Annotated in this window: 60 protein-coding genes and 1 tRNA gene (2 of these 61 only partly in view); 38 read left to right on the top strand and 23 right to left on the bottom strand. The window is 44.2% G+C overall.

Annotated features, from left to right (window positions below; translation table 11 throughout):
* Positions 1 to 387, bottom strand: the beginning of a protein-coding gene (gene xseA, locus B3014_RS12645) for an exodeoxyribonuclease VII large subunit (RefSeq protein WP_289244445.1). It extends 1122 nt beyond the left edge of the window; the window shows 387 of its 1509 coding nt (coding positions 1-387); its start codon is at positions 385 to 387; the stop codon falls past the left edge of the window.
* A gap of 63 nt (positions 388 to 450) precedes the next feature.
* On the opposite strand from xseA, the gene guaB reads away from it, so the two are divergent.
* The 9 genes from guaB (at position 451) to B3014_RS12600 (ending at position 8584) form a co-directional block, all read left to right on the top strand.
* On the top strand, positions 451 to 1914 hold the full coding sequence (gene guaB / locus B3014_RS12640) for an IMP dehydrogenase (RefSeq protein ID WP_289244446.1): 1464 nt from the start codon (positions 451 to 453) through the stop codon (positions 1912 to 1914).
* Positions 1915 to 1974: 60 nt separating this feature from the next.
* The gene (gene guaA, locus B3014_RS12635; protein ID WP_286303723.1) at positions 1975 to 3552 is read left to right on the top strand and encodes a glutamine-hydrolyzing GMP synthase; all 1578 of its coding nucleotides are present in this window, start codon (positions 1975 to 1977) and stop codon (positions 3550 to 3552) included.
* Positions 3543 to 3818, top strand: coding sequence for an acylphosphatase (locus B3014_RS12630; protein ID WP_289244447.1), 276 nt, complete (start codon positions 3543 to 3545; stop codon positions 3816 to 3818). The genes guaA and B3014_RS12630 overlap by 10 nt, the downstream gene beginning before the upstream one ends.
* 104 nt (positions 3819 to 3922) lie before the next feature.
* Complete coding sequence (locus B3014_RS12625; protein ID WP_286303721.1) at positions 3923 to 4354, top strand: DUF6524 family protein; 432 nt, start codon at positions 3923 to 3925, stop codon at positions 4352 to 4354.
* Between the two features lie 32 nt (positions 4355 to 4386).
* Positions 4387 to 5703, top strand: a complete 1317-nt coding sequence (locus B3014_RS12620; protein ID WP_289244448.1) for an MFS transporter — start codon at positions 4387 to 4389, stop codon at positions 5701 to 5703.
* A 121-nt stretch (positions 5704 to 5824) separates the two neighbouring features.
* On the top strand, positions 5825 to 6133 hold the full coding sequence (locus B3014_RS12615) for a DUF3144 domain-containing protein (RefSeq protein WP_289244449.1): 309 nt from the start codon (positions 5825 to 5827) through the stop codon (positions 6131 to 6133).
* 514 nt (positions 6134 to 6647) lie between these two features.
* Positions 6648 to 6872 carry a hypothetical protein gene (locus B3014_RS12610; protein ID WP_289244450.1) on the top strand — a complete coding sequence of 75 codons (225 nt, stop codon included), beginning with the start codon at positions 6648 to 6650 and terminating at the stop codon, positions 6870 to 6872.
* A 257-nt stretch (positions 6873 to 7129) separates the two neighbouring features.
* Positions 7130 to 7525, top strand: coding sequence for a phosphate-starvation-inducible protein PsiE (locus B3014_RS12605; RefSeq protein WP_286303717.1), 396 nt, complete (start codon positions 7130 to 7132; stop codon positions 7523 to 7525).
* 171 nt (positions 7526 to 7696) lie between these two features.
* Positions 7697 to 8584, top strand: a complete 888-nt coding sequence (locus B3014_RS12600; protein ID WP_289244451.1) for an SdiA-regulated domain-containing protein — start codon at positions 7697 to 7699, stop codon at positions 8582 to 8584.
* Between the two features lie 46 nt (positions 8585 to 8630).
* On the opposite strand, the gene gnd is transcribed toward B3014_RS12600, so the two are convergent.
* The 9 genes from gnd to ylqF all read right to left on the bottom strand — a co-directional run bounded on the left by gnd (position 8631) and on the right by ylqF (position 16491).
* On the bottom strand, positions 8631 to 10097 hold the full coding sequence (gene gnd / locus B3014_RS12595; protein ID WP_289244452.1) for a decarboxylating NADP(+)-dependent phosphogluconate dehydrogenase: 1467 nt from the start codon (positions 10095 to 10097) through the stop codon (positions 8631 to 8633).
* The gene (locus B3014_RS12590; protein ID WP_289244453.1) at positions 10094 to 11053 is read right to left on the bottom strand and encodes a nucleotidyltransferase domain-containing protein; all 960 of its coding nucleotides are present in this window, start codon (positions 11051 to 11053) and stop codon (positions 10094 to 10096) included. The genes gnd and B3014_RS12590 overlap by 4 nt, the downstream gene beginning before the upstream one ends.
* Before the next feature lie 41 nt (positions 11054 to 11094).
* Positions 11095 to 11814, bottom strand: a complete 720-nt coding sequence (locus B3014_RS12585) for a PepSY domain-containing protein (protein ID WP_289244454.1) — start codon at positions 11812 to 11814, stop codon at positions 11095 to 11097.
* Between the two features lie 125 nt (positions 11815 to 11939).
* A complete protein-coding gene (locus tag B3014_RS12580; protein ID WP_289244455.1) occupies positions 11940 to 14099 on the bottom strand; it encodes a TonB-dependent receptor family protein in 2160 nt (719 codons plus the stop codon).
* A gap of 124 nt (positions 14100 to 14223) precedes the next feature.
* On the bottom strand, positions 14224 to 14442 hold the full coding sequence (locus B3014_RS12575; RefSeq protein WP_289244456.1) for a hypothetical protein: 219 nt from the start codon (positions 14440 to 14442) through the stop codon (positions 14224 to 14226).
* Between the two features lie 18 nt (positions 14443 to 14460).
* Positions 14461 to 14715, bottom strand: a complete 255-nt coding sequence (locus tag B3014_RS12570) for a hypothetical protein (RefSeq protein ID WP_289244457.1) — start codon at positions 14713 to 14715, stop codon at positions 14461 to 14463.
* Positions 14712 to 14900: a hypothetical protein gene (locus B3014_RS12565; protein ID WP_289244458.1), complete on the bottom strand. Its 189-nt coding sequence runs from the start codon at positions 14898 to 14900 to the stop codon at positions 14712 to 14714. Before B3014_RS12565 ends, B3014_RS12570 begins: the two co-directional genes overlap by 4 nt.
* Before the next feature lie 97 nt (positions 14901 to 14997).
* A complete protein-coding gene (locus B3014_RS12560) occupies positions 14998 to 15519 on the bottom strand; it encodes a Slp family lipoprotein (RefSeq protein WP_289244459.1) in 522 nt (173 codons plus the stop codon).
* Between the two features lie 54 nt (positions 15520 to 15573).
* Entirely contained in the window at positions 15574 to 16491 is a 918-nt protein-coding gene (ylqF, locus tag B3014_RS12555) for a ribosome biogenesis GTPase YlqF (RefSeq protein WP_289244460.1), read from the bottom strand.
* Between the two features lie 158 nt (positions 16492 to 16649).
* Here ylqF and yeiP point away from each other — a divergent pair, with 158 nt between their 5' ends.
* The 3 genes from yeiP to B3014_RS12540 all read left to right on the top strand — a co-directional run bounded on the left by yeiP (position 16650) and on the right by B3014_RS12540 (position 18117).
* Positions 16650 to 17216 carry an elongation factor P-like protein YeiP gene (gene yeiP, locus B3014_RS12550; RefSeq protein WP_286303705.1) on the top strand — a complete coding sequence of 189 codons (567 nt, stop codon included), beginning with the start codon at positions 16650 to 16652 and terminating at the stop codon, positions 17214 to 17216.
* 10 nt (positions 17217 to 17226) lie between these two features.
* Positions 17227 to 17601 (top strand): YbaN family protein, encoded by a 375-nt coding sequence (locus B3014_RS12545; RefSeq protein ID WP_289244461.1) that lies wholly within the window; start codon positions 17227 to 17229, stop codon positions 17599 to 17601.
* A gap of 171 nt (positions 17602 to 17772) precedes the next feature.
* Positions 17773 to 18117 (top strand): HopJ type III effector protein, encoded by a 345-nt coding sequence (locus B3014_RS12540; RefSeq protein ID WP_286306107.1) that lies wholly within the window; start codon positions 17773 to 17775, stop codon positions 18115 to 18117.
* Positions 18118 to 18181: 64 nt separating this feature from the next.
* Here the strand turns inward: B3014_RS12540 and B3014_RS12535 are convergent, their stop codons facing one another.
* The gene (locus tag B3014_RS12535) at positions 18182 to 22039 is read right to left on the bottom strand and encodes an FAD/FMN-binding oxidoreductase (RefSeq protein WP_286303703.1); all 3858 of its coding nucleotides are present in this window, start codon (positions 22037 to 22039) and stop codon (positions 18182 to 18184) included.
* Positions 22040 to 22168: 129 nt separating this feature from the next.
* Here B3014_RS12535 and B3014_RS12530 point away from each other — a divergent pair, with 129 nt between their 5' ends.
* The 4 genes from B3014_RS12530 to B3014_RS12515 all read left to right on the top strand — a co-directional run bounded on the left by B3014_RS12530 (position 22169) and on the right by B3014_RS12515 (position 24493).
* Positions 22169 to 22966, top strand: coding sequence for an undecaprenyl-diphosphate phosphatase (locus B3014_RS12530; protein ID WP_286303702.1), 798 nt, complete (start codon positions 22169 to 22171; stop codon positions 22964 to 22966).
* Between the two features lie 85 nt (positions 22967 to 23051).
* Positions 23052 to 23480, top strand: a complete 429-nt coding sequence (gene rplM, locus B3014_RS12525; RefSeq protein ID WP_286303701.1) for a 50S ribosomal protein L13 — start codon at positions 23052 to 23054, stop codon at positions 23478 to 23480.
* A gap of 12 nt (positions 23481 to 23492) precedes the next feature.
* Positions 23493 to 23882, top strand: coding sequence for a 30S ribosomal protein S9 (gene rpsI / locus B3014_RS12520; RefSeq protein WP_007146943.1), 390 nt, complete (start codon positions 23493 to 23495; stop codon positions 23880 to 23882).
* 128 nt (positions 23883 to 24010) lie between these two features.
* The gene (locus B3014_RS12515) at positions 24011 to 24493 is read left to right on the top strand and encodes an acyloxyacyl hydrolase (protein ID WP_289244462.1); all 483 of its coding nucleotides are present in this window, start codon (positions 24011 to 24013) and stop codon (positions 24491 to 24493) included.
* Here B3014_RS12515 and lpxL read toward each other — a convergent pair whose 3' ends face one another.
* A complete protein-coding gene (gene lpxL, locus B3014_RS12510) occupies positions 24494 to 25411 on the bottom strand; it encodes an LpxL/LpxP family Kdo(2)-lipid IV(A) lauroyl/palmitoleoyl acyltransferase (protein ID WP_289244463.1) in 918 nt (305 codons plus the stop codon).
* 76 nt (positions 25412 to 25487) lie between these two features.
* Here lpxL and waaA point away from each other — a divergent pair, with 76 nt between their 5' ends.
* Positions 25488 to 26756 carry a lipid IV(A) 3-deoxy-D-manno-octulosonic acid transferase gene (gene waaA, locus B3014_RS12505; RefSeq protein ID WP_289244464.1) on the top strand — a complete coding sequence of 423 codons (1269 nt, stop codon included), beginning with the start codon at positions 25488 to 25490 and terminating at the stop codon, positions 26754 to 26756.
* Positions 26749 to 27201, top strand: coding sequence for a tRNA adenosine(34) deaminase TadA (gene tadA / locus B3014_RS12500; RefSeq protein ID WP_289244465.1), 453 nt, complete (start codon positions 26749 to 26751; stop codon positions 27199 to 27201). Before waaA ends, tadA begins: the two co-directional genes overlap by 8 nt.
* Here tadA and yegQ read toward each other — a convergent pair.
* A complete protein-coding gene (gene yegQ / locus B3014_RS12495) occupies positions 27198 to 28544 on the bottom strand; it encodes a tRNA 5-hydroxyuridine modification protein YegQ (RefSeq protein ID WP_289244466.1) in 1347 nt (448 codons plus the stop codon). The genes tadA and yegQ overlap by 4 nt on opposite strands.
* A 158-nt stretch (positions 28545 to 28702) precedes the next feature.
* On the opposite strand from yegQ, the gene mltF reads away from it, so the two are divergent.
* Positions 28703 to 30103 carry a membrane-bound lytic murein transglycosylase MltF gene (mltF, locus tag B3014_RS12490; protein ID WP_286303695.1) on the top strand — a complete coding sequence of 467 codons (1401 nt, stop codon included), beginning with the start codon at positions 28703 to 28705 and terminating at the stop codon, positions 30101 to 30103.
* Between the two features lie 184 nt (positions 30104 to 30287).
* Here the strand turns inward: mltF and B3014_RS12485 are convergent, their stop codons facing one another.
* The 4 genes from B3014_RS12485 to B3014_RS12470 form a co-directional block, all read right to left on the bottom strand.
* Positions 30288 to 30923, bottom strand: a complete 636-nt coding sequence (locus tag B3014_RS12485; RefSeq protein WP_289244467.1) for a thiol:disulfide interchange protein DsbA/DsbL — start codon at positions 30921 to 30923, stop codon at positions 30288 to 30290.
* 30 nt (positions 30924 to 30953) lie between these two features.
* On the bottom strand, positions 30954 to 32111 hold the full coding sequence (gene ccsB / locus B3014_RS12480) for a c-type cytochrome biogenesis protein CcsB (protein WP_286303693.1): 1158 nt from the start codon (positions 32109 to 32111) through the stop codon (positions 30954 to 30956).
* Between the two features lie 37 nt (positions 32112 to 32148).
* Positions 32149 to 34161, bottom strand: coding sequence for a cytochrome c biogenesis protein ResB (locus tag B3014_RS12475; RefSeq protein WP_289244468.1), 2013 nt, complete (start codon positions 34159 to 34161; stop codon positions 32149 to 32151).
* A gap of 88 nt (positions 34162 to 34249) precedes the next feature.
* Entirely contained in the window at positions 34250 to 34858 is a 609-nt protein-coding gene (locus tag B3014_RS12470) for a c-type cytochrome (protein WP_286303691.1), read from the bottom strand.
* Positions 34859 to 34949: 91 nt separating this feature from the next.
* Between B3014_RS12470 and yihA the strand changes: the two genes are divergently transcribed.
* From yihA to B3014_RS12445, 5 genes are all read left to right on the top strand, one after another.
* Positions 34950 to 35576 (top strand): ribosome biogenesis GTP-binding protein YihA/YsxC, encoded by a 627-nt coding sequence (gene yihA / locus B3014_RS12465; RefSeq protein ID WP_286303690.1) that lies wholly within the window; start codon positions 34950 to 34952, stop codon positions 35574 to 35576.
* Between the two features lie 11 nt (positions 35577 to 35587).
* On the top strand, positions 35588 to 36844 hold the full coding sequence (soxC, locus tag B3014_RS12460) for a sulfite dehydrogenase (protein ID WP_289244469.1): 1257 nt from the start codon (positions 35588 to 35590) through the stop codon (positions 36842 to 36844).
* Positions 36810 to 37358 (top strand): c-type cytochrome, encoded by a 549-nt coding sequence (locus tag B3014_RS12455; protein ID WP_286303688.1) that lies wholly within the window; start codon positions 36810 to 36812, stop codon positions 37356 to 37358. The genes soxC and B3014_RS12455 overlap by 35 nt, the downstream gene beginning before the upstream one ends.
* 20 nt (positions 37359 to 37378) lie before the next feature.
* The gene (locus B3014_RS12450) at positions 37379 to 39880 is read left to right on the top strand and encodes a glycogen/starch/alpha-glucan phosphorylase (RefSeq protein ID WP_286303687.1); all 2502 of its coding nucleotides are present in this window, start codon (positions 37379 to 37381) and stop codon (positions 39878 to 39880) included.
* A gap of 101 nt (positions 39881 to 39981) precedes the next feature.
* Positions 39982 to 40058, top strand: a tRNA-Arg gene (locus tag B3014_RS12445).
* Positions 40059 to 40143: 85 nt separating this feature from the next.
* Here the strand turns inward: B3014_RS12445 and B3014_RS12440 are convergent.
* From B3014_RS12440 to B3014_RS12420, 5 genes are all read right to left on the bottom strand, one after another.
* Positions 40144 to 42246: a methyl-accepting chemotaxis protein gene (locus B3014_RS12440; RefSeq protein WP_286303686.1), complete on the bottom strand. Its 2103-nt coding sequence runs from the start codon at positions 42244 to 42246 to the stop codon at positions 40144 to 40146.
* Between the two features lie 227 nt (positions 42247 to 42473).
* Positions 42474 to 43214 carry a twin-arginine translocase subunit TatC gene (tatC, locus tag B3014_RS12435; RefSeq protein ID WP_286303685.1) on the bottom strand — a complete coding sequence of 247 codons (741 nt, stop codon included), beginning with the start codon at positions 43212 to 43214 and terminating at the stop codon, positions 42474 to 42476.
* Positions 43207 to 43587 (bottom strand): Sec-independent protein translocase protein TatB, encoded by a 381-nt coding sequence (gene tatB, locus B3014_RS12430; RefSeq protein ID WP_286303684.1) that lies wholly within the window; start codon positions 43585 to 43587, stop codon positions 43207 to 43209. The genes tatC and tatB overlap by 8 nt, the downstream gene beginning before the upstream one ends.
* Before the next feature lie 17 nt (positions 43588 to 43604).
* Positions 43605 to 43817 carry a Sec-independent protein translocase subunit TatA gene (gene tatA / locus B3014_RS12425; protein ID WP_286303683.1) on the bottom strand — a complete coding sequence of 71 codons (213 nt, stop codon included), beginning with the start codon at positions 43815 to 43817 and terminating at the stop codon, positions 43605 to 43607.
* A 64-nt stretch (positions 43818 to 43881) separates the two neighbouring features.
* Complete coding sequence (locus B3014_RS12420) at positions 43882 to 44886, bottom strand: helix-turn-helix domain-containing protein (RefSeq protein ID WP_286303682.1); 1005 nt, start codon at positions 44884 to 44886, stop codon at positions 43882 to 43884.
* 540 nt (positions 44887 to 45426) lie between these two features.
* Between B3014_RS12420 and B3014_RS12415 the strand changes: the two genes are divergently transcribed.
* Genes B3014_RS12415 through napH form a run of 9 tightly spaced genes read left to right on the top strand, consistent with a single transcriptional unit; the run spans position 45427 to position 52291 of the window.
* Positions 45427 to 46278 (top strand): methylamine utilization protein MauF, encoded by an 852-nt coding sequence (locus B3014_RS12415; protein ID WP_289244470.1) that lies wholly within the window; start codon positions 45427 to 45429, stop codon positions 46276 to 46278.
* A gap of 56 nt (positions 46279 to 46334) precedes the next feature.
* Positions 46335 to 47513, top strand: a complete 1179-nt coding sequence (gene mauB, locus B3014_RS12410; protein WP_289244471.1) for a methylamine dehydrogenase (amicyanin) large subunit — start codon at positions 46335 to 46337, stop codon at positions 47511 to 47513.
* A 3-nt stretch (positions 47514 to 47516) separates the two neighbouring features.
* A complete protein-coding gene (locus B3014_RS12405; RefSeq protein WP_286303679.1) occupies positions 47517 to 48065 on the top strand; it encodes a MauE/DoxX family redox-associated membrane protein in 549 nt (182 codons plus the stop codon).
* Positions 48066 to 48088: 23 nt separating this feature from the next.
* Positions 48089 to 48721 carry a methylamine dehydrogenase accessory protein MauD gene (gene mauD / locus B3014_RS12400; RefSeq protein ID WP_286303678.1) on the top strand — a complete coding sequence of 211 codons (633 nt, stop codon included), beginning with the start codon at positions 48089 to 48091 and terminating at the stop codon, positions 48719 to 48721.
* A gap of 45 nt (positions 48722 to 48766) precedes the next feature.
* Positions 48767 to 49333: a methylamine dehydrogenase (amicyanin) small subunit gene (gene mauA, locus B3014_RS12395; protein ID WP_286303677.1), complete on the top strand. Its 567-nt coding sequence runs from the start codon at positions 48767 to 48769 to the stop codon at positions 49331 to 49333.
* Between the two features lie 24 nt (positions 49334 to 49357).
* Positions 49358 to 50362, top strand: a complete 1005-nt coding sequence (gene mauG, locus B3014_RS12390; protein WP_286303676.1) for a tryptophan tryptophylquinone biosynthesis enzyme MauG — start codon at positions 49358 to 49360, stop codon at positions 50360 to 50362.
* A 50-nt stretch (positions 50363 to 50412) separates the two neighbouring features.
* Positions 50413 to 50730 carry a hypothetical protein gene (locus tag B3014_RS12385; protein ID WP_289244472.1) on the top strand — a complete coding sequence of 106 codons (318 nt, stop codon included), beginning with the start codon at positions 50413 to 50415 and terminating at the stop codon, positions 50728 to 50730.
* Positions 50731 to 50759: 29 nt separating this feature from the next.
* Complete coding sequence (gene napG, locus B3014_RS12380) at positions 50760 to 51443, top strand: ferredoxin-type protein NapG (RefSeq protein WP_289244473.1); 684 nt, start codon at positions 50760 to 50762, stop codon at positions 51441 to 51443.
* 2 nt (positions 51444 to 51445) lie between these two features.
* The gene (napH, locus tag B3014_RS12375; protein WP_286303673.1) at positions 51446 to 52291 is read left to right on the top strand and encodes a quinol dehydrogenase ferredoxin subunit NapH; all 846 of its coding nucleotides are present in this window, start codon (positions 51446 to 51448) and stop codon (positions 52289 to 52291) included.
* A 75-nt stretch (positions 52292 to 52366) separates the two neighbouring features.
* Here napH and azu read toward each other — a convergent pair whose 3' ends face one another.
* On the bottom strand, positions 52367 to 52816 hold the full coding sequence (gene azu, locus B3014_RS12370) for an azurin (RefSeq protein WP_289244474.1): 450 nt from the start codon (positions 52814 to 52816) through the stop codon (positions 52367 to 52369).
* 356 nt (positions 52817 to 53172) lie between these two features.
* On the opposite strand from azu, the gene B3014_RS12365 reads away from it, so the two are divergent.
* The 5 genes from B3014_RS12365 to pstB all read left to right on the top strand — a co-directional run.
* On the top strand, positions 53173 to 53385 hold the full coding sequence (locus B3014_RS12365) for a hypothetical protein (protein WP_286303671.1): 213 nt from the start codon (positions 53173 to 53175) through the stop codon (positions 53383 to 53385).
* Between the two features lie 495 nt (positions 53386 to 53880).
* Positions 53881 to 54939, top strand: coding sequence for a phosphate ABC transporter substrate-binding protein PstS (gene pstS / locus B3014_RS12360; RefSeq protein WP_286303670.1), 1059 nt, complete (start codon positions 53881 to 53883; stop codon positions 54937 to 54939).
* 125 nt (positions 54940 to 55064) lie between these two features.
* Positions 55065 to 56042, top strand: a complete 978-nt coding sequence (pstC, locus tag B3014_RS12355) for a phosphate ABC transporter permease subunit PstC (RefSeq protein WP_289244475.1) — start codon at positions 55065 to 55067, stop codon at positions 56040 to 56042.
* Positions 56039 to 56944 (top strand): phosphate ABC transporter permease PstA, encoded by a 906-nt coding sequence (pstA, locus tag B3014_RS12350; protein ID WP_289244476.1) that lies wholly within the window; start codon positions 56039 to 56041, stop codon positions 56942 to 56944. Before pstC ends, pstA begins: the two co-directional genes overlap by 4 nt.
* 20 nt (positions 56945 to 56964) lie before the next feature.
* On the top strand, positions 56965 to 57217 hold the start of the coding sequence (gene pstB / locus B3014_RS12345) for a phosphate ABC transporter ATP-binding protein PstB (protein WP_414683053.1). The gene runs 569 nt beyond the window's last position; only the first 253 of its 822 coding nucleotides appear in the window; it begins with the start codon at positions 56965 to 56967; its stop codon lies off the right edge, out of view.

The following is a 57217-nucleotide window of genomic DNA, read 5'->3' as shown; positions in this document are numbered from 1 at the left end:
TAAGGCTTCGTATGCTCGCTGTAATGCACCACTTCCCGCCTCTTCCATATGCTCAACAATAAGCTGAAACTCACCACGCCCCTCATACAAACTGACACGAACACGCAATAAAACCTGCATGCCATTTTCAGGCGTGAAACGTAATTGATTATTGCGATTACGAAACATCGCACAGCGAACTTGCGCGGCTTCGTCTTTTAACGTGAAATAAATATGCCCTGAGGCAGGCATGGCCAAGTTAGAAATCTCGCCTTCCACCCAGAGTAATGGAAATGAGCCTTCCAGCAACACACGGGCTTCTCTGACTAAACGAGAAACTGGATACACATCTTTCACCGCGCGATTTGCTACTGCGCTTCTCTGATTAGATGTAGATTGTACTGCCATAACGCTAGATATTCCTGATATAATTGCAGGATCATATTACAGGTAATTTCAGGAACGTGCCCGATGAGAATTGCTCAAGAAGCCCTGACGTTTGATGACGTATTACTCCTACCTGCGTACTCAAACGTTCTCCCTCGTGATGTCGATTTAACCACCAAGTTAACACGTGACATCACCATCAATATCCCACTGCTTTCGTCAGCGATGGATACCGTCACCGAAAGTCGCCTCGCCATTGCGATGGCTCAGGAAGGTGGCTTAGGTATTCTGCATAAAAACATGACTATCGAACAACAAGCCAATGAAGTTCGTAAGGTCAAGAAATTTGAAAGCGGTGTTGTACGTGACCCCATCACTGTTTCACCGAATACCACCATTGGTGAAGTGGTCGAGCTGACCCGTTCACACAACATCTCTGGTGTACCTGTGGTAGATGGGGACGATCTGGTCGGTATCGTCACAAGTCGTGATCTGCGTTTTGAAACACATTACAGCAATCCTGTTTCAGAAATTATGACGAAAAAAGACAAACTGGTTACCGTCAAAGAAGACGCATCACGTGACGAAGTCCTGGCACTTTTACACAGTAACCGCATTGAAAAAGTGCTCGTCATCGACGACAACTTTCATCTTACAGGCATGATTACCGTAAAGGATATTCAAAAACAAACAGATAACCCACTGGCTTCTAAAGACGATCAAGAACGCTTACGTGTGGGTGCTGCAGTGGGTATCGGTGCTGAAAGTAACACCCGTGTTGAAGCCTTAGCTGCTGCTGGCGTGGATGTCATTGTTGTGGATACAGCACATGGTCATTCTCAGGGTGTTTTAGATCAAGTTAAGTGGGTCAAACAAAACTTCCCACAAGTACAAGTCATCGGCGGAAACATCGCCACAGCTGAAGCCGCTCTAGCCTTAGTTGAAGCGGGAGCAGACGCGGTTAAAGTAGGTATTGGTCCTGGCTCAATTTGTACTACACGTATTGTTGCCGGTGTCGGTGTTCCTCAAATCAGCGCCATCAGTAACGTCGCAAAAGCCTTAGAAGGTACGGGTATTCCCGTTATTGCTGACGGTGGTATTCGCTTCTCTGGTGATATTGCTAAAGCTTTAGTTGCTGGTGCACACACCATCATGATTGGCGGCATGTTTGCCGGTACGGAAGAAGCGCCGGGTGAAGTCGAACTTTATCAAGGCCGTTCGTACAAATCATACCGTGGTATGGGTTCAATGGGTGCCATGCAGCAAAAACAAGGTTCAAGTGACCGTTACTTCCAAGAGTCCAGCGAAGCTGACAAACTTGTTCCAGAAGGTATTGAAGGCCGTGTACCGTTCAAAGGCAGCTTGAGCGCCGTGATTCATCAGCTTATTGGTGGTATCCGTGCCAGTATGGGTTACACCGGCTCAGCGACTATTGAAGATATGCGCACCAAACCGCAATTCGTAAAAGTCACTTCTGCCGGGATGAGTGAGAGTCATGTACATGATGTCACCATCATCAAAGAAGCGCCGAACTACCGCGTTAACTAATCCTTTCACAACTGCCCCTCTCTGGGGCAGTTGTTATTTAACAGAGTTGAAGATACCTCAATGAGCAGCAATATCCACGACCACCGCATCCTTATTCTTGATTTTGGCTCTCAGTACACACAGCTTATCGCACGACGTATTCGTGAAGCCGGCGTATATTGCGAACTGCGCAATCCTGAAATAACTGAAGCCGAAATCCGTGAGTTTAATCCCAAAGGTATTATTTTATCGGGTGGACCAGACTCAACGATTGGAGAAGCGGCACCTAGCGCACCACAAGCGGTATTTGAGATGGGTTTACCCGTCTTAGGCATTTGTTATGGCATGCAAACCATGGCTGCCCAACTTGGTGGGGCGGTAGAATCATCCAATCACCGTGAATTCGGTTATGCACAGATTCGTGCTCGAGGTCATTCTGAATTACTTCGCGATATTGAAGATCATACTACCGCTGAAGGCTGGGGTATGCTCGATGTATGGATGAGCCATGGTGATCGCGTCGCTGAATTGCCTGAAGGTTTTAAAATTATCGCCAGCACCGACAGCGCCCCTATTGCTGGCATGGCCGATGAAGAGCGCCACTTTTATGGTGTTCAATTCCATCCCGAAGTCACGCATACCACACAAGGCCAGCGCATGATTGAGCGTTTTCTTGTAGATATCTGTGGCTGCGAGTGTTTGTGGACTTCAGCCAATATCATCGAAGACAGCATCAAAGCTATCCGTGAACAGGTCGGTGATGACGAAGTATTGCTTGGATTATCAGGTGGCGTCGACTCATCTGTTGTGGCTGCTCTTCTGCATAAAGCCATTGGTGACCAGTTAACCTGTGTCTTCGTTGATAATGGTCTGCTTCGTGAAAACGAAGGTGATCAGGTTATGGCGATGTTTGCTAAACACATGGGTATTCGAGTGATTCGTGTCGATGCCGAAGATCGTTTCCTGAATGAGTTAGCGGGTGAAGCCGATCCTGAGAAAAAACGTAAAATCATCGGCCGTGTCTTTGTTGAAGTCTTTGATGAAGAATCCGCCAAATTAAAAAATGTGAAATGGCTGGCTCAAGGCACTATCTATCCAGATGTCATTGAGTCTGCAGCAGCCAAAACCGGTAAAGCTCACGTTATTAAGACTCACCATAATGTCGGTGGCTTGCCAGAGCATATGAAACTGCAACTGGTTGAGCCTCTACGTGAATTATTCAAGGATGAAGTGCGCAAGTTAGGTGTAGAACTCGGTCTGCCATCTGATATGGTTTATCGTCATCCGTTCCCAGGCCCTGGCTTAGGTGTGCGCATTCTTGGCGAAGTGAAAAAAGAATTTGCTGACTTACTACGTAAAGCCGATAACATCTTTATCGAAGAGTTGCGTAAACACGACCTGTACGATAAGACCAGTCAGGCATTTGCTGTATTCCTTCCTGTGAAATCAGTCGGTGTGATGGGTGATGGTCGCCGTTACGACTATGTCGTATCACTACGCGCTGTAGAAACGATTGATTTCATGACAGCCCGCTGGGCCAATCTGCCTTATGATTTTCTGGATCTGGTTTCACGTCGTATCATTAATGAAACAGCCGGTATTTCTCGGGTTGTTTATGATATCTCAGGCAAACCACCCGCCACGATTGAATGGGAATAAAACAAAAACATTGTTTCATCAGTGGTCGGGTTCAAGGCGTCAGTTACCGCTACTCGGCCCAGCAACAAGCTCATCAACTCGGCGTAACGGGCTGGGTCAGAAACCTGACTGATGGTCGAGTTGAACTACTCATTCAAGGTGAAACCGAGCAACTGGAATGCATGCTCAAGTGGGCTAATCAAGGCCCACGATTTGCTGAAGTCACTTCACTTGACATCAGTGAGCAATCACCAGACCAAACATTCACTGATTTTGAGATTCGCTAATTAATGTTTCACTTGTCTACTATCTAGTGGAGAGCATTGCTAAACATAAAACAAACGCTATGATGTATTCCCAGTCTGCATACGATAAATAAGAAGGACACCACATGGCCCAACGCTTCAACTCCCAGAGTTTTTTTGTACGTTTTTTGTTTGCTTTACTTCTGGTCTTTGTCAGTTACAACCCGAGTGGTTATAGCTATTATCACTGGGCTCAGGATGCGTTTTTTGGCCAGGGAACGTTTAAAACACCACCATTTGCGATGACAACGGTGTTATTAATGATCGGCTGGACGATTTATCTGAGAGCGACGTTTCGTTCGCTAGGTGGATTTGGCTTATTACTCGCACTGGCGTTCTTTGCAATTATTATCTGGTGGCTGGTTGATCTTGGCTTACTGGGCATTGATGATTTCTCTATTCTCAGCTACATCGCCCTATTCCTTATCTCAGCGGTGTTAGCCGTCGGTATGTCATGGTCGCACATCCGTCGCCGTATCTCTGGGCAAATTGATACAGACGATGTGGATGAAGATTAGGATATAGCTGAACATTAAGGGTATTTTGCATTGTGCCAAAGCAAGAAAATGATTTCACTGAAAGCGCGGCTGAACTAGCGTGGAATACCCTAACTGCAGAAGATGATGGCAGAGCTTGTAAAGACATACCGGAAGAAGCCTGTGACGAACAACCACGAAACTTTTCAACGCATGTTCTCTCTTTATCACTAACAAAGTCGGCTGATGCCTTTGTAAATCCTAAACTCATCTTAAGCTGGATTCTTACTACACTAGGGACACCTGCTTATTTCATCGGTTTACTCGTGCCCATTCGAGAAGCCGGATCGCTTCTACCACAATTATTTATTGCTGATACCGTACGTTCTCTGGCTCTACGTAAATATGTTTGGGTATTGGGGAGTTTGATTCAAGGTCTGAGTGCGGCAGGCATGGGCATAGCGGTGATGACGCTAGACGGTACGCTGCTCGGTATTGTTATAGTTTCACTATTAGGCGTGCTGGCACTTTCAAGAAGCTTGTGTTCTGTATCCTATAAAGATGTTCTGGGCAAAACAGTCAGTAAGGCCAAGCGAGGCACAGCGACTGGCGCAGCATCCTCTTTATCAGCCGGGTTAGTGATTACCTATGCGCTGCTTATTTCTCTTGAAGTCGTTGATAAATTAACGCTGGTAACCATAGGGCTGTTCTTTGCTGCAGGCTTCTGGATTCTCGCCTGTGCATTATTTTCAACATTAGAAGAACGAAAAGGCGCGACAGAAGGGGGTAAGAATCTTTTTATCGTTGCCAGAAAGAACCTTTCATATTTATACACTGATCGTGAGTTGGGACTATTTATCCTGACTCGTGCATTACTGATAGCGACGGCACTTGCACCACCGTTCATGCTGGCATTGAATGCAAAGCAAATGGATAACTCTATCGGTGGTTTAGGCAGCTTATTGTTTGCCTCATCATTAGCCAGTTTGATCAGCGGTTATGTCTGGGGTCGTCTCGCCGATATTTCCAGCCGGAAAGTCTTGTTCTTTTCAGGCTTTAGTGCGGGTACTGCTCTTGTTTTCACGGTGATTGCGGCCAACTATCATCTACTAGAGACAAACTGGATATTGCCCTTTTTATTATTCGCGCTGATGATCGCTTATGAAGGTGTTCGAATGGGACGCTCAATTCACTTAGTCGATATCGCGGATCAGGATAAACGGGCTATATACACGGCTCTCTCAAATACCATCATTGGACTGTTTTTATTGCTAGGGGGATTATTTAGCTTCATTTCGCATTGGTATGGTGAACAAACCGTTCTATTGATTTTTGCTTTGATGAGTTTTCTAGCCATGTTACCGGCCTATCTGATGAAAGAAGCACAATAAAAAGCTTCTTTCATATCAATATACAGGGATGATTCCTTAGCCAAGTTTTCACTCATTGCTTATGCTTAGTTTTCTAGTCTTGGTGATACCGCCAAACCATAAAAAATAAAAGCGAAACCTTATGAGTGAGAGAGATAATGCCTTTTTTAACCGTGCGGATGCATTTATCGCACTGGCTAATGAACAGATGGAAAAAGGAGTAGCGGCCGGCGAAGTTAGTGCTTCATTTATGTATTCTCTGGCCCGATACACCGCCTGGTTCAGCGCATCAGGCTGGACTAAAAGTCAGGATATGGCTGATGCAAGAGATGAAACTATCGAATTTTTTGTAAAAGAATATCGACAAATGTTAGAAATGAATATGGATGATTATATTCAGAATTTTGACCAATATATTCAAGTATCAACAGAACTAAAACAAAAAGATTAGTTGAGTTAGAACGCCTTTTTCTCAACTTTATGCTTTGATTATTAAAAATAATCAGTCAATCCAATTAAATTGATATAGCATCTAATCATCAATGATTGATTGGATTGACTGATATGTTTATTCGTTTTTCAAAAACACTCAACTGCATCATTTTTACTGGTTTATTTTTTTCCCTGACTGGCTGCGCAACCCGATACTTAATAGAATCCGATCGATATCATCAGTCACCTGAAACAGTCTCACATCAATATATCGATGCCGTGAGCCATTGATCCGCCATCAAGTTCCTTTTCACAAGCCTTTGATGAGCACCAATGATAGTATGCGCATATGTTTATTGTGGAGAAACCTATGTTTATTCATGTTTTAAAGTTGCTAAGTCTGTGCGCATTCTTATTGCTGAGTGCCTGTCATCACTACCACCCACATAAAACAATGCCACCAGGCCATGATCCCAATGAGCCGGGCAATAGTGAAAATGCGCCAGGCCATAACAAATAAACAGGAATAAATAATGCTGCTTAAATTACTCGGTATTTTATTTATTGCTGCAGGTACAGCGGGCTTAGTGATCGATGACATTCCATTTACCAAGAAAACCCATGAAGCGGATCTCGGTATCATTGAGCTGCAAGTTGATGAAAAAGAAATTTACCATGTACCTGAATGGCTCGGTGCCATCAGTATTGGTTTGGGCACACTGTTACTCTTAGTTCCAACTGGCCGTCGTCGCCGTTAAACGGCTATCATCACGCATCATAACGACTTTATGATGCGTGAATCTTACCTTCTTTCTATCTCAAAATGTCTTGAGAACTTGTCTCGTAGTCCTGCTTATTGCCATTTTTTGGACACAAAAACAAAACATTTTTTTTTCATGGCTGTTAGTATGACCATCCACACAAATTTGGATCTCTGCTTCTTAAACAACTTACAAAAGCATGTTTAAAAAACAGTCATTCTTGTGTGGTGTGTTTTTTTAATGGAGAAAAAACGATGCAACACCGAATAAAGAATTCTGTAAGTCGATCACTGCTGTTTGCACAAGATGTTGGTTTGATTCTTGTTGCGATTGCCACCATGGTAGCCATTGGTATCGAAGTCAACATCATGATTACCAACAGCTATGTATCACTCACTGATCTGCTACTTATGTTCATATACCTAGAGGTTCTGACGATGGTAGCGGTTTATTACGAGTCGGGTGAACTTCCTATCAAGATACCGTTGTATATAGCGATTGTTGCTTTAGCCCGTTATCTGATTCTTGATATGAAAAATATTGATACATGGCGGATTCTGGGAATCGCTTCTTCTATTTTATTAATAGGAGCATCGATCATCATCATTCATTACTGTAAACAATTAATACAGGATAAAGTTGAAAGCTGATCATAAATAACGCGATGAACAGCTTGTTTGGCGGAACTGGCAACAGTTCCGCTTTTTTTTGACTACCCTGCTCTACCCATTCATGTTTTACATATAAGCCTACCCATTTTCAGCTTTGATTAAGATTGCATGACTAAGCTCAACTTATTGTCATCAATAAATGAGGTAAACATGCAACAGCTGAAACGCATTTCCGGTCACTGGTTAACGTTAACATTAGCCTGTTTCAGTCTCATATTATTGCTGAGTTACACAAACACCGAAGCTCAAATCAAAGAGACTAATCCTTGGGATCTCAACGCCCATTATTCAGTTGGTAAACCGATCACTATTGCTGGTATCGAAGATAATCTGTCTGGTTTAAGCTACCAACCAGAAACAGATCATTTATTTGCTGTTCTCAATAACCCTGAACAACTCATCGAACTCACAAAACAAGGCGATATTGTCCGTCGAATTGATCTGGATGGTTTTATCGATACAGAGAGTGTCGCCTACCTTGGTCAGAACCAATTTGTAGTCACCGAGGAGAGAAGACAAAAGCTGGTTTTCTTCACTATTGATGAAAAAACAGAAAGAGTAAATTACTCAGACAGTAAACACTTACATATGAATTGGGCAAGATTAGATAACCATGCTATGGAGGGATTAGCCTGGTCCCCCCATTATGGATTTTTTATCTTACAGGAAGAGCCCCCTATGATTCTGAATCATATGACTGATGAAACAGACAGAGATATTACCCAAGTGGATGTAGAGAAGTTAAATCAAACTTTACCTGAGCTGGTAAAGGACTTCGCTGGTATCAGTTTATTTTATATAGAACAATCACCTTACCTATTAGTACTCAGTGAAGCTTCGCATGAGTTGAATCTAATTAACTTAAGTGGCAATACACTCTCAAAGCAGAGTCTAAAAAAAGGGATCTTTAATCTATGGCCCATTATGAAACAACCTGAAGGAGTGACCGTTGATAATGATGGCAATATATTTATTGTGGGTGAGCCTAATCAATTATTGACCTTAACAAGACATAGCAAACTCAATCAGGGCCTATAAAAAAAGCGGTCATTTGACCGCTTTTTTTATTTATGGCTGTCGTTGCTTATACATCATAGTTAGATGCTGAAACATCGCCACCATGTCCTGTCCAGTTAGTATGGAAAAATTCGCCACGTGGCTTATCCACTCGTTCATATGTATGAGCACCAAAATAATCTCGCTGTGCCTGTAGTAAATTGGCAGGTAAGCGTTCACTACGATACCCATCATAAAATGACAGGGCGCTGCTAAATGTAGGGACAGGAACACCTATGCTGACCGCTGTAGCCACAGCTTTACGCCATCCAGGCAGGGCATGGGTGATAGCGTCAATAAAGAAATCATCCAGTAATAAATTCTGTAGATCAGGGTTAATATCAAACGCATCACGAATTTTGCCAAGAAACTGGCTACGAATAATGCAACCACCTCGCCACATTAGCGCTATGCCACCATAATTGAGCTGCCAACCATACGTTTTAGCCGCTTCACGCATCAGCATATACCCTTGAGCATAAGAGATTATTTTTGATGCATATAAAGCATCACGGATAGCGTTAACCATCTCCGCCTTGTCACCGTCGAAACGTGCTGTGATGGCAGGTAAAACTTTTGACGCCGTCACACGCTCGTCTTTTAGAGAGGACAAACAACGCGCAAACACAGCTTCACCGATTAATGTCAGAGGAATCCCCAGATCCAGCGCATTCATCCCTGTCCATTTTCCCGTGCCTTTTTGTCCGGCCGTGTCGAGAATATGATCGAGAAGTAACTCATCATTCTCATCACGCTTAGCCAAAATATCACGTGTAATCTCGATCAAATAAGAGTCCAGAACGCCCTCATCCCATTCGGCAAAGACGCGATGAATTTCCTCTCCACTCATACCGAGACCTTCACGCATCATCTGGTAAGCTTCACAGATGAGTTGCATATCGCCGTACTCAATTCCGTTATGTACCATTTTCACATAGTGACCAGCCCCATCATTTCCTACCCAATCACAGCAGGGTTCACCATCCACCTGTGCTGATATTTTCTGGAAAATAGGCTTAACGGCGGGCCATGCCGCATTATTTCCTCCCGGCATCAAAGAAGGTCCATGCCTTGCTCCTTCCTCTCCTCCTGATACACCACTGCCTATAAATAGAATCCCTTTCTGACGTAGCTCCTGCGTTCTTCTATCACTGTCATTAAATAGCGAGTTACCACCATCAATGATGATGTCTCCCTTTTCAAGGTAAGGCACCAATTGCTCAATAAAAGCATCAATAACGGGGCCAGCTTTCACCATAAGCATCACCCGACGCGGTGGCTTCAAGCTACTGACAAAGCTTTTCAAATCATGACAGCCAAGAACATTAGTACCTTTGGCTGGCCCGTTGAGAAACTCGTCCACTTTGCTGGTGGTACGATTGAATACGGCGACTTTGAATCCTTTATCATTCATGTTCAGGACAAGGTTCTGACCCATTACGGCCAGTCCAACGACACCGATATCTGCTATTGCGGGATTATCTACTTCACTCATAATTCTTTGCACACCTTTATATATTCACCAACTGCTTCACGGGTTGAACCGACAACTAAACGTCGTTGTCCTGATGCCGAATCACACTCTACAGCTCCTGCAACCTCAATCGTTTCACCTTTTTGTGCTTGACCAACATACGTGTGAGTAAACGAAATAACCTCTGGTGTCATTTCATTATCTATAAGGTAACGAGCTGGAAAATCAAATGCTTGCTTATCATCAATCACCACCGCTTTGAGGGTAGAAATACCCTGTTTCATGTAGTGATGGTGATCGACCACAACTTCTTCAGGCAAACTGACCATACCAATATCAAACTTGGTTCCATCAATGGCTGCCTTGTTATATTTACGTGCCTCATGCCAAGCAAACTCATCGAAATTAAGCGATCCCCCCCGGCGCTGAAAATTATCTTTCATCAATGAAATATCTAGTGAGGACAATTGCTGCTCTGCAATGGCTTGCTTTACTGCGAGACGAGTTTTATAAAAAGCATCACGCCCATAAACGACCAAATCAATATCTGAGCCTTTCTTTTGCTGGCCAATCAACATTGATCCAGTCAGTCCTATGGCGCTAGTATCAACTCCATACCCCGACAATATCTCGATCAGGCGGTGACATTTTTCTTCTATTTCATCGTGAGCTGGACGTTCAAGAAGCGTTTTTAAACAGCGTTCTGGTTGATGATGAACCGTGACATCAGCGGGTTTGACGGCATGAAACTCTGCATCAAACTGCTTGGATTTGAATAAGTACTGTGGGTAATGACGATCCAAAAGACGGTTAGCTTGTTCAGTATCAATCTTTTGCCATTGACCTCCATTCTGAACATACCGCAGAAAGCAGCCAATCTTTTGTTGATGAGGGTGATAGCTGACCACAGCAAAAATAAGACCTTCAGCAGTCTCAATAAAGTCTTTTGGCAAATAGGGAAAATCTGCCTGTCTCATCGTATGTTGGGCTCCTTTGTTAAAGGCATCATGACAAGAAACTACCCCTGTCGTCTACCCCACATCCATAAACCTGTCAGAGATAAGAAAACAATCATGAGTCCCAGTAAATCTATTAACCAAATACCCAGATCGCCAAGGATACGACCGTTATGTATATCAATTAGAAGTTGCTGAACACTGATGCCTTTACCATAGAAAAATTGTTTGAGTGCATCATGCACGGATTGTGGTAAAGGATGCGGCATACTCCATGAGACGCCTTGTAATGAAATCGGTTCCCACTTATCCAGCATAAAGTTACTACGCCACATTGCTTGGCGTGTTTGTAAAACAGGCTCACCATGATAAAGACCGATATTTTGAATGGGGGCAGGAATGCCTGCTTCAGCGCCCATTTTTTCGATGAACTCCCCTTCACGAGTCAGAAGAATCAATGCGTCATCAGTGGTCAAAACAATGATATCTTCCATGCTGATGCCACCTAATAGAGGACGTTGTAAATGCGTTAATGGTTTGGCATCAATAAAAAGTTGATGACCAAACTGAGAAAACATCTTGTTATCAATGAGAAATGAGACATCAGGTTGTATTTTCCCCATACCGTAACGAGACATTAGCCAGTCTTCATTAATGTATATTTCGTCGAGCTTGAGTTGTGCAGCATGATTGATAAGTGAGCCACTCATTACTTTCAGCAAAATTATGATAGCCAAAATAGTCATTACGATGACACTGACAATATTTCTTTTACCGTGCATGAGAGAAGTCTTTAATTGAGAATATTTTTTAGTTTGCCAGCATTGAACTTAAATTTGTAGTTTCGCTGATAGCAGACATGAAAAAGGCAGTCGAAACTGCCTTTTTATTTGGTTTAAGTGAAAGACTAGAAGTCTACTATTAATCCTGCCCAAACCGTTCTTTCGATATTCGGACGAGCACCAAACGGGCTACGTGAAATGATTTCCTGTCTATCAAACAAGTTTTCCACTTTTACAAACACTTCAGGTCCCCTGGAAAACTGATAACGACTAATCAGATCCACTGTAGTCAATGCATCATTTTTATCTAGGCGGCTGTCAGATTTGTTACAACCAATCGATACACAGGTCTCATCGATATACTTCAGGACGGCATAGTTATTCCAGCCACTATTATGTTCTATACCGACCCGCAAACTGAGAATATTCTCAGGAATATTTTGTAATTGCTGACCACTGGCAAATTCATCACCGGAGGTGGTTTCGGCGTCGGTATAGGTATAAGCCAGATCAACAGGAATCAAGAAGTCACCCGCAGTGAATAAAGTCCCGGCTTGAAATTCAAGACCTTTAACTTCGGCACCACCAACACTGAAAGAACCTGATTCAGCATCATTACTACATGGTGCGGCGACTGAACATTGCTCCACCAGGTTGCTGAAATCTGAATAGAAAGCAATGGCTTCACCATAGAATACGCCATGGTTGAAGCGCAGACCAAGTTCATAATTGTCACTCTTACCCGGCTCAGTACCATCTTCTGCACCAGCACTAAGTGGAATCATTCCTTCGTGAAAACCTGCGAGCACCTGCCAGTTATCGGTCAAATCAAAGGTACCAGAGATACCGGCAAGATATTCACGATAATCATTATCCACTCTATCGGTCACTGATGAACGAGCCGCACCACCAGCATACCGACGCGCTTTGGTCTCAACATCTTCCATTCGCAATGACAAGTTCAATAACAGACGGTCTGTGACTTGATAGTCATCTGTAATCCAGAGACTGAGTGCTTGAGCTTCTTCAAGACGGTTGTCACTGGAGCCAACTGCATTTGTGCCCTGATAGACAAGCTGACCATTAACCTGGTCATACACTTCTACTGGTTGGAAACGATCCGTCTCATCATAATGCTGGCGGGCACCAAAGTTGACATCATGCTCACCTACCAGCCAGTTGAGGTTAGCCTGCACACCATATGAATCATAGGTGCGATCATTATTCTTGTAACGTAAGCCAGTGACATCACGAGTCCCATCCAGAATTGCTTGTGCGTTAGTGTTGCCATTATTAGCATCTTCAAGAATATTGTCACCGGTTTCCGGGTTACGACCATCAAATTTAAACCAGTTACGCTTGAACTCATTACGATAGGCTGTGACGGTAGAGGTAAGGTTATCGCTCCAGTCAAACACATGAGTCAGGTTAATACCAGTGTGTTGGTTATCCATCTCATCGATATGAGTCAGCCCATAGCGACGGTTTTCATCACGATGGAAATCTACATCAGTCAACCCGGCATAAGTTTCATCAGAGTTTTCCATCGAACGTTGAATTTTAAATAAGAACTTATTACGTTCACCTTCCCATGAGAGTTTAGCGACGTAATCTTCAAGTTGAAAGCCACTGTTATCATCATTACGGTCAATATCTTTAAACCCTTGATAATGGCGCTGAGCTGTTTCAATAGAGTAGCCCCATGGACCAGTTTTACCGCCATAATTGAGATGCAAATCAGCAGAGCCGCGATCGTTCATCATAAACATCGCACTGCCTTGATTAGTTTCAGGAATCGGAGTGGATACTAAATTGACAACACCGCCCACGGTTTGAGGACCGTAACGCAGTAATGGCGCCCCTTTAAGCACTTCAATAGAGTGCAATCTTGATGTGGTAGGAAAATAATATGCTGCGGGATTTGAGTATGGAGCTGGCGCAATCAGCACACCATCTTCCATCAAAGTAATATTCTGACTGCGTTCTGGCGATGCCGCCCTAATACCAATATTAGGACGAAGCCCAAACCCATCTTCCTCTTGAATATAAACGCCCGGTACCGTTTTCAACACCTGATGAATATCTGTTGTCGCTTCGGTCCTTAATTGTTCATGACTTACGACAGCTGCTGAACCTGGTAATTTGCGTGCAGCGTCATCGTCACCAATAACCGTTACAGTATCTAACTCGGCAGCCTTACCTTCAGCAATTGACGATGATGAATAAAGGCCGATAGAAGTCGCAAGCGCTACACTACTTGCCAACACAGTCAGTCTTGATTTCACTTATATTCCCCTAATGTTAAATCTTTACAAAACTTTACAGAGGGGAAACATACACTAGTTAATAATGATTATCATTATTTCTTCTTGTTTTTTTAATAAATTTCTGACTATTGTTGCAAAATTGCTACATCATCACGCGCAAACTTGGTTGCTCATTGATCGTTGTGTTGAATTCAAATAAGCCGCGGCTAAGGTCTTTAGCAAACTCAGAAAAATGATGTTCACTCATTCTGACTGTAATCGAGCCCATTGTGAGATGAACCATTTTGCAATCAGGACAATGTTGAATATCGACTGTTTTTGATTCGAAAATGGTCGCTGGTTTACACGCTCTACTGGCCATGGTGACTCCGTTAAAATGTTAAGAAAAGGAAAATGCTGTGCGCTGGTTGAGGTTCCGGTGACGACAGTAAACATCCCACCAACTTTTCGCATAAGATTGCCAAAGTGTTTTGATAGAAAGACGATCGTCTTGTGTGATCAATAAACGGTAGTTACGGCTTATTTGTAATGCCAAGCATGCTGATGGGCTAAGTTGATAGTAAGCCACCAGTTCTTTGATGGCGACTAACAGACAATCACGCTGCCACTCGGGTCTACTAAGTGGCATATTCATGATTTTAATTTCCTTGCTGCTGCAGATAGCAACATATTCCAAACTGTTTTCTTTGAGCTTCTATCCAGGCAATTGAAGTCTGCTGCGTGGAGCTTACCCTCGCGGATTAGGGTTTCAAGTGTCGTCTCATCAAATGCCAGATGAATGCTGTGTCTTCCATGTGTATTAAATTGTGCCGTTTTCATAACTCACCTCGTCCTGACAATGTGGAGGTGAGTATAGATACATTTAAATCTAAATGCAAATCATTCTTATTTAATTAAATAAATTTCACTCGTTTTTTTATGGGGAGTAGGATCCCGTTCCATAATAGCCATAACCGACAAATGGCCAGTCATGTTTCGGATTATATGGCAGACCTGAAACGGGATTATTGGCAGGCCAACGCTGATCTTTGAGTAATTGAATCACAGGTAAAGTGAGTTGTTTTTGATCAACGATCATTTTTTTCTCGTCAACGACCTGCCCTAAAACGGTAATAAAACTATCTGGTTTGTAGACTTCCGGATCAAGGAAGTTGGCACTCCGCACATAAAACCGACCATCGCTGTTAAGGCTATCATCAGGTCGTCCAGCGCGATTAAGAGGAAATTGGACAACCAGTATTTCTGATTGCTGGTCGGTGTTCTCGACGGCAATAACTTTGCCTCCCCAACGTACACGTTTACCGCTATTAGCCTGAATATCCATAGCGACTTGTTGAAGTGATAAATCCCCCTCGGCGGGTGGTTTTATCGAGGGTGACATATAACTACAAGCCACCAATAAGGATAAAGACAGTATGCTTGTTAATAAACGTATCATAGGTCGTTCTCCTATTATTTGTAAGCGATGCCGATGTGATTCAACACACATCGCTTATCTCTTCTTTCTATTATTTTTTCTGGCTGCTTTTTTTGCTGCTTTTTCTTCCCGAGCCACTAAAACCTGCTGCCATTCAGCTTCAATCATCTCAGGTGTTTCCAGCGTTATCCTACCCAACATACCGGCTCTTAACTCTGTCAGAATAATTTTCGCTGTGCGATCTAAGTCCACTCGGCCACCAGATCGTAAACACCCGCGTTTTGTGCCGATAGTTTCCATGTTTTCAAGTGCATGCTCTGAAAGTTCAGACAAGCCAAATCGTTCTTTGAGTTGAGCCGGATAGGCTTTCATTAGATATTCAACGGCATATAGGGCAATATCATCATTATCAATTGCTGTTTCTTTGATTGCACCTGTGACTGCCAGACGATAGCCGCCATGCGGATTTTCTAGGTTTGGCCATAAGACGCCAGGGGTATCATGCAAAACGACACCTTGCTCCAGGCGAATCCGCTGCTGCATTTTGGTAATAGCAGGTTCATTTCCTGTCTTAGCAATTTGCCTACCGGCCAAGCTATTAATCAATGTTGATTTTCCCACATTGGGAATCCCCATAATCATCGTATTGATTGGTCTACCCGCTTCTGCTTTTGCTGGCACCATATTTCTACATAGTGTGAGCAAATCAGCGATACCGTCATATTGCTGAGCCACCATGGTTAATGTCTTGGTATGACTCTGTTGTTCAAAATACTGCTGCCAGCGCTCAGTGAGAGAAACATCCGCGAGATCAAATTTATTTAATAATTTGATGCAAGGTTTATCCTTGCGAATCTCTGCCAGCATAGGATTCTGGCTACTGAAAGGAATTCGGGCATCCAGCACTTCAATAATCAGATCCACCTGAGGCAGGATCTCTTTCATTTCTTTACTGGCTTTGTGCATATGGCCGGGATACCACTGAATTGCCATTCATGTTCCTTTTTAATTATCGATAAACAATAGGTAACATTCTAACGTAAAGCCGCAATAACGCCGATTTGCTTTAATGACTTCTAGATAAAGACGCATTCCGCTGTGACTTGGGTAACGTATAATGCGGATTTTTCTATGATAACCGGAACAAAAATATGCCCAAGGCCAGTGATCTTAAACGTGGAATGGTAGTCGAAGTGCATGATGAGCCTTATGTTGTTAAGGATATTGATATTCGTAACCCATCTTCACGCGGCGCATCCACACTTTATAAAGTTCGTTTTAACCATCTTAAAACCAAACAAAAACGTGATGAATCTTTCAAAGGGGAGGACTTCCTCAAAGAAGTCGACTGTGAGCGTCTGCTAGTGCAGTTCTCTTATCAGGATGGCGACAGTTATATTTTCATGAATAACGAAAGTTATGAACAATATGCGATTAATGCTGCTGATATTGAAGATGCGCTAGGCTTTATTCATGATGGCTTGGACAATATTGTGGCGGTTTTATTAGAACAACAACTCGTTGCTATTGAGTTGCCAGCCGCGGTGTCATTGACTATCGTTGAAACTTCACCGGGTATAAAAGGTGCTACTGCTGCGGCGCGAACTAAACCAGCCACATTATCAACAGGACTGGAAGTTCAAGTGCCAGAGTATATCGAGAATGGTGAAATTATCCGGGTCAATACTGACACAGGTAAATTTATGTCGAGAGCGTAAACCGAGCAATATGAAGACACGCATCAAACATCTCATTTTAATCTGCTTGGGTTGGATGTTTGTCGGTCTTGGCATCATTGGCGTTATTTTACCTTTGATGCCAACCACGATTTTTCTGATTTTAGCGCTGGGATGTTTTGCCGAAAGCTCACCTCGTTTTCACCAAATGCTGCTCGATCATAAGTGGTTTGGCCCTCCTTTGAAGCAGTGGCAACATACTCATAGCATGCGTCGTGATGTAAAAAAGAAAGTCTATCTAATTGTCGTTTTGTCTTTCGCTATTTCAATCGGTGCTGTTTGGGGTCATGTCTGGTTGCAGCTCATGTTGTTTGTCATAGGGCTGGTTCTGTTAGCTTGTCTTTCTCGTATAAAGGAATCCAATTGAAACATGAGCGATATGAAGCTCATACAGCTGTCTGATACAGTGCCCGGACTCATATATACAAGACATGACAGATGGCTATGAAAGAGACGATACCGACCTTAATTAAGTTCGATCAGAGCACCAAATTAGAGAAATTTTCACTCGCTTTTATTAACGAACAATGGAGATAATATGGAATTGCAGTCTTTTATCACGCAATTAAAAACTCAACCAGAAAGTATAGAGTTTGAAGACACAATGTCAGTCATCGATGCAAATTATGTCTTTACGCCTACCGCATTTAAAAATGGTGGAACCACGAATGAAGCCGGACAAAATAACGGCTCATGCAAAATTCTTGGATTTGGCAAAAAGCATTCGCTAAGCGTTGACGACACTTTGGCTTGCTTTGGTAAGTATTATCGAGAGGATGTATTAGCTAACCCAACAGGTGATGATCATCAAAATATTCGTCATTTTATGAAGACGGGTTGGGATGGTGTCATCTTTGAAGGCGATCCATTAACTGCTCTTTAATATTCACCCGGCAAAAACAAAAAAGGGAGCAATTGCTCCCTTTTTTTGGTTATGTCATCACGCATTAAAGTAAGACGCGTTCGATACCACCTTGTTTCACACTGTCGATAAAGTCTTTATGCCAGTTATCCCCTTTCAGATGCTTGGCAATTTCCACGACGATGTAGTCAGTATCAATCCCAGTATCTTCACTATAACGGCTCAGACCTTGTTGACAGGCAGGACATGAGGTCAGCATTTTTACATTGCCATTTTTCGCTTTATCCTGACCAGTCAGATCCTGAATCCCTTTAGTGATTTCCTCTTCTTTACGGAAACGCACCTGAGTCGCAATATCTGGACGCGCCACAGCAAACGAGCCGGCTTCACCACAGCAACGGTCATTCAATGCCACATCTTGTCCCATCAAGGTGCTCGCTACCGAAGTCGGCTGATAGGTCTTCATTGGTGTATGACAAGGATCATGGTACATATACTGTACCCCTTCCACACCTTCTAGCTTCACGCCTTTTTCCATCAGATATTCGTGAATATCCAACAGACGACAGCCAGGGAAGATCGCTTCAAACTGATACTTCAGCAATTGATCCATACAGGTACCACAAGACACAATAACCGTCTTAATATCCATATAGTTCAGTGTATTAGCCAGACGATGGAATAATACCTGATTAGATGTCGAAATCGATGTCGCTTTTTCCTGATCACCCGTTGATGCTTGTGGGTAACCACAGCATAGATAACCTGGTGGTAACACGGTTTCAGTCCCCACTTCATAAAGCATAGCTAAAGTAGCCAAGCCTACCTGACTGAACAAGCGCTCAGAACCACAACCTGGGAAATAGAACACCGCATCTGATTCATCATTGACCTTTTTCGGGTCACGGAGAATCGGGATCATCTTCTCATCTTCGACGCCCAACATCGCACGTGTTGTTTGCGTTGGTAAGCCAGTTGGCATCGGTTTTTTCATGAAATGAACGACTTGCTCACGAATCGGTGTTTTACCCGTCGTCGGCATGGGTCGTTTTTTCTTACTTCCCAATAAGCCCAGCGTTTTGGCAACACCATGTGCCATTTTCTGAGCCTGATACCCCCATTCAATCATGGTTTTACGCATGATTTTTACGGTGAGTGGATCAGTCGCATTCAGATATGCCATTGACGTCCAGGTACCAATATTGGGTCGACGTTTGCCTTGTTTCTTCAGCACTTCGCGTAACTTAATACTGACATCACCAAAGTCGATATTGACCGGACAAGGGTTCAGACAACGATGACACACCGTACAGTGGTCCGCCACATCATTCATTTCTTCAAAGTGACGTACAGAGATACCACGACGTGTTTGTTCTTCGTACAGGAAGGCTTCAATAATCAAACCAGTACCAAGAATCTTATTTCGTGGTGAATACAGCAAGTTGGCTCGAGGCACGTGTGTTGTACACTCAGGTTTACATTTACCGCATCTCAGACAATCTTTAATATCATTGTTGATGTCACCCAGATCACTGGCTTCAAGAATCAAAGCTTCCTGTTCTAACAAACGCAATGACGGTGTGTAGGCATTATCCAGACCAGAGCCTGCCAATAATTTACCCGCATTGAAATGACCGTTCGGGTCGACTTTCTGTTTATAACCAGCAAATGCATCGATCGTGGCTTTATCCAGATACTGCATTTTGGTCAGTCCTATACCGTGCTCACCAGAAATAACACCACCCAGTCGTGAAGCCAGCTCCATGACTTCATCCACAATACCTTCAGCATCATGCATCATTTCATAGTCATTGGAGTTAACCGGAATATTTGTGTGAACATTACCATCACCAGCATGCATATGCGTGGCGACAAATAAACGGCCTGAACGGTTTTCTTTGTGAATACTATCCAGTTTATTCCTTAATACACTCAGCGCTTGTCCCTGGAATAACTCTTTTAAGGGTTTTTCCATTTCCTCGCGATATGAAATGCGTAAATCACGACGTTGCAGTACATCAAATAAGGTATCGCCATCAACGATATTTGCTTTTGCTGTATCCGATAGTAAGTCAGCCAGCTCAACAGCAGGTGTATCCAGACTATCTAATATTTTCTGCCAGCGAGCCATGACCACATCAACATGTTTACATGCGGCTTCATTCTTGGAATTGACGATGGCATCGTTTTCAGCGCTATCACCCAAATCTTTATTGCCACAGTCTTTCAGTTCTTTTGGATTAGAACTCAAATACGTTTTCACGGCTTTTGCTGTTTTCAGCTTATTGCGTGTGGACTGAACAATATTGATACGTTCAATACCGTCGTTGTATTCAGCCAAGCGGTCCAGAGGAATAACCACATCTTCGTTAATTTTGAAGGCGTTAGTATGACGCGCAATCGCTGCAGTCCGTGAACGGTCAGCCCAAAAACGCTTGCGAGCTTCAGGACTGGCAGCCACAAAACCTTCACCATCACGGGCATTAGCCAGTCGAACCACTTCAGAGCATGCTTCTGCTACCGCATCTTCATCATCACCAACCACATCAATCAGCAAGACCATCTTCGGTGCGACAGAGCGTGGGGCTTTAGTTGAATAGTCAACCGCTTTGACATAGCGCTCATCAAGATGCTCCATCCCTGCCAGCAGCACGTTTTTGTTATTGTCGAGATAGTCTTTCGTCTCCACAATTGCTGGCACAGCTTTACTCAGATCGTTACCAAAAAACTCCAGACAAACGGTACGGATATAATCCGGCATGCGGTGCAGAACAAAAACAGAAGACGTGATTAAGCCATCACAGCCTTCTTTTTGTATGCCTGGCAAACCACCGAGGAATTTATTGGTGACATCTTTCCCTAAGCCAATTTTTCGTAACTCTTTGGCTGGAATTTTCATCACCTCGGGTTCGCCAATAACTGTTTTACCATCCGGTTGAAAACGCGTCACTTTGAACTCAGCGAACTCGATATCATGAATTTTGCTCAGATTATGATTAAGCCGTTCGACTTCCATCCAGGTAGCATCAGGCGTCACCATTCTCCATGACAATAGATTATCGAGCGCCGTGCCCCACATCACAGCTTTTTTACCGCCTGCATTCATCGCGACATTACCACCGATAGTCGAGGCATCTTGCGAGGTGGGATCAACAGCAAACACTAATCCATTACGATCGGCTAGATCAGATACGCGGCGTGTGACCACGCCCGCTTCAGCGCGGACGGTTGGTACTTTTTCTTCACGACCAGGAATATGGCGGTAAACAACATCACCTAATCCTTCCAGTTTTTCGGTGTTGACGACAACACTCTCTGCCGTTAATGGAATAGCACCACCGGTATAACCAGTACCACCACCACGCGGAATGACTGTCAGACCTAGGTCGATACAGGCAGCAATAATTTTTGCCATCTCTTCTTCTGAATCGGGCGTGACTACCGCAAGTGGATATTCAACACGCCAGTCGGTCGCATCAGTGACGTGGGAAACACGTGCTAGGCCGTCAAACTGGATGTTATGTTTTTTTGTCGTTTTCGATAAACGACGCATCACCATTTTTCTGCGCTCAGCAGTGCTTAATAAGTTACGTTCGAAGCGTTCTACAGCTTGTCGAGCACTTTTCTCCAACTGTAAAGCCAGTTCATTGTTATTTTCTTCAGCGCGATTGCGAATTTGGTCCAATCGATGATGCAAAGCATGACGAAGTGAGCCCCAACGTTTTTGGTTTTCAACTAAATCATCCTGAATAAATGGGTTACGTTGAATGACCCACATATCACCTAATACTTCAAACAGCATTTTTGCTGAGCGGCCAGTTTTGCGCTGCTCACTTAGCTGCTGCAAAACCTCCCACATTGGTTCCCCTAGGAAACGAATGACGATTTCACGATCAGAAAATGAGGTATAGTTGTACGGAATCTCGCGAATTCGGTTAGACATGTTGACTGATAAGCCTCTTTCTAAATAAGAGTGATTTTAAGAGCGGCAATTTTAACACGGGCGCGACTATAATATGACCCACATAAAATAAGCCTTTTCTAAATTACGCTTTTGGACGACAGTTTCTCTATGGATTTGCTACATATTATTGCCTTGGCCTTATTACAAGGTCTGACTGAGTTCTTGCCCATCTCCAGCTCAGCTCACCTTATTTTATTACCCATTATTGCTAACTGGCAGGATCAAGGACTTGCTTTTGATGTGGCCGTTCATGTCGGTACATTGTTGGCTGTCATGATTTATTTTCGCCAGACCATAAAAACATTGATCGCTGACTGGTTTCAATCCCTTGCGCAAAAACAAACCGTAGGGGACAGCAAATTAGCTTGGGCAGTATTGTTTGGCACCATTCCTGTTGGCTTGGCAGGCTTACTTTTAGGTGATTTGGTTGAAACCAGCTTACGTAGTCCTCTTGTCATAGCCACTACGACTGTTGTGTTTGGTTTACTGTTAGGTTGGGCGGATTGGCGAGGAAAGCGTATTCGAAGTGAAAATAAACTCAATTGGTTTGATGTCTTGTTTATCGGTATCGCTCAAGCGATTGCACTCATCCCTGGTACATCACGCTCTGGAATTACAATTACAGCAGGCTTGATGCTCGGCTTAACGCGCGAAGCTGCTGCCCGTTTCTCCTTTTTATTGTCCATCCCCGTTATCGTTCTAGCGGGTGGATTGAAAATTATTGAACTAATAGAGTCACAACTTGTGATAGACTGGTTTTCTTTATGTGCTGGCGCATTATTTTCTGCCGTTAGCGCCTATCTGTGCATTTTCTTATTTCTTAAAATGCTTGATCGTATAGGGATGTGGCCATTCGTCATATATCGTTTGGTGCTTGGCGCAATATTGTTTTGGTTGTTTACTTAAATAAGGTTGACAGCTTTTTCCTTAATGCGTAATATTCTCCCTCTTTATTTAGCCCGCCTGCGTAATTATCAGGAGCAACTCGCGGATGAAAACCATAAGTGCAAAACCAGCAGAAGTTCGTCGTGACTGGTTCGTTATTGATGCTGACGGCAAAACATTAGGCCGTATGGCTACTGAAATCGCACGTCGTTTACGTGGAAAGCATAAAGCTATCTACACACCACATGTCGACACTGGCGATTACATTGTTGTTATCAACGCTGAAAAACTGCGTGTATCTGGTAACAAAATGAAAGATAAAATTTATTATCACCACACAGGTCATATCGGTGGTATCAAGTCTATCTCGCTGGAAAAACAACTCGATAAAGCACCTGAGCGTGTTATCCAGACGGCTGTCAAAGGTATGCTTCCTAAAAACCCGCTGGGTCGCGCAATGTTCGGCAAACTGAAAGTTTACGCTGGCGCAGAACACCCTCACACAGCTCAACAGCCTAAAGTGCTGGAAATCTAATCGGATATTGTCATGGCAGATTCATACTACGCTACAGGTCGCCGCAAAAGCTCAACAGCTCGAGTTTTCCTGAAACCAGGCAGCGGCAACATTTCAATTAATACTCGCACACTTGAAGATTATTTCGGTCGTGAAACTTCTCGCATGGTGGTTCGTCAGCCGTTAGAGCTAGTCGACATGCTTGAAAAATTTGACCTTAAAATCACCGTTCGTGGCGGTGGTAACAATGGTCAAGCTGGCGCGATTCGTCACGGCATCAGTCGTGCATTGGTCGAATACGACAACGAATTAAAAGCAGAGTTACGTAAAGCTGGCTTCATCACTCGTGATGCTCGTGCCGTTGAACGTAAGAAAATTGGTCTTCACAAAGCACGTAAACGTCCACAGTTCTCAAAACGTTAATTGTTGGCTGCTTTGCAGGATCAAAAAAAGGTCACTTCGGTGGCCTTTTTTTATGTCTGAAGTTATTGCCTGCGAAATATCCAGCATGATATAAAACGTTTTTATTTTATATGTCATGGAACCTGACAATGAGTAGACATCTTCGTTATGCTTCAATTGCTCTCGCCTTTCTTTTCCCCTCCATTGCTCTTGCAGAACAAGAATCTCAAATCGCATTATCTCTAGGTGCCTTTGAGGTATTCGACGATAATACCGCTGCTGAAGTCGGTGTAGAGTATCGTTTTGCACCGCAGTCATCCATTTTTGGTTTAATTCCTACTCTTGGGGCAACATTGACTTCTGATGGTGGTTATTGGGGCTACGCTGGTGTGAAATATGACATTTATCTTAATGCCAACTGGATACTCACTCCTAACTTCGCTATTGCTGCTTACGAGCAAGGTGGCGGCGTTGATTTAGGATACGATATGGAGTTTAGAACAGGCGCCGAATTAGCGTATCAATTCAATGATAAAAGCCGACTTGGTCTAGGCTTGTATCATTTATCTAATGGCGATATTGGTGAAAATAATCCGGGTGCAGAATCATTGATTTTGAGTTACAGTTTCTGATTATCGAACTTTCTTATATAAACGCCCTTTTCCATCAGGTTGTGTTTTAAAGCGGCGATGAAGCCAGAAATATTGCTCTGGCATGAGTCGAATCTGGGACTCAAGCCAATCATTGATACGTTGAGCATCGGCAACATCGTCATCTGATGGATAGTCCTGCCACGCAGGGAATATTTGAATATGGTAACTACCATCTTCGTTGCGTTTAGGTACAAAAGGGACAACCTGTGCACCGGTCATTTTGACCATACGTGCTGTCGCCGGAACAGTCGCCGCGGTCACGCCAAAGAACTTGGCGAAAATACTATTTCTCGGGCCAAAATCCTGATCGGGTGCATACCACACGACCTTATTTTTTCGTAATGCACGTAACATCGCCCTGACATCATCTCGCATCACAATACCCTCACTATGATAAATCCGCGAACGCATCATGACAGCATTAAAGAGTGGATTTTTAAGGTGTCTGAACATCACATAGGCAGGGGTTTGTAGCATAATTAATCGCCCACCTATTTCCATACTGGTGAAGTGTCCGGTTAGTAAAATAACACCTTTGCCTTTTTGTTTCGCCGCTTCCAAATGTTCCAGCCCATCGTAAGTCACGCGTGGGTAGAGTTGTTTGTCTGATGCCCACCAGCTTACAGCTGTTTCGATCATCATCATGCCCGTATTATTCAGGATGCTTTTGACCAGGGTTTCTCTTTCTTCCTGACTCATTTCAGGAAAGCAGAGTTCTAAATTTCTTCGCACCACTTTTGCTCTGGAACGCATAAAGGGTTGCATCATCTGCCCAAGCAACAAACCTAGACGATACTGTAATTTAGCCGGCAAATAGACTGATAAGCGCATGAGTAACAGCCCAAGCCAGCTCGGCCAATAACGAGGGTGTAAAAATTGTTTCTGGAAAATATTCATTCAGGCTATGTTGCTTTCACAAAGTAGCGCCTATGCTATCATTCCTGCTTACTTTTCGCTGCTTTATGAGTCTGATTTGAGAGTTTTTTATAATATCGTCTTTACTTTGGCTGTGCCTCTGATCCTGCTGCGGTTGATATGGCGAGGAACAAAAGCCAGTGCCTATTTCAAACGTTGGAATGAACGGTTCGCTATCACCCTGCCCAAGCTTGAGAAAAGTAAATCGCTTATCTGGGTTCATGCTGTTTCCATGGGAGAGGTAGAAGCTTGCCGACCTTTAGTGGCCGCTATTCAATCGTCATTCCCAGGCCATCAGATACTCATCACCACAATGACACCAACGGGAAGTGCTCGAGTAAAAGATCTTTACGCTGATGATGTGCTGCACTGCTATCTGCCGTATGATCTGCCGATACTCATGCGGCGTTTTATCGATGCGATTCAGCCTGCATTTGCTGTCATTATGGAAACAGAACTTTGGCCTAATCTTATCCATCATTGTCATAAAAAAAGCATTCCCTTAGTGCTGGCCAACGCTCGAATGTCAGAGCGTTCTTTAAAAGGCTATCAACGCATTCCTAACTTAACACGCGACATTCTGCAAAGCTTTACCTTGATAGCCGCTCAAGCTCAGCAAGATAAAGAGCGTTTTATAGCGCTTGGTGCCAACAGAGAAAAAGTGCATGCTGTCGGAAACCTTAAATTCGAAGTGAATTTATCGGCAAGTATTGTCGAACAGGCTGAGGCGATTCGTTCAATGTGGGGAAACCGCCCGGTTTTTATTGCCGCCAGTACACATGAAGGCGAAGATGAGATTATTCTGAATGCCTCTCGCCAGATTCGTGCACAGGTACCCGATCTCTTGCTGATTATTGTCCCTCGTCACCCTGAGCGCTTTGACAAAGTGGCAGCGCTTTGCCAACGCTCTGGCTTTAAAATTCTCAGACGAAGTGAAAATGGCTTATGCCGAAGTGATATTCAAATTCTTGTGATTGATAGCATGGGTGAGCTACCTATATTCTATGCCTGTTCTGATGTTGCTTTTGTGGGTGGGAGTTTGGTACCTACTGGTGGACATAATATCCTTGAACCAGCCGCATTAGCTCGTCCCGTTATTGTTGGTCCGCATGTATTTAATTTCGCTGAAATTACACAACAGTTTATTGATGCCTATGCAGTGATTCAGGTAGATAACGCTGAAAGCCTAGCGACAACAGTCACTGATTTATTAAAAAACCCACCCAAACGCACCTCTATGGGTGAAGCCGGACAACAACTGATTAAGCAAAGCCAGGGCGCAAGCCAGCGCTTACTTAACTTAATCAAATACAATATCCATGTCTGATAAAGACCATTATTGGATGCAAAGAGCCTTGGAGCTTGCCCGTAATGCAGAAGCAAATGGCGAAGTCCCTGTTGGGGCTGTCATTGTTTTAGATGATCGTATTATTGGTGAAGGTTGGAACCAACCTATAGCCGGTCAGGATGCAACAGCACATGCAGAAATAATGGCATTAAGGCAGGCATGCCAAACAATGCAAAACTACCGCCTACCGGGAGCAGATATTTATATCACACTCGAGCCTTGCCTCATGTGTGCTGGCGCATTGATACATGCCCGTATCGCTCGCTGTATTTATGCAACACCAGAGCCTAAAACAGGGGCCGCAGGGAGTTGTATCGATGCCTTTTCTCTGCCTAATATCAACCACCGAGTGGAATGTAAAACCGGTATTTTACAAGAAGAAAGCAGCCAACTGATTAAACAGTTTTTTAAAGCCAGGCGTTAAAGATAGCGAGCCAGCAGTGCTTTCTCCGGTGCGTGTCCATGATATGGAATATAGACTTTGTGGCCGCTACCTGGCGCTAGTTGAATATCATGAAGCTCCTTATCGAATAACTTATCCAACACTAAGGTTTTGTTTCCTTCAGGCATTACCAATTCTAACTTATCTCCTATGGCAAACCGGTTTTTTACATCAATCTCCAGACACTGCTTATCTTCATCATAAGCTAATACTTCGCCTACATATTGTTGTTGTTCATTACTGGAGTAGCCGTGTAAATAATTTTGCTGTTCTTGTGTGGGATGCCGCTGATAGAAACCATCGGTATAACCACGGTTGGACAGGTTATCAAGCTGACCGATAAGTGCTGGATTAAAGCGTCGTCCTGCCAGAGCATCCTCTATCGCCTGACGATATATCTGTGCTGTGCGGGCGACATAATAAACTGACTTCGTTCGCCCTTCTATTTTCAATGAATCTACTCCGATATTGACCAGTCTTTCAATATGCTGAATAGCACGGAGATCTTTGGAGTTCATGATATAAGTGCCATGCTCATCTTCAAAAATCGGCATGAGTTCGCCAGGGCGGTTAGCTTCCTCTATTAAATACACATCATCCGCCAAAGGATGTCTTTCTTGCTGACCGCAGTCAGAGAAACTATGCTGATTCATGGCATCAAAGGCTTTAAATTCGATTTTTTGTGGCGAATCATCATTATTATCGCTGGCGTGTGTTTTATAATCCCAACGACAAGCATTGGTGCAGGTACCTTGATTTGGATCGCGATGGTTGAAGTAACCAGACAATAAACAACGCCCTGAATACGCAATACACAATGCACCGTGGACAAACACTTCCAGTTCCATGTCTGGACAAAGCTGGCGTATTTCCTCAATTTCATCCAACGATAATTCACGAGACAAGATAACTCTGGACAAGCCCATAGACTGCCAGAATTTTACTGCCTGGTAATTGACTGTATTGGCTTGTACAGATAAGTGAACCGGCATTTCCGGCCAACGCTCACGCACCATCATAATTAACCCCGGATCCGCCATGATAAGCGCATCAGGCTTCATCTCAATCACCGGCTCCATGTCGGCCATATAGGTCTTAATTTTTGCATTATGTGGCATCAGATTGCTTGCCACAAAAAACTGCTTACCCAAGGCATGTGCTTCTTCAACACCTTGCTGCAAGACGGGTAATTTATGGAAATCATTATTACGCACTCGTAAACTATAGCGCGGCTGACCGGCATAAACGGCATCGGCACCATATGCATAGGCATAACGCATATGTTGCAAGCTTCCTGCTGGTAATAGTAATTCCGGCGCATTCATCGCATGATTTCCCATATAAAAAAAGTGGGTAATTATAATCTAAATCTACAAAAAACCAATAAAAACAGTAGTCTCATCACAAATACAGCTCACGCATGGATGCATTCAATTCAATATAAGGTAATAATCATCGCCAGGTAATACATTAAGGAAGCTCTTTGAGAATATTGATCATTTCTCTACTAGCAACCGTTCTATTAACGGCATGTCGAGAAACACCACCACAACTCGAGCAAATAAAAGAGCGTGGCGAGTTGCGTGTACTGAGTCGCTATAGTCTCACCAGCTATTATGTTAAGGGCAATGAAGCTCTGGCAGGTTTTGAATACGAGCTGGCTGAGCGATTTGCCGATCGCCTCGGTGTCAAACTCAAGATTATCGTGCCGGATAACCTTGGCACGATGCTGCATATGATTGAGCAAGGTCGAGCAGATATCGCGGCAGCCGGTTTAACTGTCACAGAGCAGCGTAAAGAATTATTACGTTTTGGCCCGGTTTATCACGAAGTCACACAGCAGCTTGTTTATAAACACGGCAGCAAAAAACCAAAAGACATCACTGACATCATCACTGGCACACTTGAAGTGGTCGCAGATAGCAGTCATGTCGAACAATTACATGAATTACAGCAAGAAATACCCGAACTCAGCTGGCGTGAAAATCAAGAGTTAGATAGTCGAGGCTTACTCGAACTGGTTCAGCTAGAACTGATTGATTACACGATTGTTGACTCAAATGAGATGTCTGCCAACCAGTCTTTATTCCCTGAGTTACGTGTTGCCTTTGATATATCTGAACCGCAACCGCTTGCATGGGCCATGTCGCCAACAAATGACGAGTCACTCTATCTCGAAGTCGTGGACTTCTTTCATGATATGGAAGCATCAGGCGAGCTCGATAAACTGATTGAGAAATACTATGGGCACATCCGTCGCTTTGATTATGTCGACACTCGTGCCATCCATCGTCGTATCCAGACGCATTTACCACTCTATAAAGACCTATTCCAAGCAGCAGCGGATGAGTATGGCTTCGACTGGCACTTACTGGCTGCGATGGCTTATCAAGAATCCCATTGGAACCCTGAAGCCGTATCCAGCACAGGTGTGAGGGGATTGATGATGCTTACGCGCGCCACAGCCAAGCAGATGGGCGTCACTGACCGGGAAGATCCTGAGCAAAGTATTTTTGCAGGTGCGGCTTACCTAGCCTCATTGTATAGTCGACTGCCTAAACGTATTAAAGATCCTGACCGCACCTGGTTTGCGTTGGCTGCATACAACACCGGGCTCGGTCATCTTGAAGATGCACGAGTCATCACCCAGACTCGTGGCAAAAATCCTGATTCCTGGACAGATGTTAGAGAAAACCTGCCCTTACTTTCTAAGAAAAAATGGTACTCAAAGACTCGACATGGTTATGCACGTGGCAATGAACCCGTGAGGTATGTACAAAATACTCGACGCTATTTAAATATTATTTTGCATCATGAAGATATCATCACACCAATAGAACAATCTATTCCGGCTGTTGATGAAAAGTTACCCGCTGCATTGTAAAAAATGCCGACTGAGCGGCAGTGACCGAAAAGAGATCATCATCACTCTGCTGTATCTGATAGGAAGGCATGAATGGAAATAAAAAGACTCCAGTGATATGACTATCACTGGAGTCTTATCTGTTTACTGAATCAGTCAAGTTTTCTTAACTGATCAGCATTGCAGTTAAACCCGGCGTTTTTATTTAGTTGTCTGATGACTCTTCAATAAGAAAGTTAATCACATTAAACAGTTCAGGCACGCCACCTGCTGTGCTGGCATCGGTGCGATAAGCACCATTCACAATAAATGATGGTACACCAGTAATGCCTGATGTCTGACTCATAACCAGCGCTTTTTTCACTTTGCTTTTTACGCTGAAAGAATTCATGGTTTTTTTGAATTCATCACGGTCAATACCTTGCTCAGCCACAAAATCAAGTAATTGATCTTCTGTACTAAGACGACGTTTTTCGACATGGATAGCGTTAAATAATTTTGAATGAACTTTATCAAAATTACCCATGGCTTGAGCAGCGTAATAGACTTTTGCTAACTCTAACCAACTGTCTCTGAAAATAGCAGGCACCTTCACAAAATGCACATTCTCTGGCAGTGTTTCTTTCCATGCTTCCACTTCTGGCTCTAACTTAAAGCAATGTGGGCAGGTATAAGAAAACATTTCTACGACTTCGATCTTGCCATTGTCAGGTGTTGCTAACTTCTCAGCTGTTGGAAAATAATGGGTTCCTTCAACGAAGTTCATCGGAACAGCTGATGCTGCCGTTGAAATCAGACCCAGAAAGAGTCCTGTTGCAAGGGTTTTCACTAATCTCATCATCGTTGAGTATCCTTTACTTTCAATTAATTATTACAACGTACCATAGGAATGAAGGCCGCTCAGGAACATATTGACACCAAGAAAGGCAAATAGCGTCACAAATAATCCGACTATTGCCCACCAGGCCATAGGTTTACCATTCCAGCCTTTGGTTAAGCGCATGTGTAACCAGGCCGCATAATTCAACCAAACGATCAATGCCCAGGTTTCTTTAGGATCCCATGACCAATAACCACCCCAAGCTTCTGCGGCCCACAATGCTCCTAAAATGGTTGCCAGGGTAAAAAAGGCAAAGCCAAGAGCAATTGTCTTGTACATCAAATCATCCATCAGACTTAACTCTGGCATGGCTTTAACCCAACGGCTATCAGGGTTTACCTCTTGTCTCCAGACGACCAACACGTAGGCCACACCAATCATGGCAGCCATAGCAAAAGCACCATAACCGATAAAGTTGGCTGGCACATGGATTTTCATCCAATAACTCTGTAACGCAGGTACTAAAGGTTGGATTTCATGAGCATTGCGTTCAAAGCTGTACCAAAGCTGAAATACTACCGCTGCACTAATCACCAGTAAAACAAAGCCACCGAGACTACGTGTCTGATAACGACGTTCGTAAAAGAGGTATAACAAGGCTGTTACAACAGAAAACAGTATAAAGACTTCGTATAAGTTACTGACAGGAATGTATCCAATGTCTGCACCATGTAGATAGGTTTCACGCCAACGCACCATTAGACCAATCATGCCCATAGTGACAGCGGCCCAGGTTAACCCGGTGCCTACTTTTTCTGTGAAACTCGAGCGGAAAACGGTGCCGGCAAAATAAGTCAATGTCGCCATCACAAATAAGGCACTCATCCACATAAAGGCAGATTGACTCGCCAGAATATAGTTGAGCCAAAAGTTCGACTCAGCGGCGTCTAAACTTTGACCATACAAAGAAACAGCAAACAAACTGAATACGGCGACAGCCAGACTATGCCAGCGGAAACCTGGCCAGTATTGGCCCAGGAATCCCATTCCAATCGCTGTTAATACAATGATAGTAATTTCATAATAATCGAGAATATCGTAATACGTACCAATAAGCCCAATAGCTGTGACCAACATTAAGATTCGCCAGAACCAAACAGACCAAGGTGTCTGTAGTGTTGATTTCATTGTTGAGAGGTGTGCCGTCATATTTTAATGCCTCATCGCATAGCAGAAACTAAGAACATCATCCTTCGTCAGAGTTCCGTGACTTTGACTGTAGTTTTGCTTTGATATCCTCAAAGTAATTATCAAATTCTCGAGGATTTCTATTCGTCATCCCCGCCAAATAAACCTGTGATTTGCCGTCTTTTTCTCTTACCCAGACCCAGAAACGCCGCTGAGGCAGATAGAACAATAAGAAGACACCGGCAATTAAAAATGCACAACCAAGATAGACTATGCTTTTGCCTGGTGCATGTGCTATTTGCAAGCCGGTTGATTGGATTTGCGTGAAATCAGTCATTTCTAAATACACAGGAGAGCCATATCGAGGTAATGTGCCAATCGCATCAATCGCATCCTGTAAAAACAGAACCTCGGATTGATCAACCGTTTCCCCCTGCTTGAGCTCTAAACCTGAAAAATAAATACGTCCAAGCATTTCTCTGAGCATGGCCAGATATGCCGGAGCTAAAGCATCACGTTCAGCTTCCGGTAGCGTTTTTTCAATGAACTCACTGACCTCACCAAAACCGCCACGATTAAACATCTCGATGAGTGTTTCTAAGGTTTTTTGTAGGCTATCAGCCAAAACAACATCGTCTGTTGTTTGCAAGCTAGATAATGTAGCGAGTTTCATTTCCTCAGCGATATCCTTCACAACACTTTTATTATGAAGTCGTTTCAAAAACTGATAGAAGCCCTCAATGCTGTCATTCTCATCAGCAGGTATATACAAATAAGCAAATTCTTCAGATGGCGAGCCACGTACACCACTCAAGAAATAATATCGGCCATCCCGTTCAACCGGATTCATATAGTTTTGATATTCAAGTGCCTCACCAGTAGGTTGACGTAGCTTAAAAGTCACACTAGGACCAAAATTACGAACATTGTTAGGATTATCATCCGTAGGATCAGGGTTAATATTGAAAGGTCTGAAATCGGTGATTTCTAACTGCATTTCTTTATCACCCCAGAGCATCTGCTGTGTGTTAAAGACTTTTGTTTCTAAGCTAACGGGCTCGCCTTTATCAGAGAATAAAGGCCAGGCTTTCAAAGTCAGTTCAGAGCCACCATCTCCAAAACTAGCTTGATAAATGGCATAACCTTTATATATGAGTGGATGATTCACCGCGATGGTAGATTCAAGCGGTTTCTCCAAATCTGTATCATGAATCACTAAATCTGACTCAAATGATTTCGGCTGCCCTGTTGGATAGTGCTCTATACGGAATTCTTTTACTTCTATAGTGAAAGGTAAATTTTGCACTAAATACCCATCGCGCATGGCCAGATAAGCCACACTCGCCGCTCTTCCTTCGGGGATACTGACACTGCCTCTAAAGGCTTGTGGCCCGACAGGAAGACGGCTTTCTTTTGGAACCTGGGGAAGAGGTAAATTTCGGGTTTCAACCTGAATTCGGCCCTGCCATTCAGCAAGTTTCAGTGGCAGGTTACTATCAAACAGGCCACCAACACAGATCACAATAATCGCAACGTGCGTCAGAATATAGCCAAGGCGATTCATGCCGCCACGCATTGCTGAAACTAAAGTATTTCCTTCACTTTTCTCAGTGACTCGTGTCCTAAAGCCATCAGAGGCGAGCGCTGCGTTTACAGCATCGACGGTCTGCTCTGGTGACGTCGGAGTTTCCCACTCACTACGGTGATGCATGGAACGTAAAGATTTAAGCTGCACATGTGTTCTCAGATTAAACATATCTTTGAACATGGATGGTGCGTGACGGATGACACAGACAGTTGTGGAAACCACCAGCAATGCCAATATGGCTAAAAACCACAAAGCACTGTAAACATCATACAAACCCAGTTTTTCAAATACTTCAAACCAATAAGGACCGAATTTGATTAGATAATCAGGATAAGGTTGATTTTGCTGAAGAACAGTACCTATGACAGAGGCGATAGCTAAGGTAATTAGCAATGTAATTGCCAATTCCATCGTGCCTAAAAAATGAAAAACTCGCCAAGCTAAACTGCGATGAGAAACTGATGAATCCTGATTTTGTGACATGAAGTGAGCCTTAAAACGAGTTTCGTTACTCGATTTTAATCTCTCTACATAGCTAAGAATGATTAGCTATGTAGAGAAAGTGTGACGATTATTTCAAACCAAAGACATAAGCTGAAACCGCTTTAATTTCGGCTTCACTCATTTTGCTGGCAATATCACGCATCATGCTATTAGGGTCATTGGCTCTTTCCCCTTTAGCAAAAGCATGAAGCTGTGCTTCCACATACGTGCTGTATTGTGATGATAACTTAGGCCATTTCGCCGCAGGCACGCCATTACCATTTGGTCCATGACAAGCCATACAAGCGGGCACGCCTGTTTCTTTGTTGCCGGCGCGGTAGATTTGCTCGCCTTGTTTGACTAGTTCTTCAGAAACAGCACCTGGTGCCATTTTTTTACTCGCAAAATATGCCGCCAAATCAGCCATATCTTGTTCTGATAAGTTGGCCACCATCGGTGCCATCAACGCATTCTGGCGCTCACCACTCTTGAAGTTGGCTAATTGTTTTTCGAGGTAACCGGCACCTTGTCCGGCTAATTTGGGAAAAGCATCAGAAGGACTATTTCCATCTGCGCCATGACAGCTTGCACATACAGCCGCTTTTTTCTTACCAGCATTGATATCGCCGGCCGCCATCACTTGAGTGCTCATCGTAACCGCCACACCGAGCATGGCTATCTTCACTAATTTTTTCATTATTTTATTACCTGAAAACTAAGCTAAATCATCATCGAGAACTTTGGGTATGCTACTCTTGTTAGGATAATTTTTCACCCAAAATGGTTCCATGTCACAACTATATAGAAAAGCCTATTATAACGGCAGTGCTACTGAGCTGTCCCAGTTACCTGAAGATCAAGGTTATGAGGTGGCATTTGCTGGTAGATCCAATGCCGGAAAATCCAGTGCGATCAATTGCATAACGGAAATCAGCGCGCTCGCCAGGACAAGTAAAACGCCTGGCCGTACACAAATGATTAATTTTTTTAGCTTCGACGATGAGCGAGCCTTAGTCGATCTTCCTGGTTATGGCTATGCCAAAGTCCCTGAGAAAATGAAGCTAAAATGGCAGCATACTTTGGCTCAATACCTTGAAACCAGGCAGTGTTTGCGGGGAATGATGTTAATGATGGATATTCGCCACCCATTAAAACCATTCGATATACAGATGCTAACCTGGGCTAACCAAGCTGATTTGCCAGTACATATACTGCTCACTAAGTCTGACAAACTCAAAAAAGGCGCGGGTAAACAAAGTCTGTTATCTGTACGCAATGAACTTAAAAAGCTCTCCTTAAACGCCTCTGTACAGCTATTTTCATCCTTGAACAAATCGGGCAAAGAGGAAGCCACTCAAAAGCTTGATGACTGGTTCGAAGTGAATCAGGGAATAGAATTTTCCCCAGGTGACTGAAGGATATCTAAATGAATAAATCACTACTTAAAAGCCGACGCCAGTTTCTACAAGGTACGGCTTTGAGTAGTGTTTTTCTCGGTTTCAGCTTACCTGTGCAAGCACAGCCAGTCTCAGAAGAATTACAGCAAACCCTCCCCGACTCTATGCTGAAAGCGGGATCGAATTTCAGTAACTATGGTCAACCTTCTATTTACGAAAAAGATATTATTCGCTGGATATCTGCCAACCCAAACGTACCCGGTAATGGTGTGTCATGGACACCATTAGAAGAGTTACAAGGTACTATTACGCCTAATGGTTTGCATTATGAACGACACCATAATGGTGTGCCTGATATAAATCCATCCTCACATGAAATCATGATTGATGGTTTAGTAGACAAGCCACTAACGTTTTCGATTGATGCCTTAAAACGCTACCCGCAAATAAGAAAAATCTGCTTTATCGAGTGCGGAGGCAATAGTAATGCTGGCTGGCGTAGCGCTCCCATTCAATCAGCTGCAGGCTATGTGCATGGCCTTGTCTCTAATGCCGAGTGGACTGGTGTTCCACTCAGACTGCTCTTAAATGAATGTGGCATTCAAGCTGAAGCGAAATGGGCCATTGCTGAAGCAGCGGATGGTGCCGCATTAAATGTGAGCCTTCCCATTGAAAAATTACTCAATGATGCAATTTTGGCCCTATACCAGAACGGCGAACGCCTGCGACCTGAAAATGGTTATCCGGTTCGATTGTTACTCCCGGGTTGGGAAGGCATCGTCAATGTGAAGTGGTTAAGACAGTTAAAGTTAGTTGAACAACCTGCGATGACCCGGGATGAAACGGCCCAGTACACTGACTTACTGCCTACAGGTAAAGCAAGACAATTCAGCTTCACTATGCAAGCCAAGTCACTTATTACCAGTCCTTCAGTTGGGATGACACTGCCGGATAACCCCGGCATTTATCAGGTCACCGGGCTTGCCTGGTCAGGTAATGGCAAAATCCGCAAAGTCGAGGTATCAGCAGATGGCGGTGATACATGGGTCCAAGCAGAACTAAGCGATCCTGTTTTAGATAAAGCTTTTACTCGTTTTAGTCTGCCGTGGCAGTGGCAAGGTCAATACGCAATATTACAAAGCCGAGCTACCGATGAAACGGGTTATCAGCAACCATCTCGAAATACGCTCATTTCAGAGCGCGGTGACAATAGTTTTTTTCATTACAACGCGATTGTCAGCTGGGAAATCAATGAAGACGGTCAGATTAGTCATATTTATGTATAGACACATTCTATTCTTTTTACTGTTTTCTCCAGCACTTGTCGCCGAGCCATTAGTCCAGCCATTGGGTAAAGATGCTGTGCAACAATCACAGCAAACAGCATGGAACCTTACTATAACCCCTGATGGCAAAAATTTACCTGTGGGACATGGCACTGCAGAGCAAGGCAAACAACTATTTAATCAGCACTGTGCCAGCTGTCATGGATTTGGTGCCATCGGCGCCAGCGCTATGCCGCTGGTCGGTGACGTTGGCTCGCTCACGGATGACTACCCAGAGAAAACCGTAAATAGCTATTGGCCTTATGCAACAACACTTTATGACTACATTCGGCGAGCCATGCCCCCCTCAGCACCTTTTTCTTTGAGTAGTAATGAAATCTACGCACTTTGCGCTTATATTTTAAATCAGGATGATATACTCGAGAACGATGTGGAACTCAATGAAGTCACACTACCTCAGGTAAAGATGCCTAATCGGGATGGGTTTTCTCCCATCTATCCAAACAAACGCTGAAATAATTTAAGGATCTGTCTATGAGCCCACGTTACGCATGTACTGCTAACCCCGCCCCGGAATTATTCGACACTGAAAAACTGGGAATGAATAGCGATGCTCTCATCAAAGATTTCAAACGTTATTACGGTACACACTTAGCTCAGGATAAAGGCTGTGCTTCGGGTCATTATCTCTATTCGTCATTAGCACTGACATTAAGAGATCGCCTGTTCAACCGAATGAAACACACCAAGCACACCTATGCAGAAAAGCACTGTAAACATGCTTATTACTTATCAATGGAATTTCTGATGGGCCGAGCCATGGGTAATGCCGTGCTCAACTTAGGCCTGGAAAAAGAAACGACCAAAGCATTGAATGAGCTGAATTTGGATTTTGAAAACCTGATTGAAATGGAACATGACGCCGGTCTCGGTAATGGTGGCCTGGGTCGCTTAGCCGCCTGCTTCATAGATAGTTGTGCCACGTTACAATTACCGGTAACAGGTTATGGTCTGCGTTATGAATATGGCATGTTCCAACAACGCATCGAAAATGGATTTCAGGTAGAAAAACCTGATCACTGGTTGCAAGATGGTAACCCGTGGGAATTGGAGCGGCCTGAATTTACTCAGCGCATTAAATTTGGGGGTCATACCGAGTATCATCCAAGTGATAGTGGTGATATGCGTGTTCACTGGGTAAACACCAATGATGTCTTAGCTATCCCATTTGATCTGCCCATCCCCGGTTATCAAAATGGCACTGTTAATGTGCTGCGGTTATGGAAAGCCGGTGCCACTGATGAGTTCAACCTGGAAGACTTCAACTCCGGCTCCTACACAGAAGCCGTGGCGGCTAAAAATGAAGCTGAAAATATCAGCATGGTGCTCTATCCGAATGATGCCAGCGAGAATGGTAAAGAGCTCCGTCTACGCCAGCAGTACTTCTTAGCCTCAGCCAGTTTGCAAGACATTATCGACTACTGGGTCACCACCCATGGTGAGTCATTCGATAATTTTGCCGAGAAAAATTGTTTCCAGCTAAATGATACTCACCCTACTGTGGCAGTTGCCGAACTCATGCGTTTATTAATGGATGAACATGGACTGAGCTGGGATAAAGCCTGGGACATCACCTCCAACACGATGGCCTATACTAACCATACTCTGTTACCAGAAGCTTTGGAGCGCTGGCCGGTCAATATGTTTGGGCGTCTGCTGCCACGCATTCTGGAAATTATTTACGAAATTAATGCCCGCTTCCTGCGTGAAGTCGCCAGACGCTGGCCGGGAGATAAAACCAGATTAGCAAGAATGTCGATTATTGAGGAAGGCGATGAAAAGCAAGTGCGCATGGCCCATCTTGCCATTATCGGCAGTTACTCGATAAACGGTGTCGCCGCCTTGCACTCTGAGTTACTGAAAAAAGGCTTATTCCATGATTTTTATGAACTCTGGCCGCATAAATTCAATAATAAAACCAACGGTGTAACCCAACGTCGCTGGCTAGCCTGGTGTAATCCGGACTTAAGTGAACTGATTACAGACACCATTGGTGATAAATGGATTACTCAACTCACCGAGCTGAAAAAACTGGAAGAGTATGCCCATGACAAAACGTTCCAGAAGAAATGGCATGCGGCTAAACTTGCTAATAAACAGCGCTTGGCAAAATTAGTGAAAGATAGCTGCGGCGTCGAGTTTAATCCTGAAGCGATGTTTGATATTCAGGTTAAACGTATTCACGAATACAAACGTCAGTTACTTAACATCCTGCATGTTATTCATCTCTATGACCGTATCAAACGTGGCGATACGAAAAACATGACGCCACGTTGTGTCCTATTCGGTGGCAAAGCCGCACCGGGTTATGTCATGGCAAAACGTATCATTAAATTGATAAATAATGTCGCCAGTACAGTAAATAATGATCCGGATGTGGGTGATCTGTTAAAAGTCGTGTTTTTGCCAAACTACCAGGTCTCAGCCATGGAAGTGATTTGTCCTGCAGCTGATTTATCTGAGCAAATTTCTACTGCCGGTAAAGAAGCCTCTGGTACAGGCAATATGAAATTTATGATGAACGGTGCAATGACCATTGGTACGCTCGATGGTGCCAATATTGAAATTCGTGATGAAGCCGGCGCAGAAAACTTCTTCCTGTTCGGCCTGACTGAAGATGAAGTAACTGAGCTTAAACCAACATATAATCCACGGTTTATTATTGATAACGATGCTGACCTGAAACGTGTTGTCGACTTATTGGAGTCTGGACACTTCAACCAATGTGAAGAAGGCTGTTTTGATGACATCATTGCTGCCTTTACCAGCCCCAATGATCCGTGGATGACCGTCGCCGATTTCCATAGCTATGTCGAAGCCCAACAACGCGCCGCAGAAGTTTATCAAGACAAAGAACGCTGGATTGCAATGAGTATTATGAACAGTGCCAACAGCGGTATGTTCTCTACCGACAGAACCATGGAAGAGTACAACAACGATATCTGGAAGCTGGAAAAAATTAACCCACGCTATTAATTGATTGATGCCAAGAGAGTGTTATCACTCTCTTGGTAAAAGACACTGTGAGCCGTAGCAGATTACGGGCAAAGTCCGTATAATCTTCGGCTCAACTTCACGCGCCTGTAGCTCAGTTGGATAGAGTACCAGTTTCCGAAGCTGGGGGTCACAGGTTCGATTCCTGTCAGGCGCGCCATTTTATTTATCAAACATCGTCTCCCAATCATAAGAAAGCCGGCTTGGTTATGAATCCATACCAGCATATCAGAGCTGGAAAAAACCTAAACCTTGAATAACGCCAGTTTCTCTTGCAGTCTGCCAGCAGCTAGATCCAGTTCATTCCCCACGCCACGCAATTGTTGCGCTCCTTTTGAGGTCAGGTGCACCAGTCGCGAAACCTCGGAAAGATTATGATTAACTTCATCACAAGCGGCTGACTGTTGTTCTGTGGCTGCAGCAATTTCCAGCGTCATTTCAGTCACTTCTTCGATAGCCTGATTAATATCATTTAACGCTGATTCTGCCTGTTGTGCCAACTCTACTGTTTCTGATACGTGTTGACCGCTTAGATCTATTGTATTTAATGCTAGCTGATTACTTTGCTGCATGATGGTTAGTTGCTTACGCATATCAGCCACAGCCTGGTGAGTCTGACTCGCCAGGTTTCTAATCTGCTCTGTAACGAGGTCAGGCTCAGCTTTATTCTTGCTGACCGTAGGATTATCTGTGGATTGGTTCGTCAGGTGATTGATTTTTAGTGCAATATCATCAAAAACTGAGATAATTTTCAATATATTATCGACATTTTTTGCCATACTCTGCACGGCAACTTCCGACTGGCGAACCGACTGACTGATGTGATCAATGGTTACAGTTCTTTTTTGAAGAACTTCTGTCCCTACTGTTGTTGCATCATTAGCATATTGCACAAATTGTGATGTTCGTTCAGCACTTGCAGCGATTTGCTGTGCTGATGCAGCCATCTCATTCATCGTCAGTACCATATCCTCGATCAGGCTTTCTTGTTCTAACATCTGAATGCTCGTTTCTACACTGATCTGTCGGCCTTCCGAAGATAATTCACTGACATCACTGGCAACTGGAAGCAACTGCTTAACCAGATTTTGTAGCTTTTCAATAAAGGTATTTAATAGAAGAGATAGTTTGCCTGTTTCATCACGATAATTAATATTTAATCGCTGTGTGAGATCGCCTTCTCCTTCAGCTATGGAAGTCACCAGTGTGGTCATTTCTGTCAGTGGCCGGATACTTTTGCGAGCCACTAGCCATATCGTAAACACCCCAAGTAGTGAAAGAAATAAGCCTAATATTGTTGTTGTCGTTATAAACCGTTCTTGTGCGAGTTCAAGGAACTGATTTTGCTTGATTACATCAGCCATCACAATTTCTTCGGGTACTTCCATATATGCAATCCAACGTTGCTCATTGCCCGGCAGATGGAAAGGTTTCATGACGATGAATTGTTGCTTGGAGTGTAGAATTCTGGTTTCATCACTGGCCGCCACTTCTCTGAGATTGTCGCGTATTGATGCTTCCAACACTCTCAAGTTCTGACCAATTAAATAAGGATGTTGACTATGCCCTGAGATCACACCTCTGGGACTGACCAATAATGTCCTTCCCCGGCCATCGTATAGTCGTGACTCAACGTCACTGATCACTGATTGCAAGAAGCTGGCAGAGATATCCACACCAGCAATACCGATAAATTGCTCATGAACTTTTATCGGAGCGACAAGACTACTCAATAAGACTTCCTTGTCATCTACAGGGTAAAGATAGGGATCAATTACACAACTTTTGCCACTCTCTTTTGAACAGAGATAATATTCCCCAACTCTGTTGCCGTTCTCATCCAGGTTTTTGTCCTCCAACCCTTCCAGCAAAGCCACCATAAAATCATTATTGTCTCTCGTCACATAGGGCATGAAGCGACCTGCAGCATCACTTCCCTTTGTCTGTTTTGCCAGTTTATCTGCCCCATCAAGTGCATTGGGTTCAAAAGCCACGTAGGTCGCCAGAAAGTTTGGGTGGTCCGATAAAGTTTGCTCAAGCATGCGAATGGCCAACTCTCGTCTATCATGGTTGCCTTCGGACTTCACAACAGCATTCATTGCAGAGGCAACACCCTGTATTGAATGCATTGCAGATAAAAGCGGTGTAGATAATTCCCCGGCTGTATCACTAGCCAGTACCTGAAGATAGTCTTCAACCTGACCACGTGTCACCTCATAACTCTGAGCGGCAAGCGTTTGTTTTATCTTGTCAAACTGCCATAGTCCGACCAAGACCGCCATCAAAACAACGCTAAGAAGCCCGAGTCCAGCCCAGATGCTAAAACGTTGTTGAATGGAAAAATGCATTGTTTATTCCCGACATGTCACATACCGAACACTGGCTGATGCCAGAGCTATCTCAGAGCACTCTGATTACGGTGGACAAATCTGTCACATTTTCTATTACAGCGCAATTATCCCCCCCCTTTTTTCCAAAGGAATCACATACGCTTCAATCAAACGGTGTTGCTCTTAAACCCCATTCAGCAAGGAGCACATGAAAGACATTTTAAGAGTAGGCTAATCATTAACTTTCAGGATGTATGCTCATACTGATGATGCTTTTTTTGCTGTAAGGCATGGGCGACTAATATGCCAATTTCGTACAACACCCACATGGGAATAGCCAACATAAACTGAGAAATAATGTCAGGCGGCGTAATAATAGCGCCAATAACAAACGCACCAACAATGACGTAGGAACGCGCTTGCTTCAATGCCGTCACACTTACCATCCCAGCCGCGACCATCAGTACCACCGCGATAGGTGTTTCAAATGCCAGGCTGAAAGCAATAAAAAGCACAATGATGAAATCTAAATATTTACCAATATCAGTCATCACCGCGACTCCTTCGGGAGCTGTACTGGTGATAAAACCGAACACGACAGGAAAGACCAAGAAAAAAGCAAAAGCCATCCCACAAATAAATAGAAAAACACTGGTGATGACTAAAGGTGCAATAAGATGGCGCTCATTGCTATACAAACCAGGCGCGATGAAAGCCCAGATCTGGTAAAGCGTATAGGGAGATGAAATGATAAAGGCGGCTAACATCACCACCTTGAGAGGAACAAAGAAAGGGGTAGTCACTTCAGTGGCAATCATTTGTCCCCCTGCTGGCAAAGCTTGTAGTAAAGGGGTTGCCAAAAACTGATAAATATCATTTGCAAAGGGAAATAATGCGAGCATGATGAAGAAAATCCCAGCCACAATTTTCAGCAATCGTTGTCGAAGTTCTAACAAGTGACTGAAAAATTCTTCTTTACTACTCACTTAGCGATTCCTTCTGTTGGGTCACACTTTTTTTATGCTCAGCGACTTTGGTTGTTGTAGCACTAGGGTTTTCCCTGGCTGTTTCTGAAGCAGGCGTTTCAGAGCGGCGAATCACTTCGGCAACCGGCTGCATGCCTTTACGAAGCTCATCATTCAAGCCTTCTTTTTGTTGTTTTAGCTCTTCCTGCAACCGTAAAAGATCGTCAGATCTCATTTCTTGATCGATATCGTCTTTAACAGCCGTCATAAACCGTTGAATACGCCCCACCATCACACCTAGAGTCTGCGCTACCTTTGGAAGTTTATCGGGACCAATAACAACCAGCGATACCAATAGAATGACGATAAGCTCGGGGAAGGCGATATTAAACATAGCCAAATACGCTGGTGTTACTGTTTATGCCTGGCTTTGTTATTCACACTGTCAGTTTGATTGACAGCATGATCGATAACACTGATGTCTTGCTCTTCACTCATCGCTTGTTTAAATCCTTTGACAGCACCGCCCAAATCTCCACCTAAATTCCGTAATTTTTTGGTGCCAAAAACAAGCGCTACAACCGCCAGAACAACGAGCCAATGCCAAATACTAAAAGACCCCATTTAACTGTCTCCTTAAATGATGTGGATATACTAAGTTTCTATAATTATGATTGGGCGTACGTAATCAAAGCCGTGATCGCTCCAGTGTCTCACTCGGACACTCCCCGAATAGCTCACGGTAATAACGTGCGAACAAACTCATATGCCAAAACCCCCAATGCGATGCCACACAGGCGATATTACTGATTTGCTCCGACTTGTATTGAAGCTCAGCCCGAATCTTGTGAAGACGAATATTTCGCATATAAGCAACAGGAGTGATGCCAAGCACTTGCTGAAAAGCATGGTTCAATGTCCGGCGACTAATATTCAGAGTGGTACAAATTTCACCAATGGTAATGGGATCACAATGCTGGGCTAGCGTGAGCTCACGTACACTTTTGACGATATAGCGATGTACTCTGTACTCATGTCGTCGGCCGTTGTTGTTGCTGACCGCTGACAGTGCCTGCACACACACACTGAAAACGGTATCTTCAAAGTGTCGCCAACTGTTTGGATGACTGGTGCCATCATCAAGATTTTTCGCCATATGCTCTGTGCCGATGTATAAGATTGCCAACAAACGGCTTTGTATAGCAGGAGGAAGCGCCTCTACTGGATTTGCCCTATCCATAATGGGGCGAAGATCCACCTTTTCTACTCTTTCTGCATATTCCTCTAGCCTTTGCTCAGCAATGACGGCAACATTGATTTCAGACGAATGTGAAGTCCTGAATAAGAGTTCATCATTTTTATCCAGAGTAATCAGCGAATTTTTGTCTAGCTTACTGCCACACCATAAAGCCTCACCCTCAACAATAGTTGGTAATCCAATCACATAACTGCCTGGTGGTGGACTGGCAAGCTCATCCACAGAACGATTCATCGCTTCACGAAAGATCTGTACTCCCTGACAAGCAACACTGGTCACCGTACCTGAAAACTGCCCTTTATCTAGTTGCGTGTAATCTTGTGACCACATTGGCAAAGCTGCTGCTTGCTCTAAGACATCAGTTAATTTAGAGCGTACTGCTTTTATTTCAATTTTAGCTAGGTCGTCATCTACCCATATCTTTTCTTGATTCATATTTCTCTCCCTCGGAACCAAGCCATCAAACAAACCATAACTTCTTATTTTTATTAAGAATATATTGGTTTACCTGTCTTATTATTTTTATCAGGTTGATAACTGGCACTTACGATAATAGGCCTTTTCTGGGATAGCTAATAGTAGAAATCGGCAATATGTCAGTCTGAATAATGAACTGAGTTTGATCATGGCTGTAGGGAGAGGACCAGTATCATCACTCAGACCATCGATGAACCATCATGGCATGAGCGAAGAATTGAGCAGATGACAGACTATCGAAGGTAAAACAGACAGTTAGCCCAATCATCACTCATCCACTCACATGTTAGATAACATCCTCACTGTGTTATGCCGTTAACACAAAGTTTCAATTGAAATAGCGTTTGACTAGCAAGAATCGGCAACATCAATAGTAGTTATCCCCATTCTGATACTTCAATGCCAGTTTTTGATACGGCAGGGATTTCCCTCTGGCTATAGTTGTTACGAAATTATTTCATCAACAACAAGTGACCGGCAGGTCCGAGGAGGTAGAGAGTGAGAGCAGATACACACGCTGGTGATTATAGCCAGACATCGACTGTTGAGAACAGCTCAACATGTGTGCCTGATGCGATTAGTTTTTCTGAGTCAAAATCATCAGGACAGCGATTTGCCATTATGTTATCGGCAATAACCATAGGTGTTGCAACAGGCATTGCACTGAATACACAAGCGTCATCGATGCTGACGGCAATGTTTTTCGTTTTAACTTTTGTTGGTGGCCTGTTATCCACTTGGTCTCCATGTGGGTACTCAAGCCTGAGCCTGCTGCGACCAGCCGGGAAATATTCTTTTGGTTCAGTCGCTCGCTGGACCCCCACCTTCATTACTCATGCGATTGGCTATGCCATCGGTGCACTCATGTTGGGTGGTGCACTAGGTTTAGTGGGTGCTTTATTATTCGAACAGTTAGCTTTCAGTCATATGATAATGGGACTGGCGATACTAGCAATTGGTTATGGGGCACATCAACTTGGCTTTCTAAAAATGCCCTACCCACAGCGTCGAGCTCAGGTTCCACATGATGCTCGTTTTCGTTTTCGCTCCTCAACAATTGGCCTGCTTTATGGCTATGCGCTGGGGATGAACTACCTGACTTACGTACAGACACCGATCCTCTACATCGTGACCGGTGCTGCGTTGCTGAGTGCTGATGTCACTACAGCAATCACTATCATCGCCATCTTCAACATCGGGCGCTGTCTGCCTGTTGCGGTGAACTTTCTGCCTATTTCCAACCAGTCCGTTCAAGCTTGGCTAGCGAAATGGCAGGAGCGTGCTGTTGAACTGGATGGGTTTCTTCTGCTGTCAATCGGTGCAGCCGCATTAACCATGTTATCGCTGTAAACACAGGTGAGACCTCATCCTTAACTCATAATAAACCAAAATAGTTTGGAGAAGATATGACACTATTTAACCTTAAATCAAAGCTGCGACAAAAAAGTCTAGCAGGGGGCATTGCTACGGCAGCGCTGATGGCTACCACTTATCCAGCACTAGCTGATATTGCTGTTGAACAACAGACCATTGAAGTTGCCCCAGCCAGTGACTCAAAGCGTGTTTATGTCACTGACCCTGGCCATTTCCAGATGACCTCTCAGGTGTTCACCATCGACGGTAACAACAACAAGATCCTGGGTATGTCTGATGCCGGTAAGCTGCCTCATGTGCTGCTCGGTGACCAGGGTAACTTCATGGCGATTGCTAACACCTGGTATGACCGCATCGCCCGGGGTAACCGTGATGATTACATCGAAGTCTTTGATACACAGACTCACGATGTGACAGCAGACATTGATATCCCTGAAGGTCGCTTCCTGACCGCTGTTTTTACCCACATGGCAACGCTGAGCACTGATGACAAGCACATGATGTTCCAGCAGTTTTCACCGATACCGGCAGTGGGTCTGGTTGATCTGGAACAAAACAAGTTCGTCAAAATGATGGATACCCCGGACTGTTACCACCTGTTCCCGGCACCGGAACAGAACGTGTATATGCACTGCCGTGACGGTTCAATGCTGAAAATCAATTACGACGATGAGGGTAATTCCACTCAGACTCACAGCGAAGTGTTCCATCCGGAAGACAGTTATCTGGTCAATGAGCCTTACTACTCGGATGTCACTAACCGTCTGGTATGGCCGGATTACGAAGGCCGTATCTATCGGGCAACCCTGACTGCTGATGGCGCTGAATTCAAGGAGCCTATCGAAGTCTTCACTGAAGAAGAGAAAGCAGACAGATGGCGTCCAGGTGGCTGGCAGCTGGTCACTGTTCATAACGACAGTAATGAACTGTACCTGCTGGCAGATCAGCGTGGTGAATTCACCCACAAAACACCAAGCCGTTACGTGTTTGTAGTCGACGCCGATACCGGTGAACGCCTGCGCAAGATGGAACTGAACCATGAAATCGATTCCATTGCTGTCAGCCAGGACGACAAACCGTATCTGTTCGCCTTATCCGCTAACGAACAGACTCTGTACACCTTTGATGCTAAGACAGGTAAGAAAATCGGCGAAACGGCAGGACTCGGCCGCTATCCGCACATTCTCACCCTGCCTCAGGATAGCGAGTAAGACATGAACTGGCTTACTAACGATCCTGCCCTGTCAGTACTGGCCACACTTTTTGTGGGGCTGGTACTGGCGGTAGCAGCCATTTCCAAGTTGCGTAGCCCTGACGAGTTCCAGGGTGTGGTCGACAACTACCGTTTGTTGCCGGGCTTTCTGGTTAAACCGGTAGCCAAGCTTCTGCCTTGGATTGAACTGGCATGTGCCGTCGCTTTGATGGTGCCGCCTGTACGTGAAATAGCTGCCTGGGTAGCAGTGGGACTGTTCGTGATGTTCTCGCTGGCATTGGCCATCAATGTCGGCAGGGGCCGAACCCATATTGACTGCGGTTGTGTAAGACGTCCGACCAGTCGGAGCCGAATCGGCATGTTCCATGTGCTGCGTGCGCTCTTTCTTGCCGGCGTCAGCATCTACATCGCTTTTAGTTCACTGGAAATAGCCAATATCTCCCTCGCATCGTGGCTGATTGGTATGGCCTCAGCAGCACTGCTGGCCATGCTTTATATAGCTGCAGATGTGATGGTGGGATTGCCAAATTCCCGTGAATCAAGAACTTAATTTTTTAGTAAGGAAAATTTACAATGAGTTTCGATATTCTTATTGCTTCAAATGTGTTGCTTTGGGCAGCTTTTCTGGCTCTGGCTGCACTTATGGTAGGTGTTATTCGCCAAATTGGTCTGCTACACGAACGGTCAGCACCACTGGGTGCCATGATGGTCGATCACGGACCCGATATTGGTGACAAATCACCTGTGTTCAACGTGAAAACCTTCACCGATGAAAAAGACTTGCTGGTCGGTCGCGCTATCACGCCTGGACGTCCAAGCCTGTTGATGTTCACCGGTCCTTCCTGCCCTGTTTGTGCCAAGCTGCTGCCAATTATTCGTGATGTCGCAGCAAGTGAAGGCGCAGATGTCATTCTGATCAGTGACGGTACGGCTGCTGAACACCGTGAGTTCCTGAGCAACCACCCACTGAAAAATGAGTATTACGTGAACTCACCAGAAATTGGCATGCGCTACCAGGTTTCCAAAGTCCCTTACGGTGTACTGCTGGATGCCGATGGCGTGATAAAAGGCAAAGGTCTGTGCAACACACGTGAGCATGTTGAAAGCCTGTTTGAAACCGTACGACTGGGTCACGCTTCACTGCAGAGCTACCTCAAAGACAGCTCTACTGCCAAGGAAGTGACAGTGGGCGAGCAACTGCACTAATCATTGATTTGAGAGTAGAACCAAAAAACATAACGGAGAAGGCAAATGACAAAGAAATTAGGATTTGACGCTGCTATTGAGAAACTGAGCCGTCGTACCGCAAACAAAACCGGTCGTCGTGGCTTCGTGGGTAAACTGGGTGGCTTCCTGGTAGGTGCGACACTGCTTCCCTTGCTGCCAGTTGATCGCCGTGGTCGTCTGAACAGCGCCCATGCCGCTGACGCCAGTGACCTGGATGCGGCCAGAGCAGGTTGGCAACCACAGGATCAGGATCCACAAGCCTGTGACTACTGGCGGCACTGTTCTATCGACGGGAACGTCTGTGACTGCTGTGGTGGTACGCTGACTTCCTGTCCTCCGGGCACCAGCCTGTCACCGAGCTCATGGGTGGCCAGCTGTTACAACCCGGGTGACGGTCAGACTTACCTGATCGCTTACCGTGACTGCTGTGGTAAGCAAACCTGTGGTCAATGTGCGTGTCTGAACACAGAAGGTGAACTGCCGGTTTACCGTCCTGAGTTCTCCAACGACATCGTATGGTGCTTCGGTGCAGAAAATGATGATATGACCTATCACTGCACCATCTCACCAGTCGTTGGTAAAGCCAGCTAAGTTGGCCTGAGGCATTCTTACATCATGAAGATCAGAATCCTCGTCATGTTGGCATGCACGGTATTTTCCGTGCATGCCAGTTTGGCTGATGACACAATCAAGCGGAGTGATTATCAACGTCCCGAGGCCATTCCGGCGCCGGACTCCAACCCGCTTACTATAGAAAAAACAACGCTGGGTAAAGCCCTGTTTTTTGACCCGCGTTTGTCCCGAGATAAAGGTATGTCCTGTGCGACCTGCCACTCACCGGATCATCGCTGGAGCGATGGCCGCGTTGTGCCGCTGGGTTCGGAAGAACTTGAGCAGCCGAGACGAACGCCCACTGTCATGAACAGCGCCTGGCTTAAAGCATTAATGTGGGATGGCCGAGCCAACTCACTGGAAGCGCAGGCAGTGCTTCCCATCACCACGCCACACGAAATGAACTACAACATGGATGAATTAGTTCAGCGACTAGGTGAAATTAAAGGTTATCGCCCCTTATTTGAGTCTGCCTATGGTGATGCAGAAATCACTACACAGCGCATTGCGATGGCATTAGCGACTTTTCAACGTACCTTGGTCTCCAATGTTTCAAGCTTTGATCGTTGGGTAGAAGGTGATGATGAAGCTATCAGTGTCAGTGCTCAACGTGGTTTTCAAGTATTTAACAATAAAGCCCAGTGCGCCGCTTGTCATAAGTCATGGCGTTTTACTGATGATAGTTTCCATGACATTGGGCTGGATAGCCCGGATCTGGGTCGTGGCAATACCATCCCTGTCGAGGTGACGATTATGCAGCATGCTTTTAAAACCCCGACCTTACGTGATCTGCCAGAAAACGGACCTTTTATGCATGATGGTTCCATGACCAATCTGGAGCAAGTGATCAAACATTATGAAGACGGTGGTCTCAAACGTCCCAGCCTGTCTAAAGAAATGTCGCCATTTGAACTAACTGAACAACAAAAAGCCGATCTGATTGCCTTTTTGAAAACCTTAAATGGTGGTCCATTAGCACTTTCTCCACCCGAATTACCCGAGGAGTAGCATACGTGAACAGACAAGTAACACTTTGGCTCATGACTATAGCTTGCATTATGAGTACGCTCATTCTACCCGTTGCCAGTGCCGAACAAGCAAGCGACTCAGAACAGATTATTCGAGAGTTATCGCTGACCCATCACGATTTCGATGAATGGCACTTTACCCCGCAAGTCAATGACAAACTACTGATTCATAACAAAGCGAATATCGCACACAGTATTTATGTCACCTACCCCGATGGCAAAGTGGTGAACTTAGGCGTACAGCTTCCGGGAGAAACCGTCAGCTTGACTATTCCAGCAGCCGGTGATTACCTTTTGCAATGCTGGATACATCCGGTTATCAGAGCCGAAATGACGGTAGCTCCCTGATATTTGCTGTTTATCTGCTGGAGGTACTAATGGCAGAAAATCAACGAGACACTAACCATCAATTAGACGATCCCGGAAAGCGGGAAACCTTTCGTCATCTATTCAAACGTTTTGGAGTGGTACTGGTGGGTTCCATCATTGGACAATCCATGATTCTATCCCGTCCAGCACGCGCTGCAGAAGCGCTTCGCCCACCAGGCGCATTGCCGGATCTGGACTTCGACTCATCATGTATACGATGTGGCTTATGTGTTGAAGACTGCCCCTACGATATTCTGAAGTTAGCCAGTTGGGCCGATCCTGCTCCACAAGGCACGCCCTATTTTGTAGCCAGAGAAGAACCGTGCCGGATGTGCACCGATATTCCCTGTGCCAAGGCCTGCCCGACCGGTGCACTTGATCGCCATATGACCGATATAAAAAAAGCGGATATGGGCGTCGCTGTACTTGTTGACCATGAAACCTGCCTCAATTACAAAGGTTTGACCTGTAGTATTTGCTGGCGAGTTTGCCCCATTCGTGATGAAGCCATCACCATTGAACCTATCCAGACTGAGGCAGGAAAATTGATGATTCCTACCGTGCATTCAGACATCTGCACTGGATGCGGCACCTGTGAAAAACATTGTGTCTTGTCTGAAGCGGCCATTCGCGTACTTCCACGCGAACTGGGCTTAGGCCTGTCTGGCAGGAATGCCGTTGGGAGGAGCTAAGTATGTTACATCGTCTGAAGCGTGGCCTCTATCGGCATCGCTGGTTGTTGATGCGCCGTATCGTACAAATCTCCATTTTACTTGCCTTTATTGTTGCAATACCGGGTTATGGCAAGATTGCTGATGGCAATTTATCGTCTAGTCTCTGGTTTGAACAACTCAAACTGACCGATCCTTTTATTCTTCTCCAGTCTTTTTTTGCAGGTTCCCCTATTGCCTTGCCCGCGCTTATGGGGGCGATACTGGTCGGAGGGTTTTATGCTTTCTTAGCCGGTCGTCTTTACTGTAGCTGGGTATGTCCCATCAACTTACTGACTGATTTAGCCTATTGGTTACGTAAACGTCTCAATATTAAAGGCAATATGAATTTATCGCGTCATTTACGACTCTGGATCTTAGCCTTATCTCTGGTGCTTTCTTTTTTAGGCGGGACCTTGGCGTGGGAAATAGTGAACCCTATTACACGATTCCAGCGAGAGTTAATATGGTTTTCTTTAAGTGGAGCGATGCTGCTCGGCGCTTTATTTTTGTTTGATTTATTTGTCAGTCGTCGTGCCTGGTGCGGCCATCTGTGCCCAGTAGGTGCTTTCTATGGCATTTTAGGACGCTATGGTCGACTCAAAGTGACATCCACACCAACAGAAAGCTGTGATACCCGTGGCTGTTCACGTTGCGTTGCTGTTTGTCCTGAACCACATGTACTGGCCCCTGTAGTGTCAAAACAAGCCTTATCCGTTACTTCAAGTGATTGTACTCGTTGCGGTGCTTGTCTTGATGAATGTAGCGAAGGAGTTCTGTCAATGAAAATTGACTTAGTGGGGATGGCAAATAGAAAAGCTGACGATTAAATAAAAAGATAAAGGTGGGCGGCAAACCACCACACCTTTATAACAGGGGATACAAGAGGAAGCTGAAAGGTATTTTTATTCTGCTTGTTTCACGGTGCCGCGCATCATAAATGTGTGACCAGGAAATGAGCAGAAAAAGCTATAGTCCTCATTTTTATTTAACACACTCGTTTTAAAGGTTGTTGAGGCACTTTCACCGCCACCGATGATCGGTGTGAATGCGAGCACACGCTCATCATTCTTTGGAAGGAAATCATTTTCGAGCCCTTCTGGTGCACCGGCTTGAGCAATGGCATTCACATCTGAAGTCTTGGCTAATACCCAGTTATGACCAAGCCCATCTTTAGATAGCTTACCTGTATGCGTGAAATTGACAGTAAATTCATCACAATCAGATGGCACAGTGATTGTCTTAGTGTTGTATGACCATGAATCACCCGCAGTAATTTCTACTTCACAAGTATTGGCACTTGCTAAGTTAGGTAAGGCAAATGCTAAAGGAATAAAAAAATAAGAAAAACGCATATTAACTCCATGAAAAAAATCACAATGTGAGCAATAAGTTTAATGGCAGCGTTTATATCTCAGTAGCAAAAATGGGCATTGTTCGAGTCATGTCATGTTTCTTAGCGAATGTTTGAATCCCACCATCATAAAAGCCGAAACAAAACTATTTTCGACGTTCAAATTGAGAGAGCTAATGGTGCTACTTTTTCTACTAAACTCCCCTCCGCTCCTCTAGCGACACAAAGCTCCAATCGCATGCGACTAACCGCTATGTAGAGATAATGGGCTATTTACCTGAAAATCTGGGGTAATTATCAGCTGCAGCCAGCTATGTAATCATTTTTAATATGCTCTCCAATACAAAGGAGAGAGAAATGAATGTTTTATTAATAGGTGCTGTTGCTATGATTGCAGCATTGATTCTATCGGCATGGTTAATGACATTTGCCAGATGGTTTCCCATCAAAGGGATAGACGGCGACTTTTTAGTCGATTACAAAACCATGATCAGGGCTCACGTAGATTATGCACTCATGGCATTATTCAGCTTAGGTTTTTTATGGTGCTGCGACTGGGGCCGATATTGAGTTATCAAAGTTCGCCTGTCTTTGTGTCGCCATTGGCGGATTCACTAACCCAACCATTTTTGTGATTGCCGCTTTTGATATCTATTTCTGGAATAAAACTATCTGGAAAATATTCTCAGCATTGAGCTTTATTATTACAACTATTGGCTTTGTCTGGATTGCCTTCAGATTACTTATGTTTGCAATTCAGTAGAAGTAACAATACTGCTATTAAGACTATAGAGTCCCTAATAATGACGCTCTATTTAGTCATAATGTCACTTTAATTTATCCATTTTGTGAAAAGAGACGAATTAAAAAAACTGACATTGATACATTATTAATAAGCAAAAAGATCTATAGATAATTGATTTTAATATAAATTATTAGATACAACCTTCTACTGATATAAAAAATTCTGACTAAATTTGCTTTTGTCATAAATCTTTAACTTAAGACCGATACTCTGTTCGAGTTAAAGATTTTTATTGCTTAATTAACTAGTCAGGAGTTTCTATGAAACTATTTGCAAAAAATGCAAAGTCAGTTTTTCTTATCACTGCCCTTGTTGGTGCGATGTCATCAACTGCTGCACATGCCGAACTGAAGTTGAACGGTTCTGGTGCCAGTTTTCCAGCCCCTCTTTATAACAAATGGTTTAAAGATTACAGCAAGCAAACTGATGGTGTGCGTGTAGATTACCAATCTAAAGGTAGTGGCGCAGGTATTCGTGATTTCATCAATGAAACAGTTGACTTTGCAGCGAGTGACGCCGCGATGAAAGACAGCGAAATCGAGCAAGTCAAAAAAGGTGCAATTCTGTTACCAATGACAGCCGGTGAAGTGGTTCTGTCTTACAACCTGGAAGGTGTTAAAGAATTAAAACTGCCACGTGATGTTTACCCAGCGATTTTCATGGGCAAAATCACTCAATGGAATGACCCAAAAATCCAAGCAGCCAACCCAGGTGTTAAATTACCTGACGAAAAAATCACTGTAGTCGTTCGCTCTGACTCAAGTGGTACAAGTTATGTTTACACCAATCACTTGTCTGCCATCAATGCAGAATTTAAAGAAACTATCGGTGCAGCTAAATCACCTAACTGGCCTTCTTCTGCATTAATCGTTAAAGCGCCAAAAAATGATGGTGTGACAGCGACTATCAAACAAACGCCTGGTTCAATTGGTTACATTGAATATGGCTTTGCAAAATTAACCAAAATGCCAACCGCTATTCTTGAAAACCAAAAAGGTAAATTCGTTGAAGCCGGTGGTGAAACAGGTGCTGCCGCATTAGCAACAACAACCTTCCCAGAAGGTAATTTACCAGGTAGTGATGTACCTGATTTACGTGCTTGGTCTACTGACCCTGCTGGTGAAGATGCTTACCCAATCGCCTCGTTCACATGGTTGTTGGTCTACAAAGATCAAGAAGATGATAAAGCAAAAGCTTTACGTGACTTAATCGAGTACATGGTAACAACAGGTCAAGAATCATCTGAAGCAATGGGTTATATCCCACTACCTGAAAACGTGGTTGAGAAAGTTCGCAACGCAGCGAAAATGATCAAGTAATCACATCAGTTGAAAACTGAGATAAAAAATGCTGCAAGGCTGGAAAGTCCTTGCAGCATTTTCTCTGTTTTTACACGCCATAAAACATGTTTAAAAACACGAATGAATAATTGATAGGAACGCACATGGTTTACGATCCATTTAAAGAAGCCAGTAGTGATAAAACACTGTCTGCTCCGCCATCATCGACGGATTACTTAAAAGACTCGGTATTTCGCTCTTTTGCTTATTTTTGCGCCCTATCCATTGTCCTTTTGGTTGCCTATATCGTTTTTGAATTAGGTTCACAGGCATTACCGGCCATCAAAACACATGGCCTTGGCTTTATTACTGGTACTACATGGGATACCAACCAAGGGGTGTTTGGTGTGTTACCTGAAATTTGGGGCACATTATATAGTTCGCTCTTAGCTTTACTTCTGGGTGGTTTATTAGGTGTTTCAATAGCGATCTTCCTGACTCAAGGATTTGTACACGCTAAGTTCGAAATGATTTTCAGAACCGTCATCGAATTGTTAGCAGCTATCCCCTCTGTTGTTTATGGTTTATGGGGCATTTATGTACTGATTCCATTGATAAGACCTGGCGCTGAGTGGTTACATGACACCTTAGGCTGGTTTCCCCTATTTGGCACAGAGTTGAGTGGTCCAGGTCTTGCTCCTGCGGCATTGGTACTCGCTATTATGATTTTACCTACCGTAGCAGCGATTTCTGCAGATGCTTTCCGCCGTATCCCCTACAAAGTGAAAGAAGCCGCTTACGGTATGGGTGCTACCAAGTGGGAAGTCATTTTAAAAGTAATGCTCCCTACAGCCTCTTCCGGCATTTTGGCTGGTTTAGTGCTTGGATTCGGTCGCGCTCTTGGTGAAACCATGGCGCTCGCCATGTTGATTGGTAACGTCAACAATATCGATGTCTCACTGTTTGCTCCGGCCAATACCTTAGCGTCACTTCTTGCTTCTACTTTCCCTGAAGCAGGTGAAATCGAAATACAGGCTTTAATGTATGCCGCACTGGTTCTACTGGTCATCACCTTTATGGTCAACGTTGTCGGTTTGGCAGTACAGCAATACACCATGCGTAAGTTTGAGGGTAAAAAATGAGTCAAATACAATTAGAAGAGCAGGTGTTGCCACCAAGAATTGAGTTACCGGCTCTGGAAAAAAATATTTTTGAAGTCAGAGCATTAAAAAACTATTTTTTGACAACCTTAGTTTGGCTGTTAGCTGTTTTAGCCAGTATTCCCCTCTTTTCAGTGATTTATATGCTGCTCGCTCAAGGTGGCGCCAGACTGGATATGGAAGCGATTACCGCCCTACCACCCGCTGGTTTTGAAATGGGTGGTGGCTTTGGTAACGCCATTGTCGGTACATTAACTATGGTGGGTATTGCCTCGGCCATCAGTATTCCAATTGGAATCATGGCAGCACTGTATTTATCAATACTTAACCCTTCCAGCAAAATAGCAACCATCTCACGCTTTTTAGCCAAGGTACTTACAGGCTTTCCTTCAATCCTGGCGGGTGTCTTTGTTTATGCCGTTATCGTTATTACAACCGGCACTTATTCTGCCTGGGCGGGTGGTGTGGCCTTAGCTGTTCTGATGTTACCTACGGTGACTTTGGCAGCAGAAGAAGCCATGAAACAAGTACCACAAAAAATGAAAGATGCTGCGTTTGGCATGGGGTGTACGCGTACACAAGTCATATTAAAAGTGGTTTTACCTACAGCATTACCCGGCATTTTGACCGGTGTGATATTGGCTGTAGCAGGTGCCGCGGGTGAGTCAGCTCCGTTACTGTTTACTGCCTTGTTTAGTAATTACTACATGGCTGAACTGGCAGAGCCAACAGCCTCTTTATCCATTTTGATTTACAACTTCTCCGGCATGCCGTTTGAGAATCAGATTGAGCTTGCCTGGGCAGCCTCTCTGGTACTTGTAATACTCGTCCTCTTTTTCAATATTCTGGCCCGCGTTGTCGGCAGATCGAAATTTAAAGAATAACGTAAGGAAAACCTATGAATATGCAAATCGATACCGCTGAATTTATTGCTGAAAAGTACGTGCCAAAAGGCCCTGTTGTTTTAGATTGCCATGTAAAAAATATCTACTATGGTGACTTCAGAGCGGTCAGAGACACCACTATTCCTATTGAAAAAAATAAAGTCACCGGCTTTATTGGTCCATCAGGTTGCGGAAAAAGTACCGTTCTACGCAGCATGAATCGTATGAATGATCTGATCGACTCATTTCGTTTTGAAGGTCATATCCAGTATC

The sequence above is a fragment of the Methylophaga sp. UBA678 genome, from assembly GCF_002299105.1.
Classification (GTDB): Bacteria; Pseudomonadota; Gammaproteobacteria; order Nitrosococcales; family Methylophagaceae; genus Methylophaga; species Methylophaga marina.
This window is presented reverse-complemented; position numbering and strand designations above follow the sequence as displayed.

What these genes read in the sequence shown, in the direction of transcription:
- B3014_RS12540 (WP_286306107.1), top strand. Translation starts at nt 17,773, where the DNA reads ATGGAATTGCAGTCTTTTATCACGCAATTAAAAACTCAACCAGAAAGT.
- B3014_RS12605 (WP_286303717.1), top strand. Translation starts at nt 7,130, where the DNA reads ATGCAACACCGAATAAAGAATTCTGTAAGTCGATCACTGCTGTTTGCA.
- gnd (WP_289244452.1), bottom strand. Translation starts at nt 10,097, where the DNA reads ATGAGTGAAGTAGATAATCCCGCAATAGCAGATATCGGTGTCGTTGGA.
- mauB (WP_289244471.1), top strand. Translation starts at nt 46,335, where the DNA reads ATGACACTATTTAACCTTAAATCAAAGCTGCGACAAAAAAGTCTAGCA.
- pstS (WP_286303670.1), top strand. Translation starts at nt 53,881, where the DNA reads ATGAAACTATTTGCAAAAAATGCAAAGTCAGTTTTTCTTATCACTGCC.
- B3014_RS12365 (WP_286303671.1), top strand. Translation starts at nt 53,173, where the DNA reads ATGAATGTTTTATTAATAGGTGCTGTTGCTATGATTGCAGCATTGATT.
- B3014_RS12600 (WP_289244451.1), top strand. Translation starts at nt 7,697, where the DNA reads ATGCAACAGCTGAAACGCATTTCCGGTCACTGGTTAACGTTAACATTA.
- ccsB (WP_286303693.1), bottom strand. Translation starts at nt 32,111, where the DNA reads ATGACGGCACACCTCTCAACAATGAAATCAACACTACAGACACCTTGG.
- B3014_RS12630 (WP_289244447.1), top strand. Translation starts at nt 3,543, where the DNA reads ATGGGAATAAAACAAAAACATTGTTTCATCAGTGGTCGGGTTCAAGGC.
- B3014_RS12420 (WP_286303682.1), bottom strand. Translation starts at nt 44,886, where the DNA reads ATGAATCAAGAAAAGATATGGGTAGATGACGACCTAGCTAAAATTGAA.
- B3014_RS12610 (WP_289244450.1), top strand. Translation starts at nt 6,648, where the DNA reads ATGCTGCTTAAATTACTCGGTATTTTATTTATTGCTGCAGGTACAGCG.
- B3014_RS12530 (WP_286303702.1), top strand. Translation starts at nt 22,169, where the DNA reads ATGGATTTGCTACATATTATTGCCTTGGCCTTATTACAAGGTCTGACT.
- yeiP (WP_286303705.1), top strand. Translation starts at nt 16,650, where the DNA reads ATGCCCAAGGCCAGTGATCTTAAACGTGGAATGGTAGTCGAAGTGCAT.
- azu (WP_289244474.1), bottom strand. Translation starts at nt 52,816, where the DNA reads ATGCGTTTTTCTTATTTTTTTATTCCTTTAGCATTTGCCTTACCTAAC.
- B3014_RS12405 (WP_286303679.1), top strand. Translation starts at nt 47,517, where the DNA reads ATGAACTGGCTTACTAACGATCCTGCCCTGTCAGTACTGGCCACACTT.
- tadA (WP_289244465.1), top strand. Translation starts at nt 26,749, where the DNA reads ATGTCTGATAAAGACCATTATTGGATGCAAAGAGCCTTGGAGCTTGCC.
- rplM (WP_286303701.1), top strand. Translation starts at nt 23,052, where the DNA reads ATGAAAACCATAAGTGCAAAACCAGCAGAAGTTCGTCGTGACTGGTTC.
- yihA (WP_286303690.1), top strand. Translation starts at nt 34,950, where the DNA reads ATGTCACAACTATATAGAAAAGCCTATTATAACGGCAGTGCTACTGAG.
- B3014_RS12475 (WP_289244468.1), bottom strand. Translation starts at nt 34,161, where the DNA reads ATGTCACAAAATCAGGATTCATCAGTTTCTCATCGCAGTTTAGCTTGG.
- mauG (WP_286303676.1), top strand. Translation starts at nt 49,358, where the DNA reads ATGAAGATCAGAATCCTCGTCATGTTGGCATGCACGGTATTTTCCGTG.
- B3014_RS12450 (WP_286303687.1), top strand. Translation starts at nt 37,379, where the DNA reads ATGAGCCCACGTTACGCATGTACTGCTAACCCCGCCCCGGAATTATTC.
- pstC (WP_289244475.1), top strand. Translation starts at nt 55,065, where the DNA reads ATGGTTTACGATCCATTTAAAGAAGCCAGTAGTGATAAAACACTGTCT.
- B3014_RS12565 (WP_289244458.1), bottom strand. Translation starts at nt 14,900, where the DNA reads ATGAAAACGGCACAATTTAATACACATGGAAGACACAGCATTCATCTG.
- mauA (WP_286303677.1), top strand. Translation starts at nt 48,767, where the DNA reads ATGACAAAGAAATTAGGATTTGACGCTGCTATTGAGAAACTGAGCCGT.
- B3014_RS12575 (WP_289244456.1), bottom strand. Translation starts at nt 14,442, where the DNA reads ATGGCCAGTAGAGCGTGTAAACCAGCGACCATTTTCGAATCAAAAACA.
- B3014_RS12440 (WP_286303686.1), bottom strand. Translation starts at nt 42,246, where the DNA reads ATGCATTTTTCCATTCAACAACGTTTTAGCATCTGGGCTGGACTCGGG.
- tatB (WP_286303684.1), bottom strand. Translation starts at nt 43,587, where the DNA reads ATGTTTAATATCGCCTTCCCCGAGCTTATCGTCATTCTATTGGTATCG.
- B3014_RS12625 (WP_286303721.1), top strand. Translation starts at nt 3,923, where the DNA reads ATGGCCCAACGCTTCAACTCCCAGAGTTTTTTTGTACGTTTTTTGTTT.
- B3014_RS12470 (WP_286303691.1), bottom strand. Translation starts at nt 34,858, where the DNA reads ATGAAAAAATTAGTGAAGATAGCCATGCTCGGTGTGGCGGTTACGATG.
- B3014_RS12535 (WP_286303703.1), bottom strand. Translation starts at nt 22,039, where the DNA reads ATGTCTAACCGAATTCGCGAGATTCCGTACAACTATACCTCATTTTCT.
- B3014_RS12515 (WP_289244462.1), top strand. Translation starts at nt 24,011, where the DNA reads ATGAGTAGACATCTTCGTTATGCTTCAATTGCTCTCGCCTTTCTTTTC.
- B3014_RS12455 (WP_286303688.1), top strand. Translation starts at nt 36,810, where the DNA reads ATGAAGACGGTCAGATTAGTCATATTTATGTATAGACACATTCTATTC.
- mauD (WP_286303678.1), top strand. Translation starts at nt 48,089, where the DNA reads ATGAGTTTCGATATTCTTATTGCTTCAAATGTGTTGCTTTGGGCAGCT.
- B3014_RS12585 (WP_289244454.1), bottom strand. Translation starts at nt 11,814, where the DNA reads ATGCACGGTAAAAGAAATATTGTCAGTGTCATCGTAATGACTATTTTG.
- napG (WP_289244473.1), top strand. Translation starts at nt 50,760, where the DNA reads ATGGCAGAAAATCAACGAGACACTAACCATCAATTAGACGATCCCGGA.
- ylqF (WP_289244460.1), bottom strand. Translation starts at nt 16,491, where the DNA reads ATGGCAATTCAGTGGTATCCCGGCCATATGCACAAAGCCAGTAAAGAA.
- guaB (WP_289244446.1), top strand. Translation starts at nt 451, where the DNA reads ATGAGAATTGCTCAAGAAGCCCTGACGTTTGATGACGTATTACTCCTA.
- B3014_RS12545 (WP_289244461.1), top strand. Translation starts at nt 17,227, where the DNA reads ATGAAGACACGCATCAAACATCTCATTTTAATCTGCTTGGGTTGGATG.
- B3014_RS12560 (WP_289244459.1), bottom strand. Translation starts at nt 15,519, where the DNA reads ATGATACGTTTATTAACAAGCATACTGTCTTTATCCTTATTGGTGGCT.
- rpsI (WP_007146943.1), top strand. Translation starts at nt 23,493, where the DNA reads ATGGCAGATTCATACTACGCTACAGGTCGCCGCAAAAGCTCAACAGCT.
- soxC (WP_289244469.1), top strand. Translation starts at nt 35,588, where the DNA reads ATGAATAAATCACTACTTAAAAGCCGACGCCAGTTTCTACAAGGTACG.
- B3014_RS12570 (WP_289244457.1), bottom strand. Translation starts at nt 14,715, where the DNA reads ATGAATATGCCACTTAGTAGACCCGAGTGGCAGCGTGATTGTCTGTTA.
- lpxL (WP_289244463.1), bottom strand. Translation starts at nt 25,411, where the DNA reads ATGAATATTTTCCAGAAACAATTTTTACACCCTCGTTATTGGCCGAGC.
- pstA (WP_289244476.1), top strand. Translation starts at nt 56,039, where the DNA reads ATGAGTCAAATACAATTAGAAGAGCAGGTGTTGCCACCAAGAATTGAG.
- B3014_RS12615 (WP_289244449.1), top strand. Translation starts at nt 5,825, where the DNA reads ATGAGTGAGAGAGATAATGCCTTTTTTAACCGTGCGGATGCATTTATC.
- B3014_RS12590 (WP_289244453.1), bottom strand. Translation starts at nt 11,053, where the DNA reads ATGAGACAGGCAGATTTTCCCTATTTGCCAAAAGACTTTATTGAGACT.
- napH (WP_286303673.1), top strand. Translation starts at nt 51,446, where the DNA reads ATGTTACATCGTCTGAAGCGTGGCCTCTATCGGCATCGCTGGTTGTTG.
- guaA (WP_286303723.1), top strand. Translation starts at nt 1,975, where the DNA reads ATGAGCAGCAATATCCACGACCACCGCATCCTTATTCTTGATTTTGGC.
- B3014_RS12485 (WP_289244467.1), bottom strand. Translation starts at nt 30,923, where the DNA reads ATGATGAGATTAGTGAAAACCCTTGCAACAGGACTCTTTCTGGGTCTG.
- tatA (WP_286303683.1), bottom strand. Translation starts at nt 43,817, where the DNA reads ATGGGGTCTTTTAGTATTTGGCATTGGCTCGTTGTTCTGGCGGTTGTA.
- yegQ (WP_289244466.1), bottom strand. Translation starts at nt 28,544, where the DNA reads ATGAATGCGCCGGAATTACTATTACCAGCAGGAAGCTTGCAACATATG.
- B3014_RS12385 (WP_289244472.1), top strand. Translation starts at nt 50,413, where the DNA reads ATGAGTACGCTCATTCTACCCGTTGCCAGTGCCGAACAAGCAAGCGAC.